The following is a 55,210-nucleotide window of genomic DNA, read 5'->3' on the forward strand; positions in this document are numbered from 1 at the left end:
CTCTCACTCGTCCGCGCCGTTCGGCGCGTGGGAGAGAACCTAGGGCGGACCGCGTCGGCCGCGCGGGCCGTCAGGCCGCAGCTGGGGACGGATCGCCGTCCGGGTCGACGGTGAGGAGAGGCAGAGCGACCCGGAAGGTGGCGCCGCCGCCGGGAGTCTCGACGACGTCGACACGGCCCTTGTGCGCCGCGACGATGGAGGAGACGATCGCGAGCCCCAGGCCGCTGCCGCCGGTCTCGCGGGTGCGCGAGGTGTCGGCGCGCCAGAAGCGCTGGAAGATCTTCTCCCGGATCTGCGGCGGGATGCCCTCGCCGTGGTCGATGACCTCGAGGAACGCCAGCCTCCGCGCGCGGTCGACGGCGACGCCGACCTCGATCGGGGTGTCCTCGGGGGTGTAGCGGACGGCGTTGCCGATCAGGTTGGTCAGCACCTGGCGGATCTTGTTCTCCTCCGCCATCACGAGCGCCGGGACGCCGACCTGCTCGGGCTCGGGGGCAGTGCCCGCCGCGAGGTCCTCGGCCGGCACGCGTCGCGGGCGGCGGCGGAAGCGCGCGAGGCGCGCGCCGGCGGCCGCGATCGGGCCGGTGAGCCCGGCGGCGGCCGGAACCTCCATGGTCTGGGTCGCGGTGCCGGACGGCTCGTCCATCTCGAGCGCGGGGGTCTCGACGGGGGTGTCGTCGCGGGTCTCGACGCCGAAGTCGCGGTCCGGCCAGGAGGCCATCGCGTCCATGGCGGCGTCGCGGGCGAGGGGCATCAGGTCGACGGGGGAGAGGGCGAGCGGCTTGGTCTCGTCGAGGCGGGCGAGCTCGAGGAGGTCCTCCACGAGGCCGCCCATCCGGATCGCCTCCTTCTCGATGCGCTCCATCGCCTGGCCGACCGCCTCGGGCGTCTGCAGCGCGCCCATCCGGTAGAGCTCGGCGTAGCCGCGGACGGAGACGAGGGGGGTGCGCAACTCGTGGCTCGCGTCGCCGACGAAGCGGCGCATCTGGTCGATGGTGCGGGCGCGGTCGCGGAAGGCGCTGTCGATGCGCACCAGCATCGCGTTGAGCGAGCGGTTGAGGCGGCCGACCTCGGTGTTCGGCGTGGTGCCGTCCAGGCGCTGGCTGAAGTCGCCGTCGGCGATCGCGGCGGCGGTCTGCTCGACCTGGCGCAGGGGAGCGAACGTGGTGGTGACGAGCAGCCGCGTCAGCATCGCGCCGATGACGACGATCGCGACGCCGAACCCGAGGAAGATCGTCAGGTAGATCGTCATGATGTTGTCGATGTCGCGGGTCGACGTGGCGAGCAGCAGCGTCTGGTAGTCGTTCCCGCGGGAGTAGACCGTCGAGACGGCGTGGTACTCGATCCGGTCGTTGACGCTCATCAGCGTGTTCGACTCGCTGGAGGCGTTCAGAGCCTCCTCGATCGTGTAGCGCGAGGGGAAGGCGGGGTCGGTGCCCTGCGCAGCGTTGGAGTAGACGAGCGTCCCCGAGGAGTCGTACACGGCGCCGTAGTAGTCGTCGGACTCGGAGAACTGCGAGACCCCCTGTGCCGACAGGTCGGTCGCCACCTTCTGCACCTTGTCCGCGAGCTGCGCGTCGAGCTGGGAGATCAGCTGCGGCTTCAGCATCGTCATCGTGCCGATGCCGGAGACCAGCAGGCCGAGCGTCAGCAGGAGGACGGTGACGGCCGTGATCTTCGTGCGCAGCGAGATGGAGTTCCACCGCTCGGCCAGACCCTGGTGCATGGCGGTGGAACTCCCTCGAGATCGTGCGGGCGCCCGCCCCCTCACGGGGCCGGCGCCGGGGCGGCGGAGGTCAGACCTTCGCGACCTTCAGCATGTATCCGAATCCTCGCTTGGTCTGGATGAGCGATTCCTCCGAATGCGTGTCGAGCTTACGTCGCAGGTAGGAGATGTAGGACTCGACGATGCCCGCATCGCCGTTGAAGTCGTACTCCCAGACGTGATCGAGGATCTGCGCCTTGCTGAGCACCCGGTTCGGGTTGAGCATCAGGTAGCGCAGCAGCTTGAACTCGGTCGGGCTCAGCTCGACCGGCTCGTCGCCGACGAGGACCTCGTGCGTGTCCTGGTCCATCGTGAGCTCGCCGGCGCGGATGACCGCGTCCTCCTCGGCGTGCATCGTGCGGCGGAGGATCGCCTTGATGCGCGCCACGATCTCGTCGAGGCTGAACGGCTTGGTGACGTAGTCGTCGCCGCCGACGGTGAGACCGGTGATCTTGTCCTCGGTGTCGTCCTTCGCCGTGAGGAAGAGGATCGGCGAGGTGTAGCCGGCCGAGCGCAGGCGCTTGGTGACGCCGAAGCCGTTCATGTCCGGCAGCATCACGTCGAGGATGATGAGGTCCGGCTCCTCCTCGAGGACTGCGGAGATCGCCTGGGCGCCGTTGCCCACCGCGCGCACGGCGAAGCCGGCGAAGCGGAGGCTCGTGGTGAGCAGGTCGCGGATGTTGGGCTCGTCGTCGACGATGAGAATGCGGGGTCCGTCCATGCGGACAGTATCTGCGCGTGGCCTGGATGAAGTCTGGGAGTCGTGTGACCGGTTGCTCGTCGAGGGCTCGGCGCCGCCGGAGAGGTCTCCTCTAGGAGGAGCGGCGGCGGCGGACGCCGACCACGAGCATCGCGATCATCATCAGGAAGGCGATCGGCAGGCCGACCAGGGGCAGGGCGAGGACGAACTGCCAGAGGCTCCCGCTGTAGTCGCGGACGCCCATCATCGGCGCGACGAGGACGGCGATGAACGCGATGACGGTCACGACGATGATCGCGACGAACATGTAGGCGAGGACGCGCTCCGCGCGTCCGATGCCCGCGGGCTGCTGTGGCTTCACGGGTCAAGGATAGGGCGGGTGCCGTCCTCTAAACTGATGGCTGCTTCATTTCCAGGAGGGGTTCTGCATGCCTACCGGCAAGGTCAAGTTCTACGACGAGGAGAAGGGCTTCGGCTTCATCAGCACTGATGACGGCCAGGAGGTCTTCCTGCACGCTTCCGCGCTGCCCTCCGGGACCGCGGTCAAGGCCGGCACCCGCCTCGAGTTCGGCATCGCCGACGGCAAGCGCGGTGCGCAGGCCCTCTCGGCCCGGATCATCGACACCCCGCCCAGCATGGTCAAGCTCAGCCGCAAGTCGGCCGACGACATGTCCGTCATCGTCGAGGACACGGTCAAGCTGCTCGACGGCATCGGCACCGGCCTCAAGCGCGGCCGCTACCCCGACAAGGCTCACGGGCGCACGATCGCGACGCTCCTGCGCCGGGTCGCGGACGAGCTCGATGCCTGACGCCGGCGAGACGACCGGCGATCCTTCGCCCGAGACCGACGAGACTCCGGACACCGGGCCCGAGGCCCCGACCGAGGGGTCCGCGGGCTCAGCGGACTCGTCGGGCGGCGTCATGGCGTCGCCCGCTCCCGTGGTGGCCGTCTGGAGCGACGAGATCGACGAGGAGGACGAGGACGACTCCGACGAGGACTCCGACTCCGACGACGGAGGAGACCCGGACGCCGGGTCCGCAGCGGCCGCCGGAGAGCCGGAGCCCGCGCCCGTGTACGAGCTCGACGCCGTCCTCGCCGCCTCGGAGGACCGAGCGCGCGAGGCGCTCCTCGACATCACGACCGCCGACACCATCGGCGACCTGGTCGCGACGCTCGCCCAGGGCGAGCACGTGGTCTCGCTGCAGTTCACGAACCTGATGCGCGGCTACCCGGGCTGGCTCTGGACGGCGACGCTCTCGAGGATCGACGAGTCCGAGGACGTCAACGTCCTCGAGGTCGAGCTGCTGCCGGGCGAGGGCAGCGTGCTCGCGCCCGACTGGGTGCCGTGGTCGGTCCGGCTCGCGGACTACCGCGCGGCGCAGGACGCCAGCGGTGAGCGCGACGAGACCGAGGACGACGAGTACGACGACGACACCGTCGTCGACGGCGACGCGGCGGAGGCGGACGAGGACGAGATCCTCGACGACGACGAGGCCGACGACGACTCGGACGAGGACGACTCGGACGACGACGGCGACGACTCGGACGAGGACGACTCCGACGACGACGACTCCGATGAGGACGACTCGGACGGCCAGGACTCCGGCACCGAGGACGGGTCGGTGGCCTCGGCCGCCGGACGACGCGGCGGCAGCGGTCGCGGACGACGGCGCCGCCGCCGGTGAGGACCCGGCCGAGCGGGGTCGCCCTCGCTCGGCCACGGCGCCGTCCGCGCGCACCGCGCGCGGACGTGGGTGGATCAGCGTCGGTTGCGGCTGTAGAACAGGCCGATCGTGCCGAGGACGACGCCGATCACGACGGTCGACAGGACGAGCGGCGGCACGGTCGCGCCGGCCGCCACGGCGATCAGCACGCCGACGAGGGCGAGCACCCAGACGACGCAGCCCGTGAGGAGCGCCGTCGCGTCGTCGGAGGCGTAGGGCGGGGGAGCGGGGCGGCGCTCGTCCGGACGGAGCCAGAGCCTCATCCCGCGCCTCCCCGTTCCCCGGTCGCTCAGTCGGCCAGGCGCTCGATGACGTGGTCGATGCAGCCGAGCAGCGAGCGGACGTCGTCCGGCTCGATGGCGACGAAGGTCGCCACGCGCAGCTGGTTGCGGCCGAGCTTGCGGTACGGCTCGGTGTCGACGATGCCGTTCGCGCGCAGGATCTTCGCGATCAGCGCGGCGTCGACGGAGGCGTCGAAGTCGACGGTGGCGACGACCTGCGAGCGGTGCTCGGGCACCTCGACGAACGGGGTCGCGACCGGCGAGGCCTCGGCCCAGTCGTAGATCGCCGACGAGGACTCGAGGGTGCGCGCCGACGCCCAGGCCAGTCCGCCGCTCTCGTTCATCCACTGGAGCTGCGACTCCATCAGCAGCAGCGTGGAGAGGGCGGGGGTGTTCAGCGTCTGGTTCAGGCGCGAGTTGTCGACGGCGTTCTGCAGGCTCAGGAACTCGGGGATGTAGCGGCCGCTCGCCGCGATCCGCTCGATCCGCTCGATCGCGGCCGGCGAGAAGAGGCCGAACCACAGGCCGCCGTCCGAGGCGAAGTTCTTCTGCGGAGCGAAGTAGTAGACGTCGGCCTCGGCCGCATCGAAGTCGATGCCGCCGGCGGCGCTGGTCGCGTCGATCACCGTGAGGGCGCCCTCGTCGCCGTGTACGCGGCGGACGGGCGCCATGACGCCGGTGGAGGTCTCGTTGTGCGGCCAGGCGTAGACGTCGACGCCCTCGAGGACCTCGACTTCGCTGCGCGAGCCGGCCGGGGCCGAGACGACGTGCGCGGGCTCGAGGAACGGCGCGGAGGCCGCCTTCGCGAACTTCTGGCCGAACTCGCCGAAGGTGAGGTTCTCGGCGCGGCGGTCGATCAGCGAGAAGGCGGCCGCGTCCCAGAAGGCGGTGGAGCCGCCGTTGCCGAGCAGGACCTCGTAGCCCTCGGGGATGCGGAAGAGCGTCGCGAGGTGCTCGCGCACGGACCCGACCAGCTTCTTGACCGGGGCCTGCCGGTGCGAGGTGCCGAGGAGGTGCGCGCCCTGCGTCGCGAGGTGCGCGAGCTGGTCGTGCCGCACCTTGGACGGGCCGCAGCCGAACCGCCCGTCGTGGGGGAGGAGCTCGCGAGGAATGGTGACGTCCGGCATGCGTTAATACTAGGGTTCCCGGCCCGCCCCGCCTTCGACCATCGGAGGCCCTGCGCCCTGCCCCGTCGACGGAGACGGGACACGGTGCCCAGTAAGGTTGTTCGCGCTGAGACCGGAAGGCTGAGATGACGGATCTGATCGACACGACCGAGATGTACCTGCGCACCATCCTGGAGCTGGAGGAGGAGAACATCATCCCCCTGCGGGCCCGCATCTCCGAGCGGCTCAGCCACTCGGGTCCCACCGTCTCGCAGACCGTCGGCCGGATGGAGCGCGACGGCCTCGTCGTCGTCTCCGGCGACCGCCACCTCGAGCTGACCGGCGACGGACGCCGCAAGGCGATCCACGTCATGCGCAAGCACCGCCTCGCCGAGCGCCTCCTCCACGACGTCATCAAGCTCGACTGGGAGTTCGTGCACGAGGAGGCCTGCCGCTGGGAGCACGTGATGAGCGAGCAGGTGGAGCGCCGCCTCCTCGAGATGCTCGACCACCCCACCGAGTCGCCCTACGGCAACCCGATCCCGGGGCTCGACGAGCTGGGGGACACTCCGGCGTCGCGGTTCGCGGACGGCGTCATCAGCATCCCCCGCTTCGTCGCCGGCTCGGCCGAGCCGCAGCGCGGCACCGTGCGCCGGCTCGGCGAGCCCGCGCAGGTCGACCCGGAGCTGCTGCTGCAGCTCAAGCAGGCCGGTGTCGTCCCCGGGGCCGAGGGCGAGTTCTCGGCGCTCAACGGCTACGTGCTCGTGCGCATCGACGGCGCGGAGGCGGGCATCGAGCTGCCCAACGAGGTCGCTGCGCACATCTTCCTCGTCAGCTGAACGCCCGCTCCACGCGCACTAGCGCATCGAGGCTCGGGGCGGGACACGATCTCGTCTCCGGTTGGTGACAAATCGGTAACGGTCGCTTACGCTCTGTGGAGCCCCGCGCCCGAACCCCGGTCGTGAGGCGCGGGGTCCGACGTCCCTTCCCGTCTCGGACTCCGTGAACGCCGATGCTTCGCGCACGTGAGACGGGACAGCTGCCTGGGCTGGCGGGACGTCGGAGGTCCTCCCCCTTGCCCCAGAACCCCACCACCCCTTCCGGTTCCCCCGACCGGTTCCGCTCCACCCACCCGGACAGCCCCCGCAACGCGTCCTCCTTCGAGAACCGGCCGCCGGTGATCCGCGCCCGCTACACCGACGAGGCGCCCGTCGCCCGCCGGGCCGTGCCGTCGGCGCCGTCCCGCCGGGCCGACGTCACCGACTTCGTCCCGACGCCCGCCGGCTCGCCGCGCAAGCGCAGCCGCGGCCGCACGATCGGCAAGGTCGCCATCGTCGGATTCGCCGGAGCGCTCGTCGCGACGATGGCACTGCCCGCCTACGCCTTCTCGCCCGGCACCGAGAGCGACGGGCTGTTCGCCGCCTCGCAGGCCGACCTTCTGCGCCAGGGCGACGCGCAGACCGTCGCCGTCGCCGGGGGAGTGGTCCAGGCCGCGATCGCCCGCGACGGCTTCACCGCCGAGGCCGCGCCGCCGCCGCCCGAGCCGGAGCCGGTCGTCGAGCCCGTCGTCGACACCAGCGACGTCGCCGAGGCCCGCGCCGAGACCGCCGAGAGCTTCAACTCCTACGAGGGAGCCTCGGCCAGCGAGCTCGCGGCGAGCGCGCCGAGCACGAGCTACAGCCTCTCCGCCGTGTTCGACACGGCGCTGCAGTACCAGGGCGTGCCCTACGTCTTCGGCGGTGCGGACCCCAGCGGCTTCGACTGCTCCGGCCTCGTCATGTACGTCTTCGCGCAGTACGGCATCTCGATGCCGCACTCGGCCGCGGGTCAGGCGGCCATGGGCACGCAGATCCCGGTGTCGGAGGCGCAGCCCGGCGACCTGGTGATCATGCCCGGCCACGACGGCTTCTACGCGGGCAACGGCAACATCCTGCACGCGCCGTACGAGGGCGCGAGCGTCCGCGTGCAGCCGATCTGGACGACCGACTACACGATCGTCCGCATCTCCGGCTGACGACGACCGCGAGCATCGGCCGAGAGCCCGTCCCCTCACCGGGGCGGGCTCTTCCGCGTGCCCGGCAGTGCCGGCCCACCGCGCGCCGTGTGAACTGCGGATGACGAAAACCCCGGTTCCTCTGGTGTTCCGGGCGCGAAGGGTTAATCTGAACCTCAGTCCGCTCGCGTGGCGAGCGGAGCGATTCGTCGAGGGACGGAGTGCCGGGATGGCCGAGCGGAACGGGCGCCACTGCGTGGGGCTGCGTTCGCGCGTGCGGCGGACCGACGCGATCCGGGCGGGGATCCTCCTCGCCGCACTCCACTCCGCCGACACTCGGATACGGCACCACGTCACCGTGCGGCTCTGCGCCGCGGCCTCGAAGGGCGCCGTCATCACGACGGCGCCCTTTCGCGTGGTCGCGGCGTCTCCGTGCGGCGGCGTGCGACAGCACGGAGGTCACTGATGCGCACACTCGTCCTCAACGCCGGCTACGAGCCGCTCGCGGTGGTGTCGTTCAAGCGGGCGCTGGTGCTGCTGATGACCGAGAAGGCGATGATCATCGTCGCCGACGAGGAGCACCCGGTGCACGGAGCGACCGGCGACTACGTCCGGCCCTCGGTGATCGTGCTGACGCGCTACGTCCGCATCCCGAGCTCGCGGAGCGTGCCGGTCTCGCGCCGGGGGGTGCTGCGGCGCGACAACCACCGCTGCGGCTACTGCGGCCAGCACGCCAACACGATCGACCACATCCAGCCGAAGTCGCGCGGCGGGCGGGACACCTGGGAGAACCTCGTCGCCTGCTGCCACCGCTGCAACAACGTCAAGAGCGACCGCACGCCGCTCGAGATGGGCTGGCAGCTGCGCTCCGTGCCGCGGATGCCGCGCGCCGGCTCCTGGCTCGTGCGCGGTGCCGAGCGCACCCAGCCCGAGTGGGACGACTACCTCACGGCGGCGGCCGCCTGACCCCCGCCGCGAGATGCCACTTGTGCACGCGCGACACGGCGTGTCGCGTGCACAAGTGGCATCTCGCGGGGAGCAGGGGCGGGGCTACTCGTTGTCGCCGCCGGTGGCCTCGGAGGCGTTGCCGGAGCGGGAGCCGGACCAGGTCCAGTTCGCGACCTCGGGGATGTCCTCGCCGTGCTCGCGGGTGTACGCGCGGGCGCGGATCCGGGCGTCCTGCATCTCCTGGCGGAGGCCCGCCGCCTTCGCGCCGAGGCCGGGGGTGCGGTCGATGACGTCCATCACCAGCGAGTAGCGGTCGAGGTCGTTGAGCATCACCATGTCGAACGGCGTGGTGGTCGTGCCGTTCTCCTTGTAGCCGCGGACGTGCAGGTTGCCGTGGCCGGTGCGCTTGTAGGTCAGCCGGTGGATGAGCCACGGGTAGCCGTGGTACGCGAAGATCACCGGTCGGTCGGGTGTGAAGACCGCGTCGAACTCGCGATCGGAGAGTCCGTGCGGGTGCTCCGACTCGGACATCAGGCGCATCAGGTCGACGACGTTGACGGTGCGGATCGCGAGGTCGGGCAGCGCCTCGCGGAGGATGCTGACGGCCGCGAGGGTCTCCAGGGTCGGCACGTCGCCGGCGCAGGCCATCACCACGTCGGGCGACTCGCCGCGGCGCTCGCTGCTCGCCCACTCCAGGATGCCGAGGCCGCGGGTGCAGTGCGTGACCGCCTCCGCCATGGTGAGCCAGGCGGGAGCGGGCTGCTTGCCGGCGACGACGACGTTGACGTAGTCGACGCTGCGGAGGCAGTGGTCGTAGACCGAGAGCAGCGTGTTCGCGTCGAACGGCAGGTAGACGCGCACCACCTCCGGCTTCTTGTTGACGACGTGGTCGATGAAGCCCGGGTCCTGGTGGCTGAAGCCGTTGTGGTCCTGGCGCCAGACGTGGCTGGAGAGCAGGTAGTTGAGGCTCGCGATCGGGCGGCGCCACTCGATGTCGCGGGTGCCGTCCAGCCACTTCGCGTGCTGGTTGAACATCGAGTCGATGATGTGGATGAAGGCCTCGTAGCAGGTGAAGAGCCCGTGCCGGCCGGTGAGCAGGTAGCCCTCGAGCCAGCCCTGGCACTGGTGCTCGGAGAGCACCTCCATCACGCGGCCGGCGCGAGCGAGGTGGTCGTCGAGCGGGCTGAGCTCGGCGTTCCACTGCTTGTCGGTCGCGGCGTAGACGCTCTGCAGCCGGTTGCTGGCGACCTCGTCGGGGCCGAAGATCCGGAAGTTCGTCGGGTTCTCGCGGATGACGTCGGCGAGCCACTCGCCGAGCACCTTCGTCGCCTCCGCGACGGTGCCGCCCGGCTCGTGCACGACGACCTCGTAGCGCCGGAAGTCGGGCAGCCGGAGGGTCTGGCGGAGCAGGCCGCCGTTGGCATGCGGCGTCGCGCTCATCCGGAGGTCGCCCTCGGGTGCGAGTGAGCGGACGCGGTCGGCGATCCCGCCCTCCTCGGTGAACAGCTCCTCGGGGCGATAGGACCGCATCCAGGTCTCGAGCAGGCGGGTGTGCGCCTCGGTGTCGCGGGCGTTCGCGAGCGGGACCTGGTGGGCGCGGTAGGTGCCCTCGACCTGCACGCCGTCGATCTCGGCCGGGCAGGTCCAGCCCTTCGGGGTCTTCAGGATGATCATCGGCCAGGCGGGGCGGGAGAGGTCGCCCTCGGCGGCGCGCGCCTTGATCGCGGCGATGCGGTCGAGCACGGTGTCGAGGACCGCGGCGAAGCGCTCGTGCACGCGCATCGGGTCCTCGCCGTCGAAGCCGCCCTCGACGGTGAACGGCTCGTGGCCGTAGCCGCGCATCAGGCTCTCGAGCTCCTCGTGCGGGATGCGGGCGAGGACCGTCGGGTTGGCGATCTTGAAGCCGTTGAGGTGCAGGATCGGCAGGACGACGCCGTCGGTCGCGGGGTTCACGAACTTGTTCGAGTGCCAGCTGGTGGCGAGCGGGCCGGTCTCGGCCTCGCCGTCGCCGACCACGGCGGCGACCAGCAGGTCCGGGTTGTCGAAGGCGGCGCCGTAGGCGTGGCTGAGCGAGTAGCCGAGCTCGCCGCCCTCGTGGATGCTGCCGGGAGTCTCGGGGGCGGCGTGGCTCGGGATGCCGCCGGGGAAGCTGAACTGGCGGAAGAGGCGGCGCAGGCCGTCCTCGGTCTCGTCGATGTGCGAGTAGATCTCGCTGTAGGTGCCGTCGAGGTAGGCGTTGGCGACCATGCCCGGTCCGCCGTGGCCGGGGCCGGTGATGTAGAGGGTGGGCTGCGCGCGCTCGGTGATCGCGCGGTTGAGGTGCGCGTAGATCAGGTTGAGGCCGGGGGTCGTGCCCCAGTGGCCGAGCAGGCGCGGCTTGATGTGCTCCCTCGCGAGGGGCTCGCGCAGCAGCGGATTGGCGAGGAGGTAGATCTGGCCGACCGCGAGGTAGTTCGCGGCGCGCCACCAGGCGTCGATCGTGTCGAGGGTGGCGGGGTCGAGCGGACTGTCGTCGCGGGCGGCCCAGACGTGCTGAGCAGCGGCGGTGGTGTGGGATGCGGCCATGCTGCAACGCTCCCAGGCGAGCGCGCGGGGCGGAAGGGCCTTGCGGGCGGCGGGGCGCCGTCCGGACGGGGCTGCTCGCCGCAGAACATCAGCTGAGAAGGGAGGGCATCGCTCCTCAGCGGATGCCCCCCTCTCTCAGCTGATGTTCTGCGGCCGGATCAGCCGCGCGGGGTGGCTCGGCGGAGGATCAGGGCGCCGAGGACCGCGGACAGGACCGTCGGGACGAGCAGCAGGGCGAAGGCGCCCGTGAAGCCGATCGCCTCGAAGGCGAGCCAGACGGAGTCCCAGCTGTCGGTGAGGGTGAACAGGGCGACCAGGCCGACGATCAGCGCACCGAGGGCGAGGAAGAAGACGGTCATCCCCGTGGCCCGCCAGCGGACGAAGACCGCGGCGACCGCCGAGCCGGCGAAGAAGAAGAAGAGGAAGAGGTTGAAGACCGCGAAGGTCTGGGCGAGCCAGGAGACGTCGCTGTAGGCGGCGGCGCGGAACATGTAGCCGCCGAGCCCCCAGCCGTTCGTCGCCTGCTCGAGCGCGGACATCGTGGAGTAGAGGACGGTCCAGGCGGCGGACAGGCCGACGAAGGTCAGCGCCGTGCCGAGGGAGTAGTCGCGGCGGGTCGAGCCGTAGCCCAGCGCGAGGGCGAAGGTGACATTGGTGGCCTGGACGGCGACGACCAGCATGTAGATGAAGATGAAGGTCGTGCCACCGGTGATCTGCACGCCGGAGTCGCCGCCGGCCGCCGGGACGCCGACCATCCGCAGCACGAGCAGCCAGATGATCAGGCTGCCGACGAAGATCGCGCCGAGGATCGCGAGCGGGGTGACGAGCAGCGTCGCCGGGTTCGCGAGGTGCAGGCGGACGATGCTGAGCAGGCGGTGGCGCGCGACGGAGCGCTGCGGGGCGAGGGCGGTCATGAGGCGGCCTTTCCGGTGGTCAGCTGGACGACGAGCTGCTGGAGCGAGACGGGCTCGAGCTCGAGGCCGCGGTGGCGGGCCTCGTCGCGGTCGGCGGTGCCGAGGTGGGGGAGCGTCGCGGTGGCGAGGCCGCCGACTCCGCTGCGGGAGAGGACCTCGCGGCCCTCGGTGAAGGAGTCGACCGCGGCGCGGCTGCCGGTGACGGTCGCGGCGGAACCGCGCAGCTCCTCCGTGTCGCTGTCGACGAGGAGGCGGCCGTCGTCGATGACGAGGACGTGCTCGAGGAGGCTGCTGACCTCGTCGATCAGGTGGGTGGAGAGGACGACGGTGCGCGGGTGCTCGCCGAAGTCGGCGAGCAGGCGGTCGTAGAAGAGCTGCCGGGCGACCGCGTCGAGGCCGAGGTACGGCTCGTCGAAGAAGGTCAGCGGGGCGCGGGAGGCGAGGCCGACGATGACGCCGATCGCGGAGAGCTGGCCGCGGCTGAGCTTCTTGACGCGGCGGTCGAGCGGGAGGCGGAAGTCGACGATGAGCTCTTGGGCGAACTCCTCGTCCCAGCCCTCGAAGAACCAGCGGGCGCTGCGGAGGACGTGCTTGACCTTGAAGTCCTCCGGGTACTTCTGGCTCTCCTTGATGAAGCAGGTGCGGGAGAGGACGGCGGCGTTCTCGACGGGTGTCTCGCCGAAGACGCGGATGCTGCCGGTGCTCGCGAACTCCTGGCCGGTGAGCAGCGACATCAGGGTGGTCTTGCCGGCGCCGTTGCGGCCGAGGAGGCCGTGGATCCGGTTCTCCTCGAGGGTGAAGCTGACGTCGGAGACGGCGTGCATGCTGCCGTAGTGCTTGCTGAGGCCGGCGACCTCGATGACCGCGCTCATCGCGATCCCCCTTCGATGTCGGTGATCATGGCGGTGAGCTGCTCGCGGGTGAGGCCGAGCTTGGCGGCCTCCGCGAGGAGCGGGGCGACGAACTGGTCGCGGAACTGCGTGCGGCGCTTCTCGACCAGGCGGTCGCGCGCTCCCTCGGCGACGAACATGCCGATCCCCCTCTTCTTGTACAGGACGCCCTCGTCGACGAGCAGGTTCACGCCCTTGCCGGCGGTGGCCGGGTTGATGCGGTGGAACGCGGCGAACTCGTTCGTCGACGGGACCTGGTCCTCCTCGGGCAGCGCGCCCGCGATGATGTCGTTCTCGATCTGCTCGGCGATCTGCAGGAAGATCGGGCGGGAGTCGTCCATGGGGCTCCTTCCCTCGGTCTGGGGTGCTTGATGGTGTGTTGGTTCGTTGGTGCAGTAATTAACCAACCACGCAGCTCGTGCTGTGTCAAGAGCGACGGCTCCGGGCGATCGGTACACTGGACGGCACCGGCCTCTGTAGCTCAATGGAAGAGCGACTCCGTCCTAAGGAGCAGGTTGGGGGTTCGAGTCCCTCCAGGGGCACCACTGCTAAATGCGCTCTGATCAGGAGAAATCACTGATGCACGCGTCTCCCAATCCAGGCGGTGTGCCGAACCGGGTGCCCAGGCGCCCGCCCTGATGGCTGCAAGCCGGTCGACGGCGTCTCTCTGCATCGTTTCGGCGACGTGGGAGTAGACGGCCATCGCGACCGAGATGTCGCTGTGGCGTAGGCGCTCCTGCAACACCTTCGGGTGAATACCCGCGCTGAGGAGCAGCGTTGCGTCAGTGTGCCGCAGCACGTGAAGCGCCATGACCGGAAGCGCCTCGCCGCCCAAGCGGCGTCGACCTGCGGCCACCCTCTTGCTCGGAGCGCTCACAGACCGAATTTCGTGCGGTGTCGGCGCGACGCTCCGACGAACGAGTGCCTGCCGACGACACGGCCCAAGTCGGGTACGAACACGGGTCGACCGGCGGCGCTGAACCTGGGAGCCTCAACAGGGGTCCCGGCGCGCTAGACAACCTTGCTACCGTGAGGGGGCTGGTGCCATCGAGGATCAAGCTCCATCTGGGTCGGCTGGTGCTGGTCGACGCTAACGAAAGGTCAACTGTGAGTTCGATTTCAGGCTTTCTCCGAATCGAGTCGTTTCGCACCACAGTTCGAGACCTCCTTACCGTGGAACCGAAGAGGTTCGACGCTCTAGTCGAAACTGCTCTAGTCGAGCTTCGAGACGATTCGCCAGAGATGGCGGCACCGGAAACATCCGAGGAGCTCGAACAGAGGGCCATGTTGCTCCTCCTGCAGGCCGCGGCGACCGACGACGCTGACGACGTGATGGAGGATCTCCGCGGCGCTGCAGATTTGCGCGACGCTACGTTGGAGCGGCTGAGGCCAGCACTTTCTCGTGCGGAGAGCGCTCGTGAGCAATTATTGGCAAACCGCATGCGGAATTCATTTCTTCCGATTCTTACCTCATCGCGGTTTGCGATTGATCTGCGGGTCATACAGGGGATCGAAGCGCCGGTCGCATTGCCTGTGGTAACTACGCGCTTCGAATTTGACGAGCCGGTATCGGGCGGCGGGCGTGCCTTTGTTTTTCAACTGAACGAACGAGAGTTGGAAATATTGATCGCCCAACTTTCCAATGTCCAGTCGGCGTTACAAAATCTGCAAATCCCGGGAGACGGGGTACGGGTAATACATGCCGGGAGTGAGGCTGCGAGGTGATTATGGGATCATCTGGCGATGCGGCCACAACTGTGGTGTTCAACGCCGACACTACGTTCTGGGCGGCTCTCTTTTCTTTTGGTACGGCAATAGTAACTGCAATCGGGGGGCCAATCATCCGGAAGTTCTTTCCGACAAAAGATGGCGCAGCCGACACTGTGAATACGATTGCAACGGATGCGTTCAAGCAGCTTCACGAGTCGGTGGCCGGTGTAGTAAAATTGTCGGCACGGGTTGAGAGTCTTGAAACGAGCGTAAATCAATCGCTAGTCATTTTGAATGATCTCAACAGGAAAAAGGGCAGGTAGCTTATGGAAGCTGTTGGGGCAAGCCTCCCCTTCCTCACTTTTGTCGTCTTTCTCGTTAGCATTTTCATTCCCATTAGGACAGAGGTAATCGCTCGTCGAAAGCGACGTGACCTAATGACGGCGCTGCAGGGAATTGCGGCGGGCGCTCGTGAGTTGAAGGCGCTGGCGCAGGAAGCTGCGTCCGTAGCGGATTTTGAGCGGCATGAGAACACGACGATCCTCGACGTCAGTCTTACCGCAAGCCTTCCCTCTGTTGAAAGTCTTTACGTAGCTCATTTCGATCCGGTCTTTTCGTCCGTGGAGGCTCTTGGAAAAAACTCCTTCGAGCATTTTCCTGGTAAGGGAGCGCCTTTCGTTTCTTGGGCATGGCCAGAGGATGCCCTTTCGGGAGTTCGCTCCCATGTCGATTCCGATCTAAAGCATCATGAAATTTCGTGGGCAATCGAGACCGACGCTCACCTGCGAGCCGTGACCGACGCTCACTTACGGAGCCAGAGGCCGGACGAAGGCAACAGTCCGTTGGCAGGTTTCCCCTCCTCGTGGTGGAAGAACGTCGGAACGCGTGCGCCTGTTGCCCTGTAATTCAGTATTCGGCACGTAGAGGGCAGACGGCGACAACCTCACTTTTTGCACGCAGACTCTCTCACTTTTACTATGAGAAAAATAAGGCACCATCTTTTGATCGGCGTCGTCGTCCTGTAGTGAGAAAAGACTGGCGTGCAGCTGCGCGGCGACGATAACGTGATTGATGGCTCGCAATGGTCTCCTCAAGGCGGGGCAAGATCGAGCTAAGTCACGGACCGAATCTGCAGAGACTTGCGGCGGTGCAGGTGGCCTCGAACCGGTGCAGGGAGATGGCCGCGCAGGTTCCGGGATTGACGTTTTGAGCGATGGTGTGGAACACGAGCCTGTTCCGTTCGTCAAGAATAGGCTTGAGTGTCCTCTTGATCGCAGCTCACTCAGCTGCCAGTTCCGGCGCATGATTGCTGTAGGCCCTGCCTGCTAGTGCCCGTGTGACTTCGAGCAGTCAGCGTAAAAACTTGGCGTTGTCGAAGAACGCGCTGGCGGTTGAGGCGGGCAAATAAACCACGAACATTTGAGAGGCAAGCAAGACCGCGTTCTCGAGCAGACTGTAGGCGATCACGAGGGCTCCTATTGCTAGCGTCACGCGATTCAAGATCCCACTCACGACGTCATCTCCGGCCAATCAACGCTTCTCCGCGTGCTCGCTTTCCATGCTCCGCACCGTAGCGACGGTGAGCAGCTCCAGCAACCATCAACCGCTGCTGAACCTGCGGTCCCGGGGGCGAGGGCTCGATATACATCCGACTCGCGATGAGCACGCGATTCCCTCGCTGACGTTGCAGAATGCCCCGCGGTAAGCAGAAGCTCGCCGACGAGCAGACAATTCGCCCCAGAACCGCACAGCGCTCCCTCGACGATGCGCAAGCCGAACTCCGCGAGGTCGTCGGCGACCTCCTCAACGAAGGCGAATCCATCCGCGAAGTCGCAGCCGCCGCCGAGATCTCCACCAACACCGTGCAGAAGTGGAAGCGTGCGGAGCAGGCGAGTGGGCTTCCTCGACATTGGTCAGACTTAGGCTGCTGCAGCAATTAGGTCGGAGAGCCCCTCGAAGCGAGAGTCGTCAGCCATGACTCGTTCGAAGTCCTTGCGCGCCATGCCCTTCTTCCCTGACGCCAGGTACGTCTTCCCCCGTTCGATCAGCGCCAGGTTCTTCAGCTCCGACGGCCGCGACCGCACGCGGAGCGCCTCCTTCAGGGCCTCAATTGCAGCGTCGTAGTAAGACAGCTCTCGTAACGCCGCTCCGCGCTGCATTAGAAGGTAGGTCGAGGGCTCATCCTCGTTCGTGAGCCCGTCCGTCAATTCAACGACATCTCTCCACCGCCCTTGCTCGGCGTAGAGCTCGGCAAGAGATACAGCCGCAAGTGTCGTGGGTTCCAGACCTTCGACAACTTCCGTCGCTCGCCCAAGATTCCCGGCGTCCTGCTCGATCTCGGCCAGGAGGAGCCCGATCGCGCTGCTATCCACGGGCATCACAGCCGCGATCCCAGTCGCGATGGGGAGGGTGATGGTCTGGTCGATCAGGTACTTCTTCGCCGGCTCGTCCGACTCCGGACGGTAGCCGGACGTAACCAGCCAGTCGAGCAGCGCCCTAGTGCGCGCTAGGTCGCCGTTCTTGGTGGAGTAGAACATCACTTCAGCGAGGCTGAGAACCCCAGCTGCAGTCGGAGTCTCAGCGGCGAGGCGCTGCAGCGACGCCGCGTCCCCGGTACCCGTCACGGTCTTGTGCAGCGCTTTCTCCCACGCCGGCGCGAACATGCCGGGCTTCGGCTTCGTCAGTGGAACAGGCGTCGCCGGGGCGCTAGCTCCTTGCGGCGTGCCCTTCGCCACTTTCGGCCTCCCTGCCGTCGCACTGTACGAGATGCCGCTACCCGGGATGCCAACAGTGCTAGTGACACCCCTCCGGCTGTTGACGCTCACTCGAGCGCCCTTGACCCCCGCGCTCAACCCGATGGACTTCGGCGATACCGACATCCGCACACCAGGCGCGATCTTGAACGACTTGCGCACGCGAAAACCCATGAGAATCCTCCTATTGGTGTTCGGAGACTAGTGGAGCGTCGGCTCGTGGCTCTACGCCTGATCGTTCCAGACCCCGTCGTGGGGCGCTGGCAGAACAGCGAACGCGACGAGACCACGCGGCATGGCACCAGCGGCGGCCAGAGCTACGACGACCATTGTGATGAGCGGGTAGATCAGGAGGGGGTGATGGCAGACCCGAGTTGACTTCGTACCGCCAGCCGGTTTGTCGCTCGCGGTGAGGCTAGCCTGCCTTCGTCCAGTTGGCGCAGGAAGTCGACTCGAAGATCTCGCCGTCCACTAGGGTCACCGTCGCTGGCCCCTGAACGATGTTGTTGTTCACGATCTCGGCGTCGCTCCCCGTGCCGCTCTTCCACGCGTAGTAGCAGCCGACAGGGTTCGCCCCGGTCGGACCCGTTGTTGTGTAAGTGCCGGCAGCAATACCCTGCCCGATGACGCGAGTTCCGTTCCCGAAGCTATTCGCGGCGGCGGTCTGCTCGGCTCCCGACACCTTGGACTCTCGCGCAGCGAGGGCGACCTCCCGCTCATCGAGCGTCTTCGTGCGGGCATCCGACTCAGCTTCCGCTGCCGTGGCTCTCTCGCTGGCTGTGACGGCGTCTGCCTGCGCGTCAGCTGCCTCGTCTCGGGCGGTTGCGATCGCCTCCGTCAGACCCTCATTGCGCAACCGGATCTCCTCCGCGTTACTCGAGAGTTCGTCTCGTTCTGCAACGACGGCTCGGTAGTCGGACTCGGACACGCCTGTCGGCTTTGCAGCGAAGCCAATCGCAAATCCGACGGCCAGCAGTAGCAGAGCCGCAGCTAGGAGGCGGGCGGACAACGGCGCTTTCGCTAGAGCCAGCCGGCCGTGGCTCAGCTGGCCTTCAGCACCTGACGCTCTCATGGTCGCGAGCCTACCCACAGCGGAAGCCAGTAGTCCTACCCTGGCCAATCACAGGACGCGCTTGACCCGATACCGGCCCCGTATCCTACCCAAGGCGCGACTCGGGCCTCTCCGAACTGACTCCTCCGCCTACTGGGCGATGGTGAAGACGCCATCGGCGCCACGGTCGGGGTGGTAGGACCAGGAGAACGAGACATCGCCCCACTCTTCCGTCTGACGGCCGTTGAGTGACGTCGTCTGATTGACGTGCGAGACGACCGATTGGGGAGCGTCCGTCTCCGTCAGTAAACACTCCAACTCGGAGTAATCCAGACCCGCGAAATCCTCTTCGCCTTCGCTATCGATGGTGAGCGTACGGTCCCCGTCAGACAGTGCTGCCCCCTCGGTGTTGGTCACGCACTCCTCAACAGCATTCGTCAGGGCAGAGGCGGACTGCGATCCAGTGGCACCGCCAACGAGCGAGACGGCGGCGACGATGCCGCCTACGAACAACCCGCCGAGTACAAACCCGCCTGCGGCGCCTATGAGCAGGGACGACGTGCTCAAGCGCGTCTTCGGTTCGGTTCTCGGTACGGGCTGCGGCAGAGGGTTGTCGGTCACAAGCTCACAGTACCGATGTGGCCAAGGTGGCGGCGTTGCTCTTTGCCGCAGACGATCCGCCTCCGGTGCACAGGCTCAGAAAGAAGAGAAAGCTAGCGATGCGACCGTCCGAGATCTCGAACTTGATGATTGCTCGTGCTAGCAGCAGCGAGGATCTCGGCTGGAAAGTAGTCGTCACTTACCAGGACTGCCACACCTAGGTCTGCCTCACTCGCACCGAGCGAAACGTCGCTGGCGGGGACGCGTTGCGCGACGCCGCTGAATCGTTCCTCGCGTGGTCTCGCAGGCGCTATCTCTGCGGATCGTAACGACCTTCGCCGAGGTCGAGGTGGCTAGTGGCTCGGTCGCTGAGCAGGCCGACGTCGGCCGCGTCCGCGGCGCTTCGGCAGCCACGGTTGATCCGGCACGGTGGGGCGACGCTATGCGCCAGTCCGGCGTCACTGAGGGAAGCTCGCCTACTGTCGTCTGCAGAGACAGCGGGTTCCTCGGTCAGCGGTGCGCCGTCCGCCGTCGGCGGAGGTGCGGATGCGCTGGATGAGGCACGGCCGGAGCCAGCCGGCGTGCGGTGGGCGCCTCTCGTGGCTGCGCTCGCCGATCGTCCCGCTCGCGGTTCTGGCGTTCGCGGTCTACTCGATCTACTCGATCTCCCGAGCCGACCAGATGCTCACGGCGGGGTACGACCTCGGCATCTTCGACCAGGCGGTGCGGGCTTACTCGCAGTTCCGTCCGCCGCTCTCGCCGCTGAAGGGCGACGACTTCAACCTGCTCGGCGACCACTTCCATCCGATCCTCGTCGTTCTCGCTCCCCTGTACTGGATCTGGGACGACGGTCGCGTGCTTCTCGTGGCGCAGGCGGCACTCGTCGCAATCTCCTCCGTGTTCGTCTGGCGCTTCGCACGTCGCAGGGCGGGCACGGGGGCGAGCTGCCTGCTGGTGGTCGGGTATCTCCTCGGCTGGCCGCTGCAATGCCTCGCCGACTTCGATTTCCACGAGGTCGCGTTCGCGGTGCCGGTCCTCGCGTGGGCGGTCGATGCGATCGACGGCCAGAGGGACAGACAGCTCGCAGCGGCAGCGGTGATTCTTCTCCTGGTCCGGGAGGACATGGGGGCTGTGACGATGATTCTCGGTCTTCTGCGGGTTGCGAGGAGGTCTAGGGCACTTGGCGTGCTCCTCGCCGCTCTCGGGGCAGCGGTGTTCGCGGTCGTGGTGCTGGTTGTGATCCCGGCATTCAGCGGACGCGGATACGCGTACTGGGACTACGGAGACCTCGGGCCCGACTCGGCGAGCGTCGTGCACACTCTCCTTGTTCGGCCCTGGGTCGCGATCACGCTCTTCTTCACCCCGGTCGTGAAGACGTTCACTCTGCTGAATCTCTTCTCGCCGCTTCTCTTTCTTCCTCTCCTGTCCCCGATAACCCTGCTCGGTCTTCCGCTTCTGGCCGAGCGTTTTCTTTCTGATAGGTCCTCGCTCTGGACGAGTGAATTTCACTACAACGCCCCCGTCTGGGTCGTGCTGTTCCTGGCCGCTCTCGACGGCGGAGGGCGTCTTCTCGCCCGAACCGCTCGTTCCTCGCCGCATAGCGGAAGGGTGGCGCTAATCGCGGGAATAATTGTCTGTGTCCTGCCTGTAATAGGTACCTTTGTCGTCGGCGACCGGCAGGCCTACCCGCTGGGTCGAATCGCCGCCGGAGAGGTTTGGTCGATAAGTCAGCACATGATCGACCAGGCTTCGGCGGTCGCCCATGTACCTCCGTCGACATGCGTAGCGGCCGATGATCGTCTGGTCCCGCTTCTCACGCGAACGAATCGGGTGTCGCTTCCGGGTGTGCTTCAGCGACCCCCGGATTTCTATGTCCTGGATCTCGGTCAGGAGGAAGCCGGGTCGGTTCGCGGCCTGAAGATGGAGACGTCGGTCATCCGTGACGACGCGATTGCGGATGGCTACCGCATCATAGCGAGCTTTGGCACTGTTGAGGTCCTTGAGTCGCCGGACTACACCGGTCCGTCGAAAGATTGCGCGCGTTAATGCCGTTGCTTGAGTGGGCCCCGCGGGTGAGTCCGAGGGGCCCACTCAGTCGTTGCTGCGCTCAGGGACGAATGAGACCGGTGTTCCAGGTCTGAGTCGAGTTTCCATTCGGCTGATCCTTATGAATCAGTCTGACTGAGCATTCACCTCTGTTGCCGATGGCGAACACGTAGGAGTTCGTTCGTGCCGACGACGCGTTGAATTCGCCGCCGTCTCCGAACCAGTTGCCGTCAGCGCACCAGAGCTGGAAGTCATAGCGGCCGGCGTTTCCCGGTGTGAACGCGGCACGATAGCCTCCGTTTGACACTGTGGCACACAACGTGCCTCCGGCCGCCGTCACGCAGGACGACGTAGCGGCCGACGCGATCGGTGCCAAGAGCAGTGATCCCGCGGTAGCGGCAAGAACTGCGCAGACGAGAGACGGTTGCATTCTCAAGCGTTGCATCTTCGGGCCCTCCTATCCGACGTAGCCGGTTGTCCAGACCTGACCGGTCGCGAGTTTCTTGATCTGGACCTCGCACGGCCCCTGTCCGCCGACGGCGAAGACGTAGGTGTAGGTGTTCGTCGCCGTTGCGGTTAACGCACCTTCGCTGCCGAACCATTTCCCGTTGCTGCAGGCGAGGTTGAAATCCATCACCTCCGAAGGCCCGGAATTCTTGATGTATTTCGCTTGATACCCCCGCGGGTCGGTATTCACGAATACGAGATTGTCTTTTGCTGTCGTCGGATATCCCGGCGACCCCGCCTCTGCGGCAGGGGCGCACCCGATGGCGCATGCGCAGATGCAATCGATCGCGAGTATCGTCTTTGAGACTTTATTCATGATTGGCTCCGTGTCTTCTCTCGAGTGAGAGCTCGGTCGTCGGCGGACGTAACTCTCTTCTTCCGTGGCTCCGTTTGTTGCACTGGGGCGTCAACCGGTGGTCGTGCTCTCCTCGCAACGGGTCATCGCCTGTGCCGGCTTGTAGTGACCAATGCCAAGGCAGGGTTGTATGCCGGCGTTGTGCAAGTCAGGCGGTGACCTTGCTCGACGCCGATCACCGTCGACGAGGAGAGCGGCCGGGTTTCGGAACACAAAGCACAAGAATCGCGGCGCCGTTTTGCTCAGGCTCGGAATGCCGAAAACAGCCTGATCTGTCGAAGTCATGCGCCTCTCCCGGTTCAGTCATCAGATGACTCGGATTGCGGCGGTCTGATCAGGGTGGCAAAGGGCGCGATTGGGGTCAATGAAGTAATTGCGCCATTCGGGCGCAGAGCCGCCAAAGAGGAATGAGATGCGCCAATTAGCGCGGAAATTGACCCTTGGTTCTCGGGTTCGACGGTCCGGCGCCCTGTCTCGTGGCGGGAGACATCGCTGGCGCTGGCGTGTACTCCCCGCGGTGACTCGTGTCAGCCGCTCCTCGAGGTACGCCACCAGGTCTTCCAACGGCGGCGTCGGCGGTGGTCAGAGGTCCGCGCCACCCCCGTGATCGCTGCTCGCGGAGGCGCTCCGATGGCGAGATCTTCCTTGATCTCGCGGCTCGAACGCGCCGTGATGCTGCCGAAGGTACGGGCTGTCTCGAGGCGCTGTTCGAAAGCCTCATCGAGTGCGCTCAGTGCACGTAATTCAGCGCAGCGCCTCGCCGTGGAACTCGGCGCGGTATTCCGAAGGGCTGGTGCCGTTGATGGCGCGGAACTGGCGGGAGAAGTAGAAGGCGTCGGAGTAGCCGACGGCGCGGGCGATGTCGGCGATCGAGGCGTCGGTGGTGATCAGGAGCTCGCGGGCGCGGGCGCTGCGCAGGCGCTTGACGTACTCGACGGCGCTCATGCCGGCGGCCTTCTTGAAGAGGGCGGAGAAGTGCGACGTGCTCATTCCGGCGAGGGTCGCGAGCTCGGTGATGCTGGTGGGGGAGTCGAGGTGCTCGCGGAGGTGGTCCTGGGCCATGCGGATCCGGTCGCCCGACTCGAGGGTGCCGCGAGTGCGGTCGGAGGCGAGCTGGGCCAGGAGGTTCCAGGCGGCGCCGCTCGCGGCGTAGAGGCTCGAATCGGTCTCGTCGCGCTCGAGGGCGGCGACGGCGTGCTCGATGAGGGTCTTCGCCGAGAAGGCGTCGCGCGCGGTGACGACGGGGGACGTCCGCTCGTGGACGACCGCCGAGATGAGGGCGGCGGCATCGGCGCCGGCGACGTGCAGCCACCAGATCGTCCACGGGTCGGCGAAGTCGGCCCAGTACCGGTGCGGGGTGCCCGCGGCGATGACGGCGACCTCGCCTGGGTCGACGCGGACGGTCGAGTCCGCGATCGAGACCCAGCCCCGGCCGGCGGTGCAGAGGATCACCACGGCCTCCCGCGTGCCCTCGGGGCGGCTGCGGCCGTGAGCGGCGGCGTGCGGGAAGTGTCCAGCATCCGTCACCAGCAGACGCTCGGTGATCGGGGCAGCGAGCGCCTCGCCCACCCGCGGTTTCGGGAGGACATGCAGGCGCTGGCCGAGGAAGCCGTCGGGGATCAGCATGCCGACGAGTGTAGGTCAGAGCAGAGAATCGTCCAGCTAATGGCGTCCAACGCTTCATTGGTCGGCGCTTGGCGCGTGCCTAGGCTGGCGCCATGCTCACAGCGGAGTACCCCTCGTCCCCCTACCAGCCGGTGCCGCTCGCGGACCACCTCCCCGAGCGCCTCACCATCACCCTCTGGGACTTCTCCTGGTACGTCCGCACCGGACCGGGCGAGCCGTTCGAGGACCTCGACGCGGCCTTCGCCGGCGCGGTCGAGCGGGGGTACAACACGATCCGGATCTGCGCGATGCCGTTCCTCCTGTTCGGGTCCGGTCTCGACACCCGGGAGCTCCGGCTCGGGCCGCTCGGCGGCTCCTACGCGCAGCGGGTGCGCTGGTACGACGTCGCCGAGCCGACCGTGATCGACGCCCGCGCCCACCTCCTCGCGCTGTTCGCAGCGGCGAAGCGGCACGGGGTGTTCGTCATCGTCTCGTCCTGGGAGTACCAGCAGTCCTCCTCCTTCGCGCTCGAGCGCGACTGGTTCGACGCGCTGATGGCGGTGGCGCCGGACGACCGCGCCGAGCGGCTCGCGGAGGCGCAGGCGGCGCTCGTCGACTTCCTCGCGGAGCACGACCTCGACGACCGGATCGCCTTCGTCGAGCTGCACAACGAGGTGCAGGCGGGGCACCTGACGGAGGGGCTCGACTACGACCGCGCCGACCTCGACGCGGCGACGCTCGCCCTCACCCCGCGGCTCACCCGCGGCATCGACCGGTTCCACGAGCTGACCGACGGCGTCCCGTGCTCGGTCAACTACGCGCACGTGCCCGTCGGTGGGATGCGCGGGATCCCGTGGAACTCGGACGTGCTCGTCCTGCACCCCTACATCTACGGCGTGCTGAACGAGTTCATCGCCGCCTTCGCGCTGCGCAGCCCGATCGAGGAGTTCGAGCAGGATCTCGCCGCCGAGGCCTTCCTGCTCGAGGGCGCCCCGCCCATCGCCGAGTGGACGCTCCCGGCCGAGGACCAGTGGAAGCTGACCGCGACGATCGTCGGCAAGGGCGAGATCTACGCGCACGACTGGGGCGACGCCGAGCGGATCGACCGCTGGCTGTACGAGCGCTACGGGGCGCACCACCTCGAGATGCGCTCGACGCTGAAGATCTGGATCGCCGTCGCCGCCGACCACGCCGCCCTGCGCGGGGTGCCGCTCGTCTTCGGCGAGGGCTGGGTCGGCTACACACCGCTCGAGGGCCGCTTCGAGGAGGGGCCGATCGGCGCCGAGTACTGCCGGCTCGCGATGCGCGAGTCGCGACGGATCGGCGCCCGGGGATCGATCGTCTGCTCGAACGGCGCTCCCCAGCACCCGATGTGGGACGACGTCGCCCTGCAGCGCGAGTGCAACGAGATCTTCGCCGCGCCCGCGTAGGCGGACCGGCGACGGCACCACCGGCACGACCGCACGACCAGCACGACGGCACGACCGTACGACGGCACGACAGAAAAGGACCGGCACCACAGCACAGCACGGCCCCCCGGCATCACGGAGTCAAGGAGGACACCATGACCAACGAACAGCGATTCCCGAACCTCACCCGACGAGGCTTCCTCTACGGCGCGACCGCGCTCGGCAGCACCGCGCTCCTCACCGGCTGCATGGGCGGCGGCGGGGGTGGCGGCGGCGCGGGCGGCGGCGGGATCGTCCTGCAGTCCTCCCTCTCCGACCCGGCCCCGAAGGCGGCCCTCGAGGCGCTCGTGAAGAGCTACTCGAGCGGCTCCGTCACCCTGAACACCGTGGCGATCGAGCAGTTCCGCGCGCAGCTCTCCACCTACCTGACCTCGGGCAACCCGCCGGACGTGCTCACCTGGTACGCCGGCTCCGTCGCCCGCGACTACGCCGCGCAGGACCTGCTGCTCGACCTCTCCGACCTCTGGACCGGCGACGGCGCCGCGGCCGGCTACTCCGCCGCGCTCAAGGACCTCTCGACCGACGCGAGCGGCAAGCAGATCTTCCTGCCGACGAACTACTACTGGTGGGGCGTCTTCTACCGCAAGTCGGCCTTCGAGGAGTGGGGCGTGGAGGTGCCCACCACCTGGGACGAGTTCATGGCCCTCTGCGAGACGCTGCAGGGCCAGGGGATCGTGCCGCTCTCCAACGGCATCGGCTCGACGCCGTGGATGGCGTCCGGCTGGTTCGACATCCTCAACCTCCGCGTGAACGGCGCGGATTACCACAAGGAGCTCCTGGCCGGGAAGTCGTCGTTCGACTCCACCGAGGTGAAGAACGTCATGAAGTACTACGCCGACATCGTGCCGTTCATGGATCCGAACGCCCCCTCGTACGCCTGGCAGGACGCGGTCACGCCGCTGGTGCAGAAGAAGAACGCGATGTACCTCGTCGGCGCGTTCATCAGCCAGAACATGCCGGAGGGCGAGGGCGACGACCTCGACTTCTTCTCCGTCCCGGTGATCGACGCGAGCATCCCGAGCGCGGAGGAGGCGCCGACCGACGGCTACTTCGCCAGCGCGAAGACCAAGGACGCGGACGCCACCAAGGCCTTCCTCTCCTACCTCGCGGGGGCCGAGAGCCAGTCCGCCTACATCTCGGCCTCGCAGTCGTCGAACCTGCCGACCTCGCCCGACGTCGACACCTCGGTGTTCTCGCCGCTGGTGCAGAAGGGCGTCGCGCTGCTGGCCGGCACCGAGCAGATCACCCAGTTCTTCAACCGCGACTCCTCCGACGACCTGCAGACCACGGCCGACGCGGCGCTCACCAAGTTCATCGCCCAGCCCGGCGAGGTCGACAGCATCCTGAAGGAGTGGCAGACGGCGGCCGACAAGGTCTTCAACCCGTGACCGGGACGACCAGGGCGGCCGCCGTGGAGCGGCCGCCCGCCCCTTCGCCGGGGACGCCGCCGGAGCCGTCGGCCCGCCCGCTGGTCCGCTCGGGGAAGGGGCGCCGGATCACCCGGGTGCCCGCGGTGGTCTGGCTCTTCCTGCTCATCCCCCTCGCGGTCGAGCTGGCCTGGGTCTTCTGGCCGGCGATCAACTCCTTCTACCTCTCGCTCACCCGGTGGAACGGGATCGGCGAGCCGGAGTTCATCGGCCTCGACAACTTCGTCGACCTCGGCTCCGATCCGATCTTCGCGACCGCGCTGGTCAACAACGTCATCTGGGTGGTCGGCTTCGGCGGGCTCTCCGTGGCGATCGGGCTGGCGCTCGCCGTCGCGCTGAACAAGCCGCGGCGCGGGGTCGGGATCTACCGCAGCGCGATCTACCTGCCGATGGTCTTCTCGCTCGCGGTGACCGGCCTCTTCTGGCGGGTGATCTACCAGCCGGACGGCGTCGTCAACAGCTTCCTCGGCGGGATCGGCCTGGGCGACCTCGAGCGGCAGTGGCTCGCGGACCCGACCCTCGCGCTCTACGCGGTGCTGGTCGCCGCGGTCTGGCGGCAGTGCGGCTACATCATGGTGCTCTACCTGGCCGGGCTGAAGGGCGTGGACCCGAGTCTCGAGGAGGCCGCCCAGGTCGACGGCGCCTCGCGGACGCAGCGCTTCTGGCGGATCGTGATGCCGCAGCTGAAGGGCGTGAACGGCGTGGTCTTCGCGGTCACCGTGATCGACTCGCTGCGCACCTTCGACATCGTCTGGGCGATGACCCGCGGCGGTCCGTACAACTCGACGCAGCTGCTCTCGACCTACATGTTCCAGGAGAGCTTCACCGTGCTGAACCTCGGCTACGGCTCGGCGATCGCGGTCGTCATCTTCCTGCTCGCGATCGTCTTCATCATCAGCTACCTCGTGCGCGCCACGAAGGAGGAGGACTGAGATGGCCGTCATCGCTCCGGTCGCGCCCGGTCTCGCCGCGCCGACGCTCCCTCGCCGCCGGGTGAAGGGCTCGTGGATCTTCCACGCGATCATGGCGCCGGTCGCGCTGCTCTGGGTGCTGCCGATGCTGTTCGTGCTCTTCGTGGCCGTCCGCAGCTTCGACGACATCACCGGCAACGGGCTCGGCGCCCTGCCGGCGAGCTTCAGCTTCGACGGCTTCGTCACGGTGTTCACGGCCGGGCTGGTCGGCGAGGCGCTGGTGAACAGCCTGATCGTCACGGTCTTCACCGTGTTCCTCTCGCTGCTGCTCGCCTCCTGGGCGGCGTTCGCGCTCAGCCGGTTCCACATCCCGTTCCGCCGGGGGATCCTGCTGCTGATGCTGGCCGGCAACCTGCTGCCCCCGCAGATCCTGCTGATCCCGGTCTCGCGGATCACCGAGAGCCTCGGCATCTACGACACGCTCTTCGCGCTGATCGTGGTGCAGGTCGGCTTCGGGCTCGGCTTCTACACCTTCGTGCTGCACGGCTTCATGCGGTCGATCCCGGCCGAGATCTTCGAGGCGGCGCAGGTCGACGGCGCGGGGGTCCTCCGCACCTACTGGCGGATCCTGCTGCCGCTGTGCCGGCCGTCGCTCGCGGCGCTCGGCGCCCTCGCGACGACCTGGATCTGGAACGACTTGATCTGGGCGGTCACCGTGCTGCGGACGGAGACGAACTTCCCGATCACGGCGGCACTGCTCAACATCCAGGGCGGCTACGTGAGCCAGTGGAACGTGGTCGCCTCGGGGGCGGTGGTCGCGGCGATCCCGACCGCGATCGTGTTCTTCGCGTTCCAGAAGCAGTTCGTCTCGGGGCTGATGGTGGGCTCGAGCAAGTAGACGCAGGGCACGAGGAGAGGGCCGGCTGTTCGCAGCCGGCCCTCTCCTCATGTGCGCGGTGTGCGCGGCGCGTGACGCCCCCGCTCCGCTCAGTCGCGGTGGAAGAGCAGCAGTGCGGGCAGGCTCGTGGCGAAGTAGTCGGTGGAGCCGTCCTCGAGCGTCGCCTGCGGGGCGTCGAAGCGGGGACGTGCCTCGCCGAGCGTCGACGGCGGCGTCGCCGGCTCGAGGCCGAGCGCGGCGCGGGCGGCGTCCCAGGCCGCGAGGGTGCGTCCCTCGCCGCCCTCCCACGGCTGGAAGCGGCGCGACTCGAGGAGCGACAGCGCCTCCTGCGCGCGGCCCGCGGCGATCAGCAGACCGGCGTACTCGACGGTCAGGTCGTCGCGGGAGAGCGTGAGGTCGTGTTCGTCCTCGAGGCGCTCCAGGCGGTCGGCGGAGTGGCCCAGGCGGTCGGCGAGCTGGTCGAGCTCGTAGAGCAGGCGGGCGTCGCGCGGGGCGAGCTCGCGGGCGCGGAGGTAGTGCGCCCAGGCGGCGGCGTCGTCGGCCTCGTCGTTGTAGGCGGCGAGGCCCGCGTTGCGGTGGGTCACGGCGTCGGCGCCGCCGTCCGCGATCGCGCGGCGCCAGTGCTCGGCGGCCTCGGCTCGGCGGCCGGCGTCGTAGAGGAGCATCCCGAGCAGCGACCGCGCGGTGCTGTCGGCGGGATCCGCCGCGACCGCGGCGGTCAGCGCGTCGTGCGCGTCGAGGCCGGCGGGGAAGGCGCGGGTGAGATCGAGCGCGCGGGTGTCGACGGTCTCGCCGAGCCGGGCCAGGAGGTACGCGGCGATCGGCGCGGCGTTGCCCGCTCCCGAGGTGCCGGCGTTCCCGCCGGCGACGGCGCGGAGCAGTCGGCGGGCCTCGCCGGTCTCACCGAACGAGGCGAGGTCGAGCGCGACGTCGATGCTCTCGTGCGCGTCGGCGGGGTCGGTGCCGGTGAGGGTGCGGGCGAGCTGGTCGAGCGGATCCAGGCGCAGGGTCTCGTGGAGGGACCGCTCGGCTTCGCCGACGCGGCCGAGCGCGCGGAGGCAGACCGCGCGCAGGGCACGGGCGCGGAGGTCGTCGGTGTCGAGGCGGAGGGAGGTGGCGAGGTCCTCCAGCGCCGCGGCGTGGTCGCCGGCGGCAGCGGAGAGTCTCGCGCTCTCGAACAGGGCGGCGTGCGCCCACTTCCCGTCCCAGGCGGCCTTGCCGAACGCGGCGGCGGCCTCGGTCGTGCGGCCGAGGCGGCACAGGATCAGCCCGCGCAGATAGAAGGCCTCGGTGTCGGCGGGGTTGCCGTTGCGGGCGGTGAGCCGCCGGATCGCGGCGTCGGCGTGCGCGAGGGCGTCGGCGTACTCGCCGCGGCGGTAGGCGTGGTCGGCGAGAGCGAGGTGCACGCGGGCGTCGCCGGGATCGCGGCGCAGCGCCTCCTCCCAGTAGGGCAGCGGCGAGCGGGTGGGGTGCCGGTACTGCGCGAGGTGGACGCCGACGAGGTACAGCTCGTCGACCGACGCGGTCTCGGCGGGCGGCAGCGGCTCCGTCGCGACCTCGGGCTCGGTGTCGTCGAACTCCGTCGGCACCTCGTAGGCGAGGACGGTCGAGCCCTGGGCGACGACGGTGACGCCGAGTCCCTCCGGGCCGGTGCGGGTGGTCGGCAGGTCGGCGAGCAGCGGCTGCCCGGGCTCGAGGTCGACGGTCCACTCGTGCAGGACGGCGCCGTCGGCCCGCAGGGTCACGGTCACGGCGGGGATGCGGCGCGTCGTCGCGACGCCCACGCGGAGGATCCCGGCCTCGACGTCGAGGTGCACCGCCGCGTCGCGGGTCGCCTGGTGCGCCACTCCGATGCCGCTGATCGGATACCAGTACTGCGAGAAGGTCTTGGTCTCGCCGGGCATCAGCCAGGAGAAGTCGGGCTGGTTGTCGGTGTAGACGCCGGCCATCAGCTCGACGTAGGGGCCGTCCGCGTCGGTGAGCTGCGCGTCCCAGGCGTGGCCGAACGGGGCGTCGCCCCAGGTCCACTGCTTCTTGCCGGGGGCGAAGCGGCGGTCGGCCCAGTGCACGAAGCCCGCTCCGGCGCGGTGGTCGTAGCCGCCGAAGAAGGAGTCGTCGGTGCGGACGACCATGTAGGAGGTGGGGACCGGGATGTTGCGGTACCAGTCGATCCGGTCGGCGGGCGGGCCGTCCGGCGTCGGTCCGTCGCCGCGCTCGGCCGCGAGGGCGGGGTAGTCGACGCCGTAGTAGGGGCGGTCGGCCGCCGGGAAGGCGGTGATCGCGCGGCGGGCGTGGTCGGCGACGTAGCGGACGTCGCGCGGGAAGAAGGACTGGTAGTCGTCGTGCACCTGTGCCGCGACGTTCGCCCACCAGAGGAAGGTGTGCCGCTCGCTGGTGCGGTTGTGCAGGCGCACGTCGAGCTCGACGAGGCTGGACCCGGGGCGCAGGCGCACGCCGTGCAGGCCCTTCATCCGGCTGAACGGGTCGTGGTCGCTGCACCAGACGACGACCGAGCCGTCGTCGGCGCGCTCGAGGCTCCAGGCGGTGGGCAGGTAGGTGCCGGGGCGGTGGTGCTGCGGCCAGTTGAACTCGACGCCGCCGCTGATCCACGGACCCGCGAGGCCGACCAGCGCCGGCTTGATGACGGTGTTGCGGTAGAAGAAGTCGTAGCCGGTGGTCTTGTCGTAGCCGGAGTAGATCCGGCCGCCGAGTTCGGGCAGGACGACGACCTGGACGAACTCGTTCTCGAGGACGACGACGCGCCACTCCTGGTCGACGGCCTCGGAGGCGATCCGGTCGATGAAGGGCAGCGGGTACACCCGCCCGCTCGAGCCCTGGTAGACGCGGCGGTCGAGGAACATCGGCAGCTGCACCGGCTCCTCGGGGGTGTAGGTCGGGAGGGTGATCGTCGTCTCCCAGACGGCTGCCGCGCCCTGCGCGAGGAGGTCGGCCGCCGCCGGCGGGGGCGCGATGAGCTGCGAGGCTTCTGCGATGACTGCCATGGGTCGAGGGTAGAGAGCGCGGCGCGCGTGGAGGAATGGGCGATCTGCCGCGTCACCTGGACGATTCGCGGGCGATCGATCCTCTTTCTGACTGCTCCACCAGGTATTCCATGCGGCGGCCTGAACGAACCTGCTCAGTCCGCATCGATTCCCCATCGGAACTCGGCGCGCTCGCCCGGCTCCAGCCAGCGGAGACCCTCGCCCGAGTTCAGGGCGTCGGGCGGGGCGGTCATCGGCTCGATCGCGATCGCGGGCGGGCGCCGGTCGCGGTCGATGTAGAGCTGCAGGCCGGTGAAGGACGCGTCGGCCCAGAGCGCGGTGCGGCCGTGGCCCGGGGCGCTGAGCTCGGCGCGGACCGTGCCGTCGGGGTCGCGATCGAGAGCGGTGAAGCTCGCGTGCCAGGGTGCGTCGCGCTCCGGGACGCCGGCGCGGAGATCGAAGGGCGTGCCCGCGACCGGGCGGCGCTCGCCGGTGGGCAGGTGGCGCTCGTCGAGGACGAGGCGCTCGCGGGCGGGGAGGCGGATCGTCGGCTCCGGCGCCTCGCCGGCGCGGAGATAGGGGTGGACGCCGAGCGCGACCGGGGCGCTCCTGCTCGACTCGTTGACGAGGACGTGGCGGGCGTCGATCCCGGCGGGGCGCAGCCGGTAGCGGACGCTGGTGGCGAGGGTGAAGGGGTAGCCGGGCGGGGAGTCGAGGCGGGCGTGCAGGACGACGCTGTCGGAGGTGCGCTCGCCGACGCGGTAGCGGGTCGTGGCGAGGAGGCCGTGGTTGGCCGAGTGCGTCGCCGGGTCGGTGATCGCGAGCTGCTGGACGGCGCCGTCGAGGAGCCAGCGGCCGTCGCGGACTCGGTTCGGCCAGGGGACGAGCACCGCGCCCGCGGCGCCGGGCGGCTGGTCGCCCGCGTAGGGCTCGACGAGGGCGCGGCCGCGGACCTCGAGGGTCCGGATGCTCGCGGCGACGGGGTTGATCGAGGCGCGGACGGAGCCGTCGGCGCTGACGAGCTCGATGTCCGGCATTCAGACGGCTCCGATCGGGTGCTCGAGAGAGAGCGCGGAGGGCATGCTCGCGAGTGTACGGGCGGCTCGCTCGGAGGGGTGGATCCCGGTGCGCCGGGCCTGCGTCTTTCGCAAGCACGGTGAGAGTCGTCCCGGTCCGCTTTCGGTGAAGAGAGCCTTCGTCCCGCGCACTGTTTCGCGCCAGAGCGGTCGAATCACTTGTCCAAGAGCGCGCATTGCAGTTGCATACCCGTATGGCGTCCGCAATGGAGATGGACGCGCTCATAGATGGAGTGACTGACATGAAGAATTCGACGAAAGCACTTGCGACCGGCGCTCTCGTGGCCGCACTGATGGTCGGAGCGACCGGCACTGCGTACGCCGGGACGCAGGACAGTACGTTCAACGAGACTCTGCCGACCTTCCAGATCCCCGGCTGGACGGACGACCAGCACAAGGAGATCTCGAACCGAGACGGACACGTCAGGGTCGGTTCCGTGGGGAGCGATTACGTAGTGGACGTCGAGATGTGCCAGAGCGTACTGCTGGTCTGCGGAACGAAGAGATTCGGGCTGAACGACAGGAGTACTGCCGACCTGCCGAACGGATTCGCCGCCGGTTCGAAGGTGAGGCTGCAGATGCGGGTGGGCGGCGGCGGCAACGTCGTGAAGGTGCAGGTGCAGGGGACGTGGCGAAGCAATTGATGCTTCGTCACGCTCGTGCTCGTCTCCGAGCACGCGATTCGAGCCCGATCGCGGCAGCTGAAAGAGGGTGGGGATACATATGGTCTTCGTCGATCGCTCCCGTCGAGATCTGACGACGGCGATCAGACGGGAGCTTGTCCGAGGGCGATCTCCGTGGACTCTCTGCGCCGCAGCGGGGATAGTTCTCCTGCCGACTCTGCAAGGAGTCACCGAGACCGCCAACGCGCTTTTCCGAGACGAGGGCGACGTCCTGGTCTCTCTTCTCAATTCGCCCTTGGTCTATGTGTTCCCGTTGCTCGTCGCGCTAGTAGGCTCGCGTTCTCTTGCAGACGATGTCGCGCGAAGATCGTTCGTGAACGAGCGGTACCGGCAGCCTTTCTCGGCGCTGCTGTCGGCGAAGATCGTTGCCGCTGCACTCGCTTCGGCGACGGTGTTCTTCCTGCTCGGAGGAATCGCCACCCTCATCGCAGCGGTCGTCTGGCCACTGATCGGGGATCCGGCGATCGATCCCTCTGGCTACCACCCTCTTGTGCCGTTCGAGCAACGGTTCACTTTCGCCGATCTCAGCGGTGGGAGCGTTCTGGTCTTCGGGCTGCTGATGTCGCTCTGGTTCGCTTTCGCGGCGGCGGTCTACTCGGTGCTCACGTCGGCGAGTCTGGTCCTCGTCCCGAACAGAGCCGTCGCCCTGCTTCTGCCGTTCGCGGCGTATTTTGCGATGACCGTCGTGCTCTCCGTTCTCCACGAGCCGGCGTTGACGCCGCTGTACTCCGTCTTCCCCGCGGGTCTTCAGCAGTCTCCGTGGCTGGTCGCAGCGTCTCCGACGCTCGTCACGGCTGCAGTCGCGGCCGCGCTCTGGCTGTTCATCGTGCGGCGCCCGAGCGAGAGCAGGCACCTCCTGTGACGGGGCAGAGACTCACCGCGCTGGTCTTCCTGGCGCTCACCGGCGCCTATGCCCTGCACTCGCGCGTCTTCGAGGAGACAGCAACCGGTCGATCGCTGGGCGTCTGGGACCTCCTCATGGACCTGGCCGGCAATCCGTACTACCTCGGCTTCGTCGTCGTTCCGCTGTGGCTGGTGCTGTCGGCGCTGCGGGCGACCCGGACTGCCTCGCCCGGAGCGCTGCTCCGCCACGGGTCGCTCCTCCGAGCCTGGGGCGGGACCCTCACGGGCCTGGCGACGCTGTACGCGAAGGCGGCGGCGGCTGCCCTCGCCGTCTGCCTCGTCTGCGGTGCGGGTCTGCAGCCGACGTCGTTCGCGCCTCCGGAGAGCGTCGCCGCCGTCTTCCGAGCGCACGGCTTCGCTCCGGTCGCGGCCTTGATCGCGCAGGTCGGCCTCCTCGGAGCGTCGCTCTGCGCGACGGCCGCTGTCGTGGTGTCCGTCCGCCTGCTCTCCGGCAGGGCTGCCGCTGCCTGGGCGTCGGTCGGCGGGCTCTTCCTCTGGGTCGTCCTCTCGGTGCTCGCTGTCGTTCCGCCGAGTGCGCCCCTCAGCGCGGCCGCTTTCTTCGATGTGGCGGTCGGACTGGAGAGGACCTCCCCTGTCGGGACGGCATTGAGGCCGATGATCGTCCTCCTCGGCGTCGGACTGGTGGTGCGGCTCGCCGCGCGGGCCTCGAGCCGCGCTGACCGGGTCGCCGTGTCCGCTCTCCTGGCCGTCTCGGCGCTGCTCGTCCTCTTCTCCTTCCTTCAGGCGTCCGCCGGCCGGGACCTGCTCGAGGTCGCCGGTCTCCTGGTGCCGAGTCCGCTCGGATCGATCGCGGAGTCGATGCAGTACCTGCTCGTCTTCCTCCCGTTCCTCCTGGTCGGCATGATCGGCCGGGGATCGCCCACTCCTCAGCGCGAGCATCACGAGCTCATCAGAGTCGGGAGTCGGGCGGCCCGGCTGCGGCGCGAGGTCGTCCGGAGCTCGGTCGGCTCGTTCGCGGCGTGGATGGTCGCGGCTCTACTCGTGCTCATCGGCGTCCTCGGCGCGGCGCAGCGAGTCGTCCCGCCCTCGCCGGAGTGGATCGCGGGGGCGGGTGCCGTCGCCGCGGGAGGCGTGTGCGCGGCCCTGTACTCCGGTGTCGGGGTCGTGCTGCGCTGCTCGATCGCGGGCGTCCAGTCGAGGTTCGTCGCCGTCTGCCTCGTCGCCTTCGCCGTCGTCCTGTCCCGCTCGTGCGCCCCGGACAACCCGTTCCTCCTCGGCGGTCTCGCCGACGACGGTCACGGCGATGATCGGGTCCTCCCGCGGATCGCCGTCCTCATGGCGTCCCTGCTCGCCCTGTTGCCGCTGGGAAGCGTCGGCTTCCTCGCCCGCACTGCACGAAGAAAGGTCGTGGTCCGGTGGAGGTGATCACCCTCGCCGAGGTCGGCAAGAGCTTCGGCCGGAAGGAGATCCTCCGGGACGTGTCCCTCCGGATCGAGGACGGGCGGACCTACGGCCTCGTCGGACCGAACGGCGCCGGCAAATCGGTGCTGCTGCTCCTGATGTGCGGTCTGCTGCGACCTTCGAGCGGCACCGTGGCGATCGATCCGGCCTACCTCTCCCGGGGTCGGGACTACCCCGATCGATTCGGCGTCTCGATCAACGGCCCGGGCTACCTGGCCGGCAGGAGCGCTCGCCAGAACCTCGCCGACCTCGCCGCCATCCGCAAGCAGGTGGGCGAGGACCGCATCGACGAGGTCCTCGAGCAGGTCGGTCTCTCGCCGTCGTCGCCGCTGAAGGCGCGGAACTTCTCGCTGGGCATGCTGCAGAAGCTCTCGCTCGCGCAGGCGCTGCTCGAGCACCCCGCGGTCCTCCTGCTCGACGAGCCGTTCAACGCCCTCGACGCGGAATCGGTCGAGCGCCTGCGGGAGATCCTCGTCGCCGAGAAGGCGAATGGCACGACCATCGTGTTCACCAGTCATCGCGACAGCGACATCGAGATGCTCAGCGACGAGGTGCTGAGGGTCGAGGGCGGCCGCGTGACGAACGGGTGACGACCGTCCGATCGGCGAGCAGCGCGGGTCGGCGAGGTCCTTCCGGCCAGGGCGTCCGGATCCGGTCGGCTAGGACCGCAGGATCGCCTCGAGCTCGGCGACGACGAGGTCGGGCCGGGAGAGGAAGGGGTGGTGGCCGGTGGGCAGGTCGATCGAGCGGGTGGCGCGCTCGGCGTGGAGGCGCTGGAGGCCGACCGAGGTGCTGCGGTCCTCGGTGCAGACCAGGTAGGAGGAGTCGACGCCCTGCCAGCCGGCCACGGTGGTCGGGGTGGTGAAGGCGGCGATCGACTGGGTGGTGACCCGTTCCCAGGCGGCGCGCTGGGTGCTCTCGTCGGCGTCCTGGAGGAAGCGGCGGCCGAACGAGGCGGCGTCGTAGCCGGTGACGCCGAGCGTGCCGTCGTCGCCGGGGGCGATCGAGACGGGGTCCGTCTCTCCGGCCATGATGTCGCCCTGCGCCGAGCCGATGTCGGGGAGGTAGGAGGAGACGTACAGGAGGTGGGCGACGGCGGCGTGCGCGCCGGCCTCGGCGATGACGGTGCCGCCGTAGGAGTGGCCGACGACGATCGCTTCGTCGTCCTCGATGTCGTCGAGTGCCGTGCGCAGGGCGGCGGCGTCCTCGACCAGGCCGGCGCCGGCGCGGTCCGCCGCCGACTCGCCGCAGGAGGGCAGGGCGACGGCGCGGCTCGCGACACCGGTGCGCTCGAGGAGGAGTTCGGCGGTGCGGTGCCACCACCAGTCGCCGTCGCGGACCAGGGCGCCGTGCACGAAGAGCAGTTCCATGGCAGGAGTCTGCCCGCGATCCTCCGGCGGCGCCTCCCCGAAGGACCCGAGTCCGCTGACAGCGGACCGCGCGGGCGATCCCGGGTCGGAGCGGGCGCTCTCGGCTACCGGAGGGCGTTCCACCGGGCTTCGCTCAGGAGGGCCCGCCACTATCGAACCTGTTACCCGACGGAAGGTCCCCTGTGAGCACTCTCAAGCGCATCCTCAGCATGGCGTCGAAGGCGCTCGACTCGAAGAGCTCGTCGAGCTCCTCCTCGCGCCCCTCGTCCTCCACCGGCGGCGGGACGGACTGGCGCGACATGGTCCGCTCGGCCGCGAACGCGGTGACGGGCGACTCCCGCGCCGCGTCCTCGAGCACGGCCGCATCGAACCCCTCGGCGCCCCGCACACCCGCCCCCGCCTACGGCTCGCCGCACACCTCGGCCCGGCCGCAGGACGCCCGCCCCGCGGCCGTCGCGCCGGAGGACCGCGCGGCGATCGCGCGCTACGACTACCTCCTCCGCACCGCCGACCCCGAGCAGCTGGAGCAGGTGCACCGCGACGCGTTCGCCAAGCTGACCCCCGCGCAGCGCGCCCAGGTCGAGGGGCGCCTGCGCGACGAGCTGCCCGCGAACGAGCAGCCGCGCTCCTCCGCCCCGGACGACCTGGCCCGGGCGGCGACGCGCGGCGAGGCGCACAACCCCGGGTTCCTGAAGAAGATGTTCTCCAAGCCGGGGACGAAGGGCGCGCTGGCCGGTGCCGGAGTCGGCGCGGTCGCCGGCGTCGGCCTGGGAGCCGCGGGCGGACTGCTCGCGGCGGTCGCGGGCGGCGCGGTGCTCAGCAGCGTCGCCGGCCCGCTGCTCGCCCAGGCGGCGGGCATGGGCGTGGACTTCGAGAACCTGGCCGGCGGGCTCGGCGAGTTCGGCGATCTGGGCGAGTTCGGCGACATCACCGGCGGCGCGGGCGAGTTCGTCTCCGGTGCCGGCGAGCACGTGTCGGGTCTCGGCGAGCAGGTCTCGGACTTCGGCTCGAACTTCGAGATGCCCGATCTCGGCGGGCTCGGGAACCTCTTCGACCGCTGAGTCAGCGGGTGCGGCGCCACACGAGGAGTGCGAGCGCCGTGCCCACCACTCCCAGCAGTGCGAGCGCGGCGCCGGTGATCGCGACGGCGGTGGTCGACCAGTCCGGCGCGGAGTCGACGACGGTGCCGTCGAGCAGCTCCCAGCGGCAGGTGCCGCCGAGCGGCCACCAGGACCAGGAGCCGGCGACGAGCGAGCCCTCCTCGGCGGGGACGCGGCCGACGCCGTTGAGGCAGACGTCGTCGAAGCCCTGCGCGGCGAGGGTCGAGTACTGCAGGGCGACGAGGCCGAGGAGGGCGAGGCCGACGACGAGGGCGCTGAGTGCGGCCAGCAGAGCGACGCGGCGCGGGGTGAGGAAGCGGCGTCTCGCGGGGGCGGGGGTCGGCGCGCTCATCCGTCGATGGTGTCACGCGGCGGCTGAGAGGTGCCGGCCGCGCCGTCTGCAGGTGATCCCGGGGCGGGAGCGCGTCCGCCGCGTGGAGGGCTCCGGAGCGCTCCGATCGCCTGCAGATCGGACCGACGGTGACCGGGCGGAGGTGGTGGCGGCGGGTGGCGAGGGAGGAGGGGGCTCAGAACCGGTGGCCGGCGAGCCGCAGGGTGAGGGCGAGCAGCAGCGCCGCCGCCGCCAGGCCGACCGCGAGGAGGAAGATCCGCGGGTCGTAGCCGGTGACCGCGAGGGGCAGCAGGGCGCCGAGGACGGTGCCGATCTGCACCACCGCCATGTAGGCGCTCGCCCCGGCGCCGGGTCCGCCGCCGCTGGTCCGCTCGAGCAGGAGCAGGCCGATGCTCTGGTAGCCGGCGGCCGCGACCGCGTAGACCGCCTGCGAGACGAGCAGCGCGGGGTAGGACTGCGTGCTCGAGAGGATCGAGAACGCCAGACCCCCCGCCAGCGCGACGACGGCGAGCGTGAGCACGCTGCCGCGGGCCGAGCTGAGCCGGGTCAGCGCGGGCAGCGCGGCGAGCTCCAGGACCGCGGAGGCCAGGAGCACCGGCGGGACGTGCGCGGCGGGGACGCCGGAGGAGACGGCGAAGAGCGGCAGATAGATCGCGCGGAGCGTGTCGACCGACTTCAGCAGTGCGACCAGCGCGAGGGCCGCGACGAAGACGAGGACGAGGCGCGGGCGAGCCGCGGCGGAGGCGACCCGGGCGTCCGGCTCCACCGTGGGGGTCGACGGGCAGCCGGTCGCGCAGACGGTCGTCAGCACGGCCGCGGCGACCGCGGCGAGCAGGGGATCGAGACCCGCCTGCGCGAGCAGGGCGTAGAGGATCAGCCCGAGGATGTACCCGGAGATCAGTACCGCGCGCATCCGGGCGATCGACGACTCCTGAGTGTCACCGCGACCCTGCGCGGCGACGCGGCCGAAGAGCTGGGGCACGAGGGTGCTGACGAACAACATCAGCGCGCCGCCCAGGTAGAGCACGAGGACGTGGCCGCCGCTGGCGCGCACGAGCAGGATTCCGGCCGGGACCGCGAGCGAGGTCGCGAGTAGGGCGGACCGCGGGTAGCCGGCCCGGCGGATCCGGGGGACGAGGAGGGTGTTGTAGCCGATCGCGATCGCGGCGTTCACGACGAAGAAGACCGCGATCTGCACCTTGGCGAGTCCGGCGGCGTTCAGGGCGACGGGCACGCCGACCGCGGTGATGCCGCCGAAGACCGCGTTGCTGAGCAGTGCGCCTACGAGGGGCCGGGGGAGCCGGGGCGCCGCGGCCGCCGTCGTCGGGAGGGCGTCGCTCGTCACTCGCACTCCTCCGGGCGCGCCCGGATCCCCTCGACGCGGCGGGACCGAGGTCCGCAGCCGTGATCGGGGATCCTCCGGGCGGCGGGTGCCGACCCTCGGCTCGGGAGGAGACGCTAGCCGCGACCGCGCCCTGCTCGGAGGCCGCTGGCGCGCAGTACGCGGTCGCCGCATGCCTCGAGCGCACCGCTGCGGCGCCGGGCGCGGCGGAACGGCGACTGCGAGGATGCTCAGAGCATCGGCGACGTACCCTCGGACGCATGGGGTTTCTGTTCTCGCTGCTGACCGTCGTGCTGATGGTGCTGGCGCTCGTGGATGTCGTGCGTCAGCCGGACAACGTGGTCCGCAATCTGCCCAAGATCGTGTGGATCCTGCTGATCGTCTTCATCCCGCTGATCGGCGTGACGATCTGGTTCCTGCTCGGGCACGACTGGAAGAAGGGCGACGGCGCGTCCTTCGTGCCGGGCGGGCGCACCCGCCGGCCCCGTCGCTCCAAGACGCCGCCGCCGCCGACCATGGTGGTGCGGCCGCCGACGAAGAGCACCGAGGAGCAGCTCGCCGACCTCGAGCGCGAGGAGGCGCACTACGCGCGGCTCGCCGAGGAGCAGCGCCGGCTCCGCGAGGGCGAGCGGCCGCAGGACGCCTGAGGCGTCGAGCGGCCGCTCCGGGCGCTAGCCCGCGGCTCCGAAGTTCGACGCCGACCACTGCACCGAGGCGATCTTCGCCTGGCCCGCGATGCTGGGGTGGAAGTAGTCGGTGGTGCCGATCAGCGCCTTGGTGACCGGAGTCGCGGTGAGCGCGCCGCCGTCGTAGTCGCAGAGGGTGCCGGCGGCGGTGCACGCCTGCTGCAGGGCGGTGTTGTACTGCGTCGTCCGGGTCTTCGCGGCGGCGGCGGAGGCCGAGGCGGCGGTGCTGCTGAGGCGACCGCCGGTCGCGCTGACGCCGCGGGTGGTGCGGCAGAGGTTGCCGGAGGACCAGATCACCGAGCCGAGGCCGCCCTTGACGACGGCCCACTCGGCGGCCACGTTCGGCATCGAGGAGAGGACGATCTTCGCGGCGGGCCAGGTGCTGCGGATCTTCGTGATCGCGGCGCTCGCTCCGGTGCTGAAGGCGGCGGCCGTGGTCATCGTGTAGCCGTCGGCCGCGACCGGGTTCTTCGCGGAGCAGAGGTCGTTGCCGCCGATCAGCAGGGTGACGACGTCGGGGCGGACGCCGGCGGCGACGGCGGCGTCGATCCGCGCGGGGACGCCGGCGATCAGGTCGCCGGTCTGCGCGAAGTTCGCCGTGGTCACCGTGGTGCCCGGGTTCGCGGTGCGCAGGCGGCTCGCGAAGGAGTTGACGGTCGCGTTCGTGCCGGTGGACCAGTTGTTGCGCGGGCAGTCCGCGAACTGGCCGCAGGTGCCGTAGGCCTGGGTGATCGAGTCGCCGAGGCTGAGCACGGACAAGGTCGGGGTCGCGGCGGAGGCGGCGCCCGCGGGCACCACCGCCGCGGCCAGGGCGAGCACCGCGCCGACGGCGAGCGCGCGCACGCGGCGGCTCCCGATGCGGCGCGGGCGGAGGGAGGTGGGGAGTCGCATGAGGGGAACCGCTCTCGGTCGGGGGACGGCGGTGGGGGCCGCCGATCCTGACGTTAGGCCTGCGGGGTCACCGGCGGTCCTGCGCCTGTGGCCCCAGAACGGGGCCCGCCGAGCCCCGCCCTGTCAGACGGGCCGATCGCCGATCAGCCGCACCCGGCTGAGCGCCCAGACGAGGGCACCGGAGAGGACGAACGCGACCGCGACGATCAGCACCGCGATCGCGACCGCGCCGTAGCCGTTCGCGGGGTCGAGGAACGGGTACGGGACCCAGCCGTCGGTCGCGCCGCGGACGAGGACGACCACCAGCCAGACGATCGGATAGACGGTGACGACCCAGAGGCGGCGCCAGGGCAGGGCCGGCCGGTCGGCGACGAGCAGCCAGTCGAGCAGTCCGTAGATCGGGAAGACCACGTGCAGCACCGTGTTGGCCCAGGGCAGCGTCACGCCCCCCGCCGTGCCGATCAGCAGGGTGTTGTAGACGATGCCGACGACGAGGATCCAGCTCGTCGCCGCTCCTCGGACGAGCGTCAGCAGCGGTCCCTGCGGTCGGTCGCCGAGCGCGACCGCCGCGGTGATCAGGAGCACGACGGCCAGGAGGATGTTGCCCTGGATCGTGAAGTAGCCGAAGAAGTTGACCGGCACGATCGGCGTCCGCGAGGCGGTGTCGAGGGCGGTGCCGACGACGGCCGCGAGGACCGTCAGGGCGACGACGAGGCGCAGGACGGCGACCGGGATCCTGGTCGCGCGCGTCCCGAGGGCGGGGGAGGGCGGCGTCATCGCACGAGCGTAGCGAGCGCGGGGCCGGGGCGCGCCCGGCGGGTAGCCTGATCCGATGCTCACGATCGGAGTCGACCTCGCCGCGGAGCCCGTGCGGACGGCGGTGGCCGCGCTGGAGTGGGGCGGCGGCCGGGCGGTCGTCCGCTCGCTGGTGCTCGGCGCCTCCGACGACGACGTCGTCGCCGCGTCCCGGGAGGCGACGACGATCGGGATCGACTGCGCCTTCGGCTGGCCGCTGGAGTTCGCCGCGTTCGTCTCGGCGCACACCCGCCGGGAGGTCTCGCCGCGGACGCTCGCCGGGCGGGACTGGCGGCGACGGCTCGCCTACCGGGAGACCGACCGCGCCGCGCGCGAGGTGACGGGCCGCTGGCCGCTGAGCGTGTCGACCGATCGGCTCGGCATGACGGCGATGCGCTGCGCGGAGCTGCTCGATGCCTTCGCGGCGACAGGGGAGGACGTCGACCGCTCCGGGGGAGGCAGGCTCGTCGAGGCGTATCCCGCGGCGGCGCTCCGGCTCTGGGGAGTCGACACCACCGGCTACAAGACGCGGCCCGAGGCGGTGGCGCTCGCCGTCGAGGCGCTGCGCCGGGCGGCGCCGTGGCTGGTGCTGCCGGCGGACGCGGCGGCGCTGATGGCGCGCTCCGACGATGCCTTCGACGCGGTGATCGCGGCGCTGAACGCCCGGGCGCACGCCCTCGGGCGGACGGTGCCGGTGCCGGACGAGCTCCGGGAGGCCGCGCAGGCCGAGGGCTGGATCGCCCTGCCGACCTGCGGGCTGGACGAGCTCGTCGGCTGAGGCGTCAGGCGGACAGCTTGCGGTCGGCGGCCGAGGTGATGGCCTCGGCGGCGCGCTCGGCCTCCTCGACGGTGGCGAAGGGGCCGGTGAAGGCCCCGGTCAGGACGGCTCGTCCGGGTTCGATCTCGAGTCGGAAGCGGGGCAGCTCCGCCCCGGGAACGACGACGATCCGGACTCCGTTGCGACTCCATCGTGCGGGCTGAAGAATGGGGATCTGGGTCATTGGTGCTCTTTCGCGTGCATCGTGCTCGGAAGGCTTCCGCCTCGACCGTGCGTCCTCACGCTAGGTCCGCGGGTGTCCTTCCCGAACGGGGTTGACCTCCCAGGTGCGCAGAGGTAGTCACCGACGGGACACCGTGTCCTGCCTCTCGGCGGCGAGGGCGGACTCGAGCTCGGCGTCGAGGGAGGAGTCCTCGTCCGGCTCGTCGCGACGGGGGATCGGGGCGGTGAGACCGCGCTGCACGCGGAACCGGTGACCGAGCACGATCCCCAGGAGCGCCAGGAGGAAGACGGCGAGTCCGGTCCCGGCGATCGGGATCGCGACCGTGCCGAGCGCGCCCGGGACGGCGTCGCCCTCGTCGGTGACGGTGAGGGTGACGCGGATCGACTCCGGGACGCCCTGGGCGTCCTGCTCCCGCGCGATCCGGTCGAGGAGGGCAGTGGTAGCGGTGCGGGAGAGCTCGACGGCGCGAGCGGGATCGAACGAGGTTCCGATCACCGAGAGGAAGGGAAGGGTGAAGCGGCCGCCGTTCGACTCGTCGCCGCGCGGCTGGGTGGTGCGGCGGACGGCGCCGACGCCGTCGCCCTCCTCGAGCGGACCGGCCTGCTCGGTGACGGTGGCGCGCACCTCCTCGCCGCTGGCGAGGTAGGCGTAGATCACGGCGGTGTTGCTGAGGTCGCTGAACTGGTCGTCCTCGACGCCGGGGACACGCTCGACCCCGGGGATCTGCGCGGCGTAGGGGTTCTTCGGGCCGCCGCCGAGCAGCACGGTCACGGCGGCGCTGTGCTCGCGGTCGCCGCGGAGAGTGAGCCCCTCGTCGGTGACGGTGAAGTGCACGGCGGTCGCGACGATCACCGCGAGGACGGCGCTCGCGACGACGAGGAGCTTGCAGCGCCAGAGGACGAGGAGGTAGGTCGGCATTTCCACTGCGCCAGCGTGACCGGCGGGACCTTTCGCCAGCCTGAACAGCCTCGGTGTCCTGCGGTCAGCCGGGAGCCGGCAGGCGCATCTCGAGCCGCGCGCCGCCGAGCGGGGAGTCGAGCAGGCGCGCCGTGCCGCCGCCCGCCCGCGCCGCCTCGGCGACGATCGCGAGGCCGAGGCCCGAGCCGCCGGTGTCGCGGGCGCGGGCGTCGTCGCGGCGCTCGAAGCGGAGGAAGACCCGCTCGCGGTCCTCGGCCGGCACGCCCGGGCCGTCGTCGTCGACGCGCAGGACCGCGGTGCCGTCCTCCTCGCGCACGGTGAAGGCGACGACGCTCACCGCGTGCCGCCGGGCGTTCTCGGCGGCGTTGCGCACGGCGCTGTGCAGCAGCGGCTCGTGCCCGTGCACCTGGGCCGGTCCGACGTCCTCGGTGCGCACGTCGACGCCCAGCGCGCGCAGCCGCGCGGCCTCGGCGAGCACGAGGTCGTCGAGGTCGACGTCCTGCTCGGCTCCCTCGTCGCGCTCGTCCACTCGGGCCAGCAGCAGGAGGCTCGCGACGAGGTGCTGCATCCGCTCGCCCTCGTCCTCGACGACGCGGGCGAGGTCGGCGAGCGGGACCGCCTCCGGATGCCGCAGGGCGACCTGGGCGTGCTGCCGGACGGCCGCGACCGGGGAGCGCAGCTCGTGCGAGGCGTTGGAGACGAAGCGGCGCTGGGCGGCCTGCGAGCGCTCGAGGCGGTCGAGCAGGCCGTTCATCGTGCGGGCCAGGCGGGCGAGCTCGTCGCGGCCGGGCGGCTCTTGGACGCGGCGCTGGAGATCGGCGGCCTCGATCGCCTCGACGTCGGCGCGGATCCGCTCGACCGGCCGGAGCGAGCGGCCGACGACGAACCAGACCAGCGCTCCGACCACCGCCGTGACGAGCGGGACGGCGACCGCGAGCAGCCGGACGGCCGAGCCCGCGGCGTCGTCGGCCCCGGCGAGTGTCCGCGCGACGACGACCGTCTCGCCCGGGTCGCCGCCGAGCTGGAGGCTCTCGGAGCCGACGACGAATCGGGTGCCGTCGATCGAGGTGATCTGCGGCGCGTCGGAGACCGGCAGCGGCACGGCGTAGACGAAGTCGTCGTCCGCGACGGCGACGACCGATCCCTCCCGCTGCAGCTGGATCACGACCTCGTCGGTGTTGAACGGCGGCAGCCGTCCGGCGCTCTCGGTGTCGGTCGCGATCTGGCGGGCCTGCTGGTTCGCGGTGAACGCCTCGGCGTCGACGAGGGACTGCTCCAGCAGAGCGGTGAAGGCGACGGAGCCGGCGACCAGCACGGCGAGGATCACGGCGGAGACCAGGGCGGTCAGCCGCACGCGGATGCTCCAGGGCGGGCGGGGAGCCATCGGTCCTCAGCCCTCGACGAGCCGGTAGCCGGCGCCGCGGAGCGTGGTGATCGACTGCGTGCCGAACGGGCGGTCGAGCTTGGCGCGCAGCCGCGCCACGTAGACCTCGACGATGTTCAAGTCGCCGTCGAACGCGTCGTCCCAGACGCCCTCGAGGATCTCGCGCTTGGCGACCACCCGGTCGCGGTGGCGGGCGAGGAAGTCGACCACGGCGAACTCGCGCGAGGTCAGCCGGATCGCGACGTCTCCCCGGTGCACCTCGCGCAGCGCCGGGTCGATCAGCAGATCGCCGACGCGGTGGACCACCGGCCGCTCCGGCCGCCCGCGCCGCACCAGTGCCCGCAGCCGCGCGACGAGCACGGTGTACTCCAGCGGCTTCACCACGTAGTCGTCGGCGCCGGCGTCGAGGCCCTCGATCTGGTCGCGGTCGCCGTCCTTCGCGGTCAGCATCAGGACCGGGGTCCAGTCGCCCTCGTCGCGGAGGGTGCGGCAGAGGGCGGAGCCGCTGAGCCCGGGCATCATCAGGTCGAGGACGATCGCGTCGTAGACCGTCTCGCGGGCGCGCCACAGTCCGTCCACGCCGTCGTGCGCGACGTCGACCGAGAAGCCCTCGGCCTCGAGACCGCGGCGGACGCCGTCGGCGAAGACCGCCTCGTCGTCGACCACCAGAATCCGCATCCCGTCGAGTATCGCCGGTGCAGCGCGACCGGCGCACGGGGAGCGGGCGGTCAGTCCAGGCGGTCGAGGGTCGCGCTGATGGTCCGCAGGCATTCGATCAGGACGCCGATCTGCCGGGAGTCGAGGTCGGCGAGGACCTCGCCCTCGGCCGCGACGAGGTGCCGCATCGCGTCGTCGACGCGCTTGGTGCCGCGCGGAGTGAGCGAGACGATCTTGCTGCGCGAGTCGGCGGCGTTCTGCTCGCGGACGACGAGCCCGCGCGCACCGAGCCGGTCGACGCGGCTGGCGAGGTTGCCGCTGGAGATGCCCAGGCGGGTGGAGAGAACGGACGGGGTCATCGTGCCGGCCGGGTTCTGGCGCAGCAGCGAGAGCAGCTCGAACTCCCACGGGGCGAGCTCGCCGGCCGCGAAGGAGAGGCGCCGGACCTCCTGCACCCGCGGGCTGAGCCGGCGCAGGCGGGAGAGGACGTCGAGCGGGGCGAAGTCGAGATCGGGCAGGGCGTCGGCCCACGCGTCGATCACCAGATCGACATCGTCGTCTTCACGCATCCCCCGATTATCGTCGGCTCGGGCGCGGCCCGGCGACGGCTGGCCGCGGCGGAGCGGGGGGCCTACCCTGCCCGCTCGCGGCCGGTGCTCGTCGCGGGCGCCGGCGTCAGGGCCGGTACTCGTCGCGGCGCGGGGGCGGCAGGTCCGGACGGTGCGTCTCGCCGCCCGGGCTGAGCGTCGCGATCCCGGCGGTGACGCCGGCGAGCAGGATCCGGCCGGCGGCGGCGAGGAACCGCAGCACCCGCCCGTTCGTGCTGTCTCCTCGAGCTGCCATCGTCGGCTCCCTCCGCCGTTCGACAGCCTGGCACCCCACCCGCCGCGGCGCACCTGCCGCTAGCCTGGTCGAGTCGGAAGGACTCCCGTGCGCGCGCACCTCGAGCAGCTCCTCGCTCTGCTGAGCGGGACGTTCCTGCTGCTCGCGCTCGTCTCGAGTCCCGACGCCGCCGTCGTGCTGGTCGTCACCACGACCGCGGTCGCCGCCCTGGTCCTCGGGGCGCGCTACCTGGCCGTCGGCGCTCGCCGGCCCGTGCTGTCGATCGGCCGCCGCGCCCGGGAGCACCGGCTCGGCCTCGCCGCGCAGCCCTCGCCGCAGCACCCGCGCACCGCGGGTCGCGTGCGCTCGCGGGCACCGGGCCTGCCGGGACTGGTCGCGTAGCCCGGAGCTCTGCCTCGGGAGGCGCGACCGTTCGCGATCGCGCTCACCTCCCGACGACAGGACTCTCTTGAACTTCTACGACTTCCCGCCCATCGCGGCGGCGCTCGACGCCGCCTCCCACCTCGTCACCGGCCTCGCCTCCGCCCTCGAGCCCCTCGCGGGCGGCGCCTCGGCCGCCGCCGCGATCGTGCTGGTGACCCTCCTCGTCCGCGTGCTGCTGATCCCGGTCGGGATCTCGCAGGGCCGGGCCGAGATCACCCGCCGCCGGCTCGCCCCGCTGCTGCGCGAGCTGCAGCGCAAGCACGCGAAGAATCCGGAGGCGCTGCAGCGGGCCACCATGAAGCTCTACGCCGACGAGAAGGCCTCACCGCTCGCGGGCTGTCTCCCGGTGCTGCTGCAGGCGCCCGTCGTCTCGCTCCTGTACGGGCTGTTCGTGCACCCGGACATCGCGGGGCACGGCAACGCGCTGCTCGACGCTCGGCTGCTGGACGTACCGCTCGGGCGCTCGTTCGTGACGGCGCTCGGCGGCGGCGAGCCCGCGCAGCTCGGTGTCTTCGCGGTGCTCCTCGGGGTGATCGCGCTCGTCTCGTGGCTCGCGCGCCGCGTCGCGCTGCGGCAGGCGGCGCTCACCCCGGTGCCGGAGGGGACGCCCGCGGCCGTCGCGCAGCTGACGGGGGTGCTCAGCTGGATGCCGTTCCTGACGGTGGTGTTCGCGGCGTTCGTGCCGCTCGCGGCGACGCTCTACCTGACGGTCACGACGACGTGGACGCTCTGCGAGCGGGTGATCGTGCGGCGGGTGCTGGCGGGCGGGGCGCGGGCGTGAGGCGACGCCCGCTCACCAGCCCGTCGTCAGCACCTCGTCGAGCTGGTCGGCGAAGAAGTCGGCGCTCTCGACGGTGAAGCAGAGCGGCGGCTTGATCTTCAGCACGCACTGCCGGTCGGAGGTGGGCTGCACGATCACACCGCGCTCGCGGAGGCGCTCGCAGATCGCGCGCGTCTCCGCGGTCGCCGGCTCGAGAGTCTCCCGGTCGCGGACCAGCTCGAGGCCGAGGTACAGCCCGCTGCCGTGCACGGCGCCGATCAGCGGGTGGCGCTCGGCGAGCTCCTCGAGCCGGCGGCGGAGGTGCGCGCCGGTGGTCCGCGCGTTCTCCTGCAGCCGCTCGTCCGCGAGCACGTCCAGCACCGTCGTCCCCACGACGGAGCTGACCGGGCTGCCGCCCGCCGAGGAGAAGAACGAGCCCTGCGAGCGGTAGCGGTCGGCGATCTCGCGGGTCGTCACGACCGCGCCCAGCGGGTGGCCGTTGCCCATCGCCTTCGCGACGGCGACGACGTCGGGCACCACGCCCTGCTGCTCGAAGCCCCAGAACCACTCGCCGAGCCGGCCGTAGCCGACCTGCACCTCGTCGGCGATGCAGAGCCCGCCGTGGGCGCGGACGGCCGGGTAGACCGCGGCGAGGTAGCCGTCGGGCAGCGGGATGCCGCCGGCGTTGCCGTAGAAGGTCTCGGCGATGAAGCCGCCCGGGGGAGTGCCGGCCGCGGCCAGCTCCTCGATCCGGGCGACCGCCTCCGGGGCGTAGCGGTGCGCCTCGGCCCCGCGGTGCGTGCCGCGGTAGCTGTTGGGCGCGTCGAGAGTGTGCACCCAGTGCGGCCGGGTCGCGAGCGCGTCGGGGTTGTCGGCGACGGAGGTGGAGACCGCATCGGACAGGCCCGACCAGCCGTGGTACGCCTCCCGCACCGCCAGCACGTCGTCGCGGCCCGACCACGCGCGGGCGATCCGCAGCGCGAGATCGGCCGCCTCCGTGCCGCTGTTGACGAGCAGCACGGTGTCGAGCCCGTCCGGCAGCAGGGCCGCCAGCCGCTCGCAGAACTCGCCGATCGCGGGGTAGGAGAAGCGCGAGTTGGTGTTGAGCAGCCGCCACTGCCGCGCGACCCGCTCGACGAGCAGCGGGTGGGCGTGGCCGATCGAGGTGACGTTGTTGAGCACGTCGAGGTGCACGCGGCCGGAGTCGTCGACGAGGTGCTCGCGCCAGCCGCGCAGCATCGTGGGCGGCGATTCGAAGTAGTGCTCCTGCGCCTCGGCCAGGTGCGCGAGCCGCCGCTCGAGCACCTCGGGGTCCGGCTGCGGGGCCGGCAGGGTGCGTCCCAGGAGCAGCGGGGTCGGGTCGAGGAGCACGTCGAGCCAGGCGTCGGCCCAGCGCGCGTTCGCGAAGGGCGGGAGGTCGACCGCGTCGAGCGCGCGCGGTGCGGCCTGGGCGCGCAGGAGGCCGCGGGCCGTTCCGACCGGATCGCCCGCTCCCACCCGGGTGCCGGGCGCGGGAGCGTCGTCGACCCCGTCGAGCCGCAGACGGACCCCGTCGGCGACGAGGGTGACTGCGCCGGGGACGCCGCCGCCCACCTCCGCGTCGAACGGCGCGACCAGGGGTGTCTCCGCGGCGAGGTGGACCTCGGTGACCAGTGCGGTCGTCTCCGGCTCCTGCGCGGTGTGCGGGCGGCCGCGGGTCAGACGGCGCTCGCCGTAGCGCAGCACCGCGGCCCCGGCGCCGCCGGCGAGCGCGGCGCGGGCGAGGGCGGGCTCGGCGTCGTCGTCCAGCCAGCGGCCGGCGTCGAGCGCGGGGCTCTCGGTCGAGAGGTCGACGACGACGGCGTCGAGGCCGCCGAGCACGGGGACCGCGGGGGCGAGCGCGACCGGTGCGCTCGGCCGGCCGAGAGCCCGCCGGACCAGCGCCTGCAGCACCGGCAGCGGCGCGGCGGTCGCCCGGTCGAGGATCAGCCGCTCGTGCTCGAGGTTCTCGCGGGCGTAGTCGTTGGCGGGGTCGCCGGCCAGGACGTCGTGGGCGCTGACGACGAGCACCGCCGCGCGGAGCACCACGAGCGGCCAGAGCGCCTCGACCTCGGCGTCGGCGAGCGGGCGCACGGCGTCGTACGCGGTGGCGGCGCGGAGCACGGTGGCGGCGTCGGCGTCCGCGTGGTGCAGGAGCGAGGACAGCGTGATCGCGAGCTCGCCGACCGCCCAGCCCGCGCCGAGGTCGCCGAAGTCGATGACGCCGTCGGGGAGGACGCCCGCGTCGACCACGACGTTGTCGTCGGTGAGGTCGCCGTGCACGAGCTGCACCGGGAGCGCGGCGGCGAGCGGATCGAGGACCGCCAGCGCCGCGTCGACGGCCGCCCGGATCGCCCGCGCCGAGCGACGCGGCACCCGGCCGATCAGCGCGTCGACGACCTCGCCCGACCGCCGCAGGTCCCACTGGTCGGTCTCCTCGAGGCCGTCGAGCGGCTGCTCGGTGAGCGCGACGTCGACCCGGGCGGCGAGGTCGCCCATCGCCCGGACGACGGCGGGGGAGAGGTAGCCGGAGCCGGAGAGCGTGCGGCCGGGGACGAAGTCGAGGACCCGGGCGACGGCGGTCGTGCCGCCGAGGTCGATCTCGTGGAGGGTGCGGCCCTCGCGGTCGGGGCGCACGCGCGGGAGCCGGACGCCCTCGAGGTGCTCGGCGAGGCGCGCGACGGCCGCCGTCTGCGCCTCGATCCGCCCTCTCGGCGTCGCGGGATTCGCGATCTTGAGCAGCAGCCGCTCGTCGCCGGCGTCCACGAGGACGTTGCGGTCCTGATTGCTGCCCAGCTCGCGCAGCGCGCCGTGCAGCCCGTAGCGCTCGCGCAGCAGGGCGGCCGCGACCTCGTGGTCGAGCGCGGGCGGGGGCGGCGGAGCGGCGTCGGACGGCATGGCGGGGGTCCTGTCGAGCGGGGATCGGGTGGCTCCATGATCGCGCGTCGTCGGTCGCGGCGCCGCGTGTCCCGTTAGCCGCCGCTGCATCGTGGTCGAGTAGCCCCGCAGGGGCGTCTCGAGACCCGCTGTTGTCAGCAGGGCGGGTCTGCAGGCTCGGCTTCTGGCGCTGGTGGATCTCGATACGCCCGCTTCGCGGGCTACTCGATCAGCATGATTCCGCGGGCGGTCCTGCGAAGGGCCCGAGTCGAGTGGCTCACGCGTGCATGTTGGTCGAGTAGCCCCGGAGGGGCGTATCGAGACCCGCCGTTGTCAGCAGGGCGGGTCTGCAGGCTCGGCTTCTGGCGCTGGTGGATCTCGATACGCCCGCTGCGCGGGCTGCTCGATCAGCATGATGCCGCGTGCGATCCTGCGAAGGGCCCGAGTCTAGTGGCTCACGCGTGCATGCTGGTCGAGTAGCCCCGGAGGGGCGTATCGAGACCCGCCGTTGTCAGCCGGGCGGGTCTGCAGGCTCGGCGTCTGGAGCTGGTGGATCTCGATACGCCCGCTTCGCGGGCTACTCGATCAGCATGATGCCGCGTGCGGTCCTGCGAAGGGCCCGAGTCCAGTGGCTCACGCGTGCATGCTGGTCGAGTAGCCCCGGAGGGGCGTCTCGAGACCCGCCGTTGTCAGCCGGGCGGGTCTGCAGGCTCGGCTTTCGGCGCTGGTGGATCTCGATGCGCGGGCTGCTCGATCAGCATGATGCCCGCACCGCATCTACCGCGTGTCAGCGTGGTCAGCGCGCGTAGGCCGACGGGTCGAAGCGGCCGAGCTCCTCGCGGAAGGCGAAGGCGAAGTCGGGCCAGAGCAGGGTGAGGCGGCGGGAGGCGGAGTCGACGTACCAGCTCTCGCAGCCGCCGTTCGTCCAGACGGTGTCGGCGCTGAGCGCGTCGAGGCGTGCGAGCGCGGCGGCCTCGGCCTCCGGGGTCACCTCCAGCAGCTCGACGCCGGCGGTCTCGCGGTGCTCGAGCGCGGCGAGGACGTAGTCGATCTGCGACTCGATCATGTGCACCGCGGAGTTGTGGCCGAGGCTCGCGTTCGGGCCGTTGATCACGAAGAGGTTCGGGAAGCCGTGCACGGCGGTCGACTCGTACGCCGACATCCCGTCGCCCCAGCGGTCGGCCAGCAGCTCGCCGCCGCGGCCGCGGATCCGGCGGGCGAACGGCGGGCGGGTCGCGTGGAAGCCGGTCGCGAAGACCAGCGCGTCGACCTCGTGGCCGACACCGTCGCCCCCGATCGCCGCCGAGCCTTCGATCCGGCGCAGCGGGCTCGGAACGACGCGCACGTGCGGCTGCGCGAGCGCGGGGTAGTAGTCGTCCGAGAGCAGCACCCGCTTGCAGCCGATCTCGTAGTCCGGCGTGAGCACCGCGCGCAGCTCCGGGTCGACGACCTGCGCGGCGAGGTGGCCGAGCGCCTCCGCCCGCAGATGGTCGATGGCCTCGGGCACGCCGACACGGCCGGCGAAGCCGAGCTCCGCGCGCCAGAACAGCTCGGAGCGCAGCCGCTCGACGGCGCCCGGCACGCGAGCGAGCGTGCGGCGCTCCTCCGGAGGGTAGGCGCGGTTCCGACGCGGCACGACGTACGGCGCCGACCGCTGGAACAGCACGACCTCGGCCGCGCGCTCCGCGAGGTGCGGCACGATCTGCACGGCAGAGGCGCCGGAGCCGACGATCCCGATCCGCGCCCCGTCCAGATCGACGTCGTCGCGCCAGCGGGCGGAGTGGAAGACCGGCCCCGCGAAGCCGTCCAGCCCCGGGACGTCGGGCAGGCGCGGCTCCGACAGCCGCCCGGCGCAGACCACGAGGACGGCCGCGTCGAAGTCGCCCTGCGAGGTGCGCACCCGCCAGCGCTCGATGTCCTCGTCGAAGGTCATCTCGAGCACGTCGGTCCCGAGGTGCAGCTGCGGCGCGAGCCGCTCGCGCTCGACGACCCGCTCGAGGTAGGCCTGGATCTCGGCACCCGGCGCGTAGAACGCCGACCAGTCCGGCTCGGGCGCGAACGAGTACGAGTAGAGGTGCGAGGGGATGTCGCAGGAGACGTTCGGATAGCGGTTGTCGCGCCAGGTGCCGCCGACGCGCTCGGCCCGCTCGAGCACCGCGAAGGAGACGCCGCCGCGGCGGGCGAGGCGCGCCGCCGCTCCGATGCCCGCGAAGCCCGCGCCGACCACGACGACGTCGACCGAGGTCGCCATCAGACGATCGTCCGGGGGAGTGTCGACCCGGCCGGTTCGCGGTGCGGGTCGGCGACGAAGCGCTCGACGAGCGCGAGCAGCTCGGCCGGCCGCTCGGCCAGCACGCAGTGGCCCGCGTCGATCACGGCGTAGCGGGCGTCGTCGATCGCCCCGAGCAGTGCCTCCGCCCCCTCGACGCCGACGACGGCGTCGGCGGTGCAGCCGACGACGAGCGCGGGGACGCGCAGGCGGGCCGCGGCCTCGGTCGCGTCGGCGCGGGCGGCCGCGGCGAGGAGCGCGGCGGTCGCGGCGTCGGCGGCCAGGGGAGTCTCGCGCCCGGGTCCGAGGTCGGCGAGCGCGCGGACGCCGATCACGCGCGCCAGGTCCGCGCGGGCGTCGGGGAGGCCGGCCAGCGACTCCCACAGCCGGGCGACCGCGAGGAGGCGCTCGGTGGGCCGCAGCCAGCCGGCGGCCAGCACCAGGGCGACCACGCGCGGGTCCGCCTCGGCGGCGGTGATCGCGGCCCAGGCGCCGAGGGAGACGCCGACGACCGCCGCCCGCTCGGCGCCGAGCCGGTCGAGCGCGGCGGTGACGGCGCGAGGCGCGTCGCGCAGCGGATCCCGCAGGTCGGCGAGCTCGAGCGCCGCCACCCGGTGCCGGCGCGCGAGCATCGGCAGCAGCAGCGCCCCGTCGGCCCGGGCACCGCGCCCCGGCCCGGTCACGAGCAGGACGACGTCCGTCGCCGGTTCACCACCCGAGTAGAGGCGGACCGTGTCGTCACCGACCGTCAGCGACGACTCCCGGATCAGCGCCGCCTGCCGCTCGAGGTACGCCGACGACCGCGTCACGAGACGCGGCCGGCCTCGCGCACCGGCAGCCGCAGTCGTCGTGTCCGGGCTCTGCCGGGCGCCGGCACCGTCATCGCGCGCTCGGGGGCGACCTGTCCGTAGTCGGTGGTGCGCTGACGCCAGGGCCGGCCGATCTCGCCGGTGAGACGCGCCACGGTCGCGATGTCGAGGGAGCGGTGCGCCTCGGCGCCCGCCTCCGGGCTCATCGCGCCGTCGAGCAGCAGCCCGCCGAGGTCGTCCGCGCCGCCGCGCAGCAGCTCCTGCGACAGCTGGAGCCCGAGCTTCGTCCAGGCCGTCTGCACGTGCTCGATCCGCCCGTGCAGGAGCAGCCGTGCCACCGCATGCACCGCGCGCGTCTCGCGCCGGGTCGGCCCGCCACGGGTCTGCGCGACGACCGCGGCCGGCGCCTCGGCCGGCACGAACGGCATCGCGATGAACTCGGTGAAACCGCCCATCTCGTCCTGGATCGCGGCCAGCGCGCGGAGGTGGTCGATCTGCTGCTGCGGCGTCTCGACGTGCCCGTAGACCATGGTCGCGGTCGACTTCAGGCCGCCGCGGTGCGCGGTCATCACCGACTCCCGCCACTCGGCGACGCTCGGGTCCGCGCCCTCGCTCAGGATCGCACGCACCCGGTCGTCGAGGATCCGCGCCGCGGTCCCCGGCACGGAGTCGACGCCCGCCTCGCGCAGCGCGGCCAGCATCTCGGCGGGGGTGCGCCCGGTGCTCGTCGCGGCGTCGAGGATCTCGCCCGGCCGGAACGCGTGCAGGTGCAGCGAGGGGTGCCGTGCGTGCAGGGTGCGCACGATCAGCAGGTGGTCCTCGCCCGGCGTCGCGAGCGGACCCTGGAGGCACAGCTCGGTGGCGCCGAGCGCGACGGCCTCGTCGGCGAGCTGCTCCAGGGTCTCGACGGTGAGCCCGCCGGCGCCCCAGAGCGCGGTGTCGATGTTGCGGTTGGCCACCACGGTGACGGTGTCGCCCACGGCGGCGCGGCGGACGTCGTCGGCGAGGGCGGCCAGTGCGTCGAGGTCGTCGCCGTCGGCGGCGAGCAGGGCCAGATAGTCGGCGTCGTCGAGACCGGCCGGGTCGGCGCTCGCGCGCTCGAGCACGGCGGCGAGGGTCGGCGCGGCCGGACGCGGTGCGGGCGGCGGCTCCTCCTCGTACGGGCGGGGGACGATCGGCGCGGCCTCGTCGGCCAGCCACGACTCCCGGTCGGCGAGCGCGAGCACGTACGGCGCGACCCGCGGGTCGATCCAGGTCTCCGCGTCGCTCAGGTACCGCGGGTGCGCGGTGAGGCGCTCGTGCAGCCGGTAGCCGGAGTCGGCGGTCAGCCGCGCGAGGTCGTCGATGTTCGGCCAGGGCCGCTCCGGATTCACGTGGTCCGCGGTCAGCGGGCTGACCCCGCCCCAGTCGTCGATCCCGGCGCGGAGGAGC

Annotated in this window: 54 protein-coding genes, 1 tRNA gene and 1 pseudogene (1 of these 56 running past the window's edge); 24 read left to right on the top strand and 32 right to left on the bottom strand. The window is 70.7% G+C overall.

Annotation, left to right across the window (positions count from 1 at the left end; all coding sequences use genetic code 11):
- Positions 1-70: 70 nt before the first annotated feature.
- From EDF45_RS04570 to EDF45_RS04580, 3 genes are all read right to left on the bottom strand, one after another.
- Positions 71-1,726: a cell wall metabolism sensor histidine kinase WalK gene (locus EDF45_RS04570; RefSeq protein ID WP_123735108.1), complete on the bottom strand. Its 1,656-nt coding sequence runs from the start codon at positions 1,724-1,726 to the stop codon at positions 71-73.
- Positions 1,727-1,796: 70 nt separating this feature from the next.
- Entirely contained in the window at positions 1,797-2,486 is a 690-nt protein-coding gene (locus EDF45_RS04575; RefSeq protein WP_085475163.1) for a response regulator transcription factor, read from the bottom strand.
- A 91-nt stretch (positions 2,487-2,577) separates the two neighbouring features.
- Positions 2,578-2,826 (bottom strand): hypothetical protein, encoded by a 249-nt coding sequence (locus EDF45_RS04580; protein ID WP_243582849.1) that lies wholly within the window; start codon positions 2,824-2,826, stop codon positions 2,578-2,580.
- Between the two features lie 67 nt (positions 2,827-2,893).
- Here EDF45_RS04580 and EDF45_RS04585 point away from each other — a divergent pair, with 67 nt between their 5' ends.
- Both EDF45_RS04585 and EDF45_RS04590 read left to right on the top strand, forming a co-directional pair.
- The gene (locus EDF45_RS04585) at positions 2,894-3,274 is read left to right on the top strand and encodes a cold-shock protein (protein ID WP_123445172.1); all 381 of its coding nucleotides are present in this window, start codon (positions 2,894-2,896) and stop codon (positions 3,272-3,274) included.
- A complete protein-coding gene (locus EDF45_RS04590) occupies positions 3,267-4,151 on the top strand; it encodes a DUF3027 domain-containing protein (RefSeq protein WP_260311785.1) in 885 nt (294 codons plus the stop codon). The genes EDF45_RS04585 and EDF45_RS04590 overlap by 8 nt, the downstream gene beginning before the upstream one ends.
- Before the next feature lie 74 nt (positions 4,152-4,225).
- On the opposite strand, the gene EDF45_RS04595 is transcribed toward EDF45_RS04590, so the two are convergent.
- Positions 4,226-4,453 (bottom strand): DUF2530 domain-containing protein, encoded by a 228-nt coding sequence (locus tag EDF45_RS04595; RefSeq protein ID WP_123735109.1) that lies wholly within the window; start codon positions 4,451-4,453, stop codon positions 4,226-4,228.
- Positions 4,454-4,479: 26 nt separating this feature from the next.
- Positions 4,480-5,598, bottom strand: coding sequence for a phosphoserine transaminase (gene serC, locus EDF45_RS04600; RefSeq protein WP_123735110.1), 1,119 nt, complete (start codon positions 5,596-5,598; stop codon positions 4,480-4,482).
- Positions 5,599-5,723: 125 nt separating this feature from the next.
- Here serC and EDF45_RS04605 point away from each other — a divergent pair, with 125 nt between their 5' ends.
- The 3 genes from EDF45_RS04605 to EDF45_RS04620 all read left to right on the top strand — a co-directional run bounded on the left by EDF45_RS04605 (position 5,724) and on the right by EDF45_RS04620 (position 8,536).
- Entirely contained in the window at positions 5,724-6,416 is a 693-nt protein-coding gene (locus EDF45_RS04605; protein WP_123445176.1) for a metal-dependent transcriptional regulator, read from the top strand.
- A 236-nt stretch (positions 6,417-6,652) separates the two neighbouring features.
- Positions 6,653-7,591 carry a C40 family peptidase gene (locus EDF45_RS04610; RefSeq protein WP_260311788.1) on the top strand — a complete coding sequence of 313 codons (939 nt, stop codon included), beginning with the start codon at positions 6,653-6,655 and terminating at the stop codon, positions 7,589-7,591.
- A gap of 444 nt (positions 7,592-8,035) precedes the next feature.
- Complete coding sequence (locus EDF45_RS04620; RefSeq protein WP_123445178.1) at positions 8,036-8,536, top strand: HNH endonuclease; 501 nt, start codon at positions 8,036-8,038, stop codon at positions 8,534-8,536.
- An 84-nt stretch (positions 8,537-8,620) separates the two neighbouring features.
- Here the strand turns inward: EDF45_RS04620 and EDF45_RS04625 are convergent, their stop codons facing one another.
- The 4 genes from EDF45_RS04625 to EDF45_RS04640 form a co-directional block, all read right to left on the bottom strand.
- The gene (locus EDF45_RS04625) at positions 8,621-11,083 is read right to left on the bottom strand and encodes a phosphoketolase (RefSeq protein ID WP_123735112.1); all 2,463 of its coding nucleotides are present in this window, start codon (positions 11,081-11,083) and stop codon (positions 8,621-8,623) included.
- 158 nt (positions 11,084-11,241) lie between these two features.
- Positions 11,242-11,997 carry an ABC transporter permease gene (locus EDF45_RS04630; protein WP_123735113.1) on the bottom strand — a complete coding sequence of 252 codons (756 nt, stop codon included), beginning with the start codon at positions 11,995-11,997 and terminating at the stop codon, positions 11,242-11,244.
- Positions 11,994-12,869 carry an ABC transporter ATP-binding protein gene (locus EDF45_RS04635; protein ID WP_123735114.1) on the bottom strand — a complete coding sequence of 292 codons (876 nt, stop codon included), beginning with the start codon at positions 12,867-12,869 and terminating at the stop codon, positions 11,994-11,996. The genes EDF45_RS04630 and EDF45_RS04635 overlap by 4 nt, the downstream gene beginning before the upstream one ends.
- On the bottom strand, positions 12,866-13,228 hold the full coding sequence (locus EDF45_RS04640; RefSeq protein WP_123445182.1) for a GntR family transcriptional regulator: 363 nt from the start codon (positions 13,226-13,228) through the stop codon (positions 12,866-12,868). The genes EDF45_RS04635 and EDF45_RS04640 overlap by 4 nt, the downstream gene beginning before the upstream one ends.
- A 129-nt stretch (positions 13,229-13,357) precedes the next feature.
- Here EDF45_RS04640 and EDF45_RS04645 point away from each other — a divergent pair.
- Positions 13,358-13,432, top strand: a tRNA-Arg gene (locus tag EDF45_RS04645).
- 143 nt (positions 13,433-13,575) lie between these two features.
- Here EDF45_RS04645 and EDF45_RS21700 read toward each other — a convergent pair.
- Positions 13,576-13,764 (bottom strand): annotated as a pseudogene (locus EDF45_RS21700) (tyrosine-type recombinase/integrase); the annotation flags it as partial.
- Positions 13,765-14,171: 407 nt separating this feature from the next.
- Here EDF45_RS21700 and EDF45_RS20970 point away from each other — a divergent pair.
- The 4 genes from EDF45_RS20970 (at position 14,172) to EDF45_RS04655 (ending at position 16,537) form a co-directional block, all read left to right on the top strand.
- Positions 14,172-14,612 carry a hypothetical protein gene (locus EDF45_RS20970; protein WP_132435949.1) on the top strand — a complete coding sequence of 147 codons (441 nt, stop codon included), beginning with the start codon at positions 14,172-14,174 and terminating at the stop codon, positions 14,610-14,612.
- Complete coding sequence (locus EDF45_RS20975; protein WP_132435948.1) at positions 14,609-14,920, top strand: hypothetical protein; 312 nt, start codon at positions 14,609-14,611, stop codon at positions 14,918-14,920. Before EDF45_RS20970 ends, EDF45_RS20975 begins: the two co-directional genes overlap by 4 nt.
- Positions 14,921-15,034: 114 nt before the next feature.
- The gene (locus EDF45_RS20980; RefSeq protein ID WP_132435947.1) at positions 15,035-15,502 is read left to right on the top strand and encodes a hypothetical protein; all 468 of its coding nucleotides are present in this window, start codon (positions 15,035-15,037) and stop codon (positions 15,500-15,502) included.
- A gap of 786 nt (positions 15,503-16,288) precedes the next feature.
- Entirely contained in the window at positions 16,289-16,537 is a 249-nt protein-coding gene (locus EDF45_RS04655) for a helix-turn-helix domain-containing protein (RefSeq protein ID WP_123735115.1), read from the top strand.
- Here EDF45_RS04655 and EDF45_RS04660 read toward each other — a convergent pair.
- The 3 genes from EDF45_RS04660 to EDF45_RS20985 form a co-directional block, all read right to left on the bottom strand.
- Complete coding sequence (locus EDF45_RS04660; RefSeq protein ID WP_207901636.1) at positions 16,517-17,512, bottom strand: DUF4236 domain-containing protein; 996 nt, start codon at positions 17,510-17,512, stop codon at positions 16,517-16,519. The genes EDF45_RS04655 and EDF45_RS04660 overlap by 21 nt on opposite strands.
- 253 nt (positions 17,513-17,765) lie before the next feature.
- Entirely contained in the window at positions 17,766-18,278 is a 513-nt protein-coding gene (locus tag EDF45_RS04665) for a hypothetical protein (RefSeq protein WP_123735117.1), read from the bottom strand.
- Positions 18,279-18,551: 273 nt separating this feature from the next.
- Positions 18,552-18,818, bottom strand: coding sequence for a hypothetical protein (locus EDF45_RS20985; protein ID WP_148070808.1), 267 nt, complete (start codon positions 18,816-18,818; stop codon positions 18,552-18,554).
- A gap of 738 nt (positions 18,819-19,556) precedes the next feature.
- On the opposite strand from EDF45_RS20985, the gene EDF45_RS04675 reads away from it, so the two are divergent.
- Complete coding sequence (locus EDF45_RS04675) at positions 19,557-21,047, top strand: DUF2079 domain-containing protein (RefSeq protein ID WP_165909026.1); 1,491 nt, start codon at positions 19,557-19,559, stop codon at positions 21,045-21,047.
- A 457-nt stretch (positions 21,048-21,504) separates the two neighbouring features.
- Here EDF45_RS04675 and EDF45_RS20990 read toward each other — a convergent pair whose 3' ends face one another.
- Complete coding sequence (locus tag EDF45_RS20990) at positions 21,505-21,870, bottom strand: hypothetical protein (RefSeq protein WP_148060217.1); 366 nt, start codon at positions 21,868-21,870, stop codon at positions 21,505-21,507.
- A gap of 783 nt (positions 21,871-22,653) precedes the next feature.
- Positions 22,654-23,535, bottom strand: a complete 882-nt coding sequence (locus EDF45_RS04680; RefSeq protein ID WP_260311796.1) for an AraC family transcriptional regulator — start codon at positions 23,533-23,535, stop codon at positions 22,654-22,656.
- 92 nt (positions 23,536-23,627) lie between these two features.
- Between EDF45_RS04680 and EDF45_RS04685 the strand changes: the two genes are divergently transcribed.
- The 4 genes from EDF45_RS04685 (at position 23,628) to EDF45_RS04700 (ending at position 28,219) form a co-directional block, all read left to right on the top strand.
- Complete coding sequence (locus tag EDF45_RS04685) at positions 23,628-24,944, top strand: cellulase-like family protein (protein WP_123735120.1); 1,317 nt, start codon at positions 23,628-23,630, stop codon at positions 24,942-24,944.
- Between the two features lie 134 nt (positions 24,945-25,078).
- Positions 25,079-26,371, top strand: coding sequence for an ABC transporter substrate-binding protein (locus EDF45_RS04690; RefSeq protein ID WP_123735121.1), 1,293 nt, complete (start codon positions 25,079-25,081; stop codon positions 26,369-26,371).
- The gene (locus EDF45_RS04695; protein WP_260311797.1) at positions 26,368-27,342 is read left to right on the top strand and encodes a carbohydrate ABC transporter permease; all 975 of its coding nucleotides are present in this window, start codon (positions 26,368-26,370) and stop codon (positions 27,340-27,342) included. Before EDF45_RS04690 ends, EDF45_RS04695 begins: the two co-directional genes overlap by 4 nt.
- Before the next feature lies 1 nt (position 27,343).
- The gene (locus EDF45_RS04700) at positions 27,344-28,219 is read left to right on the top strand and encodes a carbohydrate ABC transporter permease (RefSeq protein WP_185019943.1); all 876 of its coding nucleotides are present in this window, start codon (positions 27,344-27,346) and stop codon (positions 28,217-28,219) included.
- 89 nt (positions 28,220-28,308) lie between these two features.
- Here the strand turns inward: EDF45_RS04700 and EDF45_RS04705 are convergent, their stop codons facing one another.
- Together EDF45_RS04705 and EDF45_RS04710 are read right to left on the bottom strand one after the other, a co-directional pair.
- Positions 28,309-31,221 (bottom strand): DUF5107 domain-containing protein, encoded by a 2,913-nt coding sequence (locus EDF45_RS04705; protein ID WP_185020084.1) that lies wholly within the window; start codon positions 31,219-31,221, stop codon positions 28,309-28,311.
- Positions 31,222-31,355: 134 nt separating this feature from the next.
- Complete coding sequence (locus EDF45_RS04710) at positions 31,356-32,237, bottom strand: aldose 1-epimerase family protein (protein WP_123735124.1); 882 nt, start codon at positions 32,235-32,237, stop codon at positions 31,356-31,358.
- Positions 32,238-32,470: 233 nt separating this feature from the next.
- Here EDF45_RS04710 and EDF45_RS04715 point away from each other — a divergent pair, with 233 nt between their 5' ends.
- The 4 genes from EDF45_RS04715 to EDF45_RS04730 all read left to right on the top strand — a co-directional run bounded on the left by EDF45_RS04715 (position 32,471) and on the right by EDF45_RS04730 (position 35,874).
- Positions 32,471-32,920, top strand: a complete 450-nt coding sequence (locus EDF45_RS04715; RefSeq protein ID WP_123735125.1) for a hypothetical protein — start codon at positions 32,471-32,473, stop codon at positions 32,918-32,920.
- A 79-nt stretch (positions 32,921-32,999) separates the two neighbouring features.
- Complete coding sequence (locus tag EDF45_RS04720; RefSeq protein ID WP_148060218.1) at positions 33,000-33,821, top strand: hypothetical protein; 822 nt, start codon at positions 33,000-33,002, stop codon at positions 33,819-33,821.
- Positions 33,818-35,248 carry a hypothetical protein gene (locus EDF45_RS04725; protein ID WP_123735127.1) on the top strand — a complete coding sequence of 477 codons (1,431 nt, stop codon included), beginning with the start codon at positions 33,818-33,820 and terminating at the stop codon, positions 35,246-35,248. Before EDF45_RS04720 ends, EDF45_RS04725 begins: the two co-directional genes overlap by 4 nt.
- The gene (locus EDF45_RS04730; protein WP_123735128.1) at positions 35,239-35,874 is read left to right on the top strand and encodes an ATP-binding cassette domain-containing protein; all 636 of its coding nucleotides are present in this window, start codon (positions 35,239-35,241) and stop codon (positions 35,872-35,874) included. Before EDF45_RS04725 ends, EDF45_RS04730 begins: the two co-directional genes overlap by 10 nt.
- A 69-nt stretch (positions 35,875-35,943) precedes the next feature.
- On the opposite strand, the gene EDF45_RS04735 is transcribed toward EDF45_RS04730, so the two are convergent.
- Positions 35,944-36,654, bottom strand: a complete 711-nt coding sequence (locus tag EDF45_RS04735; protein ID WP_123735129.1) for an alpha/beta hydrolase — start codon at positions 36,652-36,654, stop codon at positions 35,944-35,946.
- A 182-nt stretch (positions 36,655-36,836) separates the two neighbouring features.
- Between EDF45_RS04735 and EDF45_RS04740 the strand changes: the two genes are divergently transcribed.
- Complete coding sequence (locus tag EDF45_RS04740) at positions 36,837-37,715, top strand: cation-transporting ATPase (protein ID WP_123735130.1); 879 nt, start codon at positions 36,837-36,839, stop codon at positions 37,713-37,715.
- Between the two features lies 1 nt (position 37,716).
- Here EDF45_RS04740 and EDF45_RS04745 read toward each other — a convergent pair whose 3' ends face one another.
- Together EDF45_RS04745 and EDF45_RS04750 are read right to left on the bottom strand one after the other, a co-directional pair.
- Positions 37,717-38,106 (bottom strand): hypothetical protein, encoded by a 390-nt coding sequence (locus EDF45_RS04745; RefSeq protein WP_123735131.1) that lies wholly within the window; start codon positions 38,104-38,106, stop codon positions 37,717-37,719.
- Positions 38,107-38,281: 175 nt separating this feature from the next.
- A complete protein-coding gene (locus tag EDF45_RS04750) occupies positions 38,282-39,451 on the bottom strand; it encodes a hypothetical protein (RefSeq protein WP_123735132.1) in 1,170 nt (389 codons plus the stop codon).
- A gap of 257 nt (positions 39,452-39,708) precedes the next feature.
- Between EDF45_RS04750 and EDF45_RS04755 the strand changes: the two genes are divergently transcribed.
- Positions 39,709-40,095, top strand: a complete 387-nt coding sequence (locus tag EDF45_RS04755) for a PLD nuclease N-terminal domain-containing protein (RefSeq protein WP_123735133.1) — start codon at positions 39,709-39,711, stop codon at positions 40,093-40,095.
- A 24-nt stretch (positions 40,096-40,119) separates the two neighbouring features.
- Here EDF45_RS04755 and EDF45_RS04760 read toward each other — a convergent pair whose 3' ends face one another.
- Together EDF45_RS04760 and EDF45_RS04765 are read right to left on the bottom strand one after the other, a co-directional pair.
- Positions 40,120-41,025, bottom strand: coding sequence for a GDSL-type esterase/lipase family protein (locus tag EDF45_RS04760; RefSeq protein ID WP_123735134.1), 906 nt, complete (start codon positions 41,023-41,025; stop codon positions 40,120-40,122).
- A 123-nt stretch (positions 41,026-41,148) separates the two neighbouring features.
- Positions 41,149-41,802 (bottom strand): Pr6Pr family membrane protein, encoded by a 654-nt coding sequence (locus EDF45_RS04765; RefSeq protein WP_123735135.1) that lies wholly within the window; start codon positions 41,800-41,802, stop codon positions 41,149-41,151.
- Between the two features lie 55 nt (positions 41,803-41,857).
- Here EDF45_RS04765 and EDF45_RS04770 point away from each other — a divergent pair, with 55 nt between their 5' ends.
- A complete protein-coding gene (locus EDF45_RS04770; protein WP_123735136.1) occupies positions 41,858-42,598 on the top strand; it encodes a DUF429 domain-containing protein in 741 nt (246 codons plus the stop codon).
- A 4-nt stretch (positions 42,599-42,602) separates the two neighbouring features.
- Here the strand turns inward: EDF45_RS04770 and EDF45_RS04775 are convergent, their stop codons facing one another.
- The 6 genes from EDF45_RS04775 to EDF45_RS21170 form a co-directional block, all read right to left on the bottom strand.
- Positions 42,603-42,821, bottom strand: a complete 219-nt coding sequence (locus EDF45_RS04775; protein ID WP_123445207.1) for a hypothetical protein — start codon at positions 42,819-42,821, stop codon at positions 42,603-42,605.
- A 117-nt stretch (positions 42,822-42,938) separates the two neighbouring features.
- Positions 42,939-43,745, bottom strand: a complete 807-nt coding sequence (locus EDF45_RS04780; protein WP_148060219.1) for a hypothetical protein — start codon at positions 43,743-43,745, stop codon at positions 42,939-42,941.
- Positions 43,746-43,803: 58 nt separating this feature from the next.
- Positions 43,804-45,123 (bottom strand): HAMP domain-containing sensor histidine kinase, encoded by a 1,320-nt coding sequence (locus tag EDF45_RS04785; RefSeq protein WP_123735138.1) that lies wholly within the window; start codon positions 45,121-45,123, stop codon positions 43,804-43,806.
- Between the two features lie 6 nt (positions 45,124-45,129).
- A complete protein-coding gene (locus EDF45_RS04790; protein ID WP_123735139.1) occupies positions 45,130-45,801 on the bottom strand; it encodes a response regulator transcription factor in 672 nt (223 codons plus the stop codon).
- Between the two features lie 50 nt (positions 45,802-45,851).
- The gene (locus tag EDF45_RS04795; RefSeq protein WP_123445211.1) at positions 45,852-46,349 is read right to left on the bottom strand and encodes a MarR family winged helix-turn-helix transcriptional regulator; all 498 of its coding nucleotides are present in this window, start codon (positions 46,347-46,349) and stop codon (positions 45,852-45,854) included.
- 106 nt (positions 46,350-46,455) lie between these two features.
- The gene (locus EDF45_RS21170) at positions 46,456-46,623 is read right to left on the bottom strand and encodes a hypothetical protein (protein WP_165909025.1); all 168 of its coding nucleotides are present in this window, start codon (positions 46,621-46,623) and stop codon (positions 46,456-46,458) included.
- Between the two features lie 87 nt (positions 46,624-46,710).
- Between EDF45_RS21170 and EDF45_RS04800 the strand changes: the two genes are divergently transcribed.
- Together EDF45_RS04800 and EDF45_RS04805 are read left to right on the top strand one after the other, a co-directional pair.
- Complete coding sequence (locus tag EDF45_RS04800; RefSeq protein WP_123733838.1) at positions 46,711-47,004, top strand: hypothetical protein; 294 nt, start codon at positions 46,711-46,713, stop codon at positions 47,002-47,004.
- 67 nt (positions 47,005-47,071) lie between these two features.
- Positions 47,072-47,827: a membrane protein insertase YidC gene (locus EDF45_RS04805; protein ID WP_123735140.1), complete on the top strand. Its 756-nt coding sequence runs from the start codon at positions 47,072-47,074 to the stop codon at positions 47,825-47,827.
- A gap of 12 nt (positions 47,828-47,839) precedes the next feature.
- Here EDF45_RS04805 and EDF45_RS04810 read toward each other — a convergent pair whose 3' ends face one another.
- From EDF45_RS04810 to cofG, 4 genes are all read right to left on the bottom strand, one after another.
- Positions 47,840-50,722: an aminotransferase gene (locus EDF45_RS04810; protein WP_123735141.1), complete on the bottom strand. Its 2,883-nt coding sequence runs from the start codon at positions 50,720-50,722 to the stop codon at positions 47,840-47,842.
- Positions 50,723-51,497: 775 nt separating this feature from the next.
- A complete protein-coding gene (locus EDF45_RS04815; protein ID WP_123735142.1) occupies positions 51,498-52,952 on the bottom strand; it encodes an NAD(P)/FAD-dependent oxidoreductase in 1,455 nt (484 codons plus the stop codon).
- The gene (locus EDF45_RS04820) at positions 52,952-53,779 is read right to left on the bottom strand and encodes an alpha/beta fold hydrolase (protein WP_123735143.1); all 828 of its coding nucleotides are present in this window, start codon (positions 53,777-53,779) and stop codon (positions 52,952-52,954) included. Before EDF45_RS04820 ends, EDF45_RS04815 begins: the two co-directional genes overlap by 1 nt.
- On the bottom strand, positions 53,776-55,210 hold the 3' portion of the coding sequence (gene cofG, locus EDF45_RS04825; protein ID WP_123735144.1) for a 7,8-didemethyl-8-hydroxy-5-deazariboflavin synthase CofG. It continues 950 nt past the right edge of the window; the window shows 1,435 of its 2,385 coding nt (coding positions 951-2,385); its start codon lies off the right edge, out of view — the gene reads right to left on this strand; the stop codon is at positions 53,776-53,778. Before cofG ends, EDF45_RS04820 begins: the two co-directional genes overlap by 4 nt.

This window comes from Rathayibacter sp. PhB186 (assembly GCF_003751825.1).
Classification (GTDB): Bacteria; Actinomycetota; Actinomycetes; order Actinomycetales; family Microbacteriaceae; genus Rathayibacter; species Rathayibacter festucae.

Excerpts from the sequence above, each read along its gene's own strand:
- EDF45_RS04785 (WP_123735138.1), bottom strand. The coding sequence starts at position 45,123 with ATGGCTCCCCGCCCGCCCTGGAGCATCCGCGTGCGGCTGACCGCCCTG.
- EDF45_RS04575 (WP_085475163.1), bottom strand. The coding sequence starts at position 2,486 with ATGGACGGACCCCGCATTCTCATCGTCGACGACGAGCCCAACATCCGC.
- EDF45_RS04685 (WP_123735120.1), top strand. The coding sequence starts at position 23,628 with ATGCTCACAGCGGAGTACCCCTCGTCCCCCTACCAGCCGGTGCCGCTC.
- EDF45_RS20980 (WP_132435947.1), top strand. The coding sequence starts at position 15,035 with ATGACGGCGCTGCAGGGAATTGCGGCGGGCGCTCGTGAGTTGAAGGCG.
- EDF45_RS20990 (WP_148060217.1), bottom strand. The coding sequence starts at position 21,870 with ATGAATAAAGTCTCAAAGACGATACTCGCGATCGATTGCATCTGCGCA.
- EDF45_RS04585 (WP_123445172.1), top strand. The coding sequence starts at position 2,894 with ATGCCTACCGGCAAGGTCAAGTTCTACGACGAGGAGAAGGGCTTCGGC.
- EDF45_RS04590 (WP_260311785.1), top strand. The coding sequence starts at position 3,267 with ATGCCTGACGCCGGCGAGACGACCGGCGATCCTTCGCCCGAGACCGAC.
- EDF45_RS04735 (WP_123735129.1), bottom strand. The coding sequence starts at position 36,654 with ATGGAACTGCTCTTCGTGCACGGCGCCCTGGTCCGCGACGGCGACTGG.
- EDF45_RS04635 (WP_123735114.1), bottom strand. The coding sequence starts at position 12,869 with ATGAGCGCGGTCATCGAGGTCGCCGGCCTCAGCAAGCACTACGGCAGC.
- EDF45_RS04630 (WP_123735113.1), bottom strand. The coding sequence starts at position 11,997 with ATGACCGCCCTCGCCCCGCAGCGCTCCGTCGCGCGCCACCGCCTGCTC.
- EDF45_RS04745 (WP_123735131.1), bottom strand. The coding sequence starts at position 38,106 with ATGAGCGCGCCGACCCCCGCCCCCGCGAGACGCCGCTTCCTCACCCCG.
- EDF45_RS04790 (WP_123735139.1), bottom strand. The coding sequence starts at position 45,801 with ATGCGGATTCTGGTGGTCGACGACGAGGCGGTCTTCGCCGACGGCGTC.
- EDF45_RS04755 (WP_123735133.1), top strand. The coding sequence starts at position 39,709 with ATGGGGTTTCTGTTCTCGCTGCTGACCGTCGTGCTGATGGTGCTGGCG.
- EDF45_RS04720 (WP_148060218.1), top strand. The coding sequence starts at position 33,000 with ATGGTCTTCGTCGATCGCTCCCGTCGAGATCTGACGACGGCGATCAGA.
- EDF45_RS04595 (WP_123735109.1), bottom strand. The coding sequence starts at position 4,453 with ATGAGGCTCTGGCTCCGTCCGGACGAGCGCCGCCCCGCTCCCCCGCCC.
- EDF45_RS04765 (WP_123735135.1), bottom strand. The coding sequence starts at position 41,802 with ATGACGCCGCCCTCCCCCGCCCTCGGGACGCGCGCGACCAGGATCCCG.
- serC (WP_123735110.1), bottom strand. The coding sequence starts at position 5,598 with ATGCCGGACGTCACCATTCCTCGCGAGCTCCTCCCCCACGACGGGCGG.
- EDF45_RS20970 (WP_132435949.1), top strand. The coding sequence starts at position 14,172 with ATGTTGCTCCTCCTGCAGGCCGCGGCGACCGACGACGCTGACGACGTG.
- EDF45_RS04705 (WP_185020084.1), bottom strand. The coding sequence starts at position 31,221 with ATGGCAGTCATCGCAGAAGCCTCGCAGCTCATCGCGCCCCCGCCGGCG.
- EDF45_RS04715 (WP_123735125.1), top strand. The coding sequence starts at position 32,471 with ATGGCGTCCGCAATGGAGATGGACGCGCTCATAGATGGAGTGACTGAC.
- EDF45_RS21170 (WP_165909025.1), bottom strand. The coding sequence starts at position 46,623 with ATGGCAGCTCGAGGAGACAGCACGAACGGGCGGGTGCTGCGGTTCCTC.
- EDF45_RS04810 (WP_123735141.1), bottom strand. The coding sequence starts at position 50,722 with ATGCCGTCCGACGCCGCTCCGCCGCCCCCGCCCGCGCTCGACCACGAG.
- EDF45_RS04625 (WP_123735112.1), bottom strand. The coding sequence starts at position 11,083 with ATGGCCGCATCCCACACCACCGCCGCTGCTCAGCACGTCTGGGCCGCC.
- EDF45_RS04605 (WP_123445176.1), top strand. The coding sequence starts at position 5,724 with ATGACGGATCTGATCGACACGACCGAGATGTACCTGCGCACCATCCTG.
- EDF45_RS04700 (WP_185019943.1), top strand. The coding sequence starts at position 27,344 with ATGGCCGTCATCGCTCCGGTCGCGCCCGGTCTCGCCGCGCCGACGCTC.
- EDF45_RS04815 (WP_123735142.1), bottom strand. The coding sequence starts at position 52,952 with ATGGCGACCTCGGTCGACGTCGTCGTGGTCGGCGCGGGCTTCGCGGGC.
- EDF45_RS04795 (WP_123445211.1), bottom strand. The coding sequence starts at position 46,349 with ATGCGTGAAGACGACGATGTCGATCTGGTGATCGACGCGTGGGCCGAC.
- EDF45_RS04655 (WP_123735115.1), top strand. The coding sequence starts at position 16,289 with ATGCCCCGCGGTAAGCAGAAGCTCGCCGACGAGCAGACAATTCGCCCC.
- EDF45_RS04690 (WP_123735121.1), top strand. The coding sequence starts at position 25,079 with ATGACCAACGAACAGCGATTCCCGAACCTCACCCGACGAGGCTTCCTC.
- EDF45_RS04770 (WP_123735136.1), top strand. The coding sequence starts at position 41,858 with ATGCTCACGATCGGAGTCGACCTCGCCGCGGAGCCCGTGCGGACGGCG.
- EDF45_RS04620 (WP_123445178.1), top strand. The coding sequence starts at position 8,036 with ATGCGCACACTCGTCCTCAACGCCGGCTACGAGCCGCTCGCGGTGGTG.
- EDF45_RS04675 (WP_165909026.1), top strand. The coding sequence starts at position 19,557 with ATGAGGCACGGCCGGAGCCAGCCGGCGTGCGGTGGGCGCCTCTCGTGG.
- EDF45_RS04775 (WP_123445207.1), bottom strand. The coding sequence starts at position 42,821 with ATGACCCAGATCCCCATTCTTCAGCCCGCACGATGGAGTCGCAACGGA.
- EDF45_RS04640 (WP_123445182.1), bottom strand. The coding sequence starts at position 13,228 with ATGGACGACTCCCGCCCGATCTTCCTGCAGATCGCCGAGCAGATCGAG.
- EDF45_RS04570 (WP_123735108.1), bottom strand. The coding sequence starts at position 1,726 with ATGCACCAGGGTCTGGCCGAGCGGTGGAACTCCATCTCGCTGCGCACG.
- EDF45_RS04680 (WP_260311796.1), bottom strand. The coding sequence starts at position 23,535 with ATGCTGATCCCCGACGGCTTCCTCGGCCAGCGCCTGCATGTCCTCCCG.
- EDF45_RS04710 (WP_123735124.1), bottom strand. The coding sequence starts at position 32,237 with ATGCCGGACATCGAGCTCGTCAGCGCCGACGGCTCCGTCCGCGCCTCG.
- EDF45_RS04760 (WP_123735134.1), bottom strand. The coding sequence starts at position 41,025 with ATGCGACTCCCCACCTCCCTCCGCCCGCGCCGCATCGGGAGCCGCCGC.